Source organism: Streptomyces sp. NPDC021749, assembly GCF_040640655.1.
Lineage (GTDB): Bacteria > Actinomycetota > Actinomycetes > Streptomycetales > Streptomycetaceae > Streptomyces.
In genome coordinates this window covers 112,071-169,741 of sequence record NZ_JBFACE010000003.1, presented here as the reverse complement: position 1 = coordinate 169,741, position 57,671 = coordinate 112,071, and the positions used below count along the sequence as shown (strand labels likewise).

Genomic DNA, 57,671 nt, shown 5'->3' with positions numbered 1-57,671 from the left:
CACTGCCGGTTCTGAGCCGCCCCCGCCCCGCCCGGCGCCGCCCTCGGACCCCCTGGCGCCCTCGGACCCCCTGGCGCCCTTGGACGTCCTGGCGCCCTCGCCCCCCTGGGACGTGCTCGGGCGTTCCGGTCGTCCTCAGACCGCGATCCACTGGTCGTACGCCAGCTTGCACAGCAGCGCGACGACCACGGCCACCAGCACCCCGCGGACGAACCCGGCCCCGCGCTTGAGCGCCATCCGGGCCCCCACCATGCCGCCCACCAGGTTGAACAGCGCCAGCAGCGCGCCGAGTTGCCACAGCACGGTGCCCTGGACGGCGAACATCGTCAGCGCGCCGACGTTGGTGCAGACGTTCACGACCTTCGCCGTGGCGGACGAGGTCACCAGGTCCATGTGCAGCACCGCGGCGAGCGCGATGACCAGGAACGCGCCGGTCCCCGGTCCGATCAGGCCGTCGTAGAAGCCGATGCCCAGACCGGCGACGAGGACCGCGGCGAGCACCCGCCGCCGGGAGACCGGCCCGGACGGCGCGGGGGCGGTCCCGAAGGCCGGTCGGAAGAGGACGAAGAGGAGCACCGCCAGCAGGACCGCCATGATCAGCGGGCGCAGCACCTCGCTGTTGATCCCGGCCGCGAAGAACGCCCCGCCCAGCGACCCGGCCACCGCCGCCAGCCCGATCCGCAGCGCGGTCCGCAGATCGATCGGTGCCTTGCGTACGTAGGTGACCGCGGCCGCCGTGGTGCCCACGATGGCGGTGGACTTGTTGGTGCCGAGGACGTACGCGGCGGGGGTGTGCGGAAGGCCGACCAGCAGTGCCGGGAGCAGCAACAGCCCGCCCCCGCCCACCACGGCGTCGATCCAGCCCGCCGCGAGCGCGGCCAGGCAGAGCAGGGTCAGGGCGAAGAGTGATATGTCAGCGGGCACCGGCTGATCTTAAGAAGCGGGCCGCGGACCGGGCTCCGCAATTACGGGCGCTGTGACGAACGCCGCCGGGGGCCGGGGGGGGGAAGACACGAGGGACGGGGTGGGGGGCGGACGTCCGCCGGGTCAGATGCAGCCGTCCAGGGTCGAGGTACGGCCGTAGGGCAACTCGCGTCCGTCGATCACGACGCCGGACCCCTGCGGCAGCACGGGAGGGACCAGCTCCGGCAGAGCAAGACCGTCCCAGTCGACGCTCACGTGGATGGCCTCGGGTGACTCTGCCGCGACCTCGTACATGTCCTGGGGCAGAACCTCCCAGATCATGTCGTCGTCCATGCCGTCATACCGCCCACCGGGCTCCGGTACGCCGCCGCTCGCCCGCGTGTCCGCCGCGGACCGCATCGCCGTCAGCCCGGGGACCTTCACCGTCACGAACGGGTCCAGCTCCCTCTCCGCCAGGAGCCCCCCGTGCCGGTAGACCCTGATCACGAAGGCATCGCCGGCCGCCCACGAACCCGTACGCACGTAGTAGGCGACCGAGGCATCGAGCTCTTCGAGGGTGCTGCACACCTCAAGGTGCTCCCAACCGCCGCCGCCTTGCCAGAACGATCCCTCGAACACGTAGAAGCTGTACACGTCGTCCCCCGATGCGCCTCGATGTGCGTTGATGTTCTTCGATCTGCGTCGATGTGCGTGGCCGCCCGCCGTGTCGTAGCCCGGTGCCGGCAGCCCTGTCCACACCTACCAGGCGCGTCTCCCCTAGGCTCCGCAATCATGGACGCTGTGACGAACACCGCCGGGACGGGCCGGGGCGCGAAGGGTGGTACGGGCGCACCGATCGACTTCCTGCTCGGCGGTGAACTCCCCGTCCGCCGACTGGGGTTCGGCACCGGCGGGCTCGTCGGCCCGGGCTACTGGGGGCCGCGGCACGCCGACCCGGGGGACGCCGTGTCGCTCCTGCGGCGGGCCGTCGAGCTCGGCGTCACCCTGATCGACACCGCCGACAACTACGGCCCGGACATGGCCGAGGAGCTGGTGGCGCGCGCCCTGCACCCGTACCCCGACGGGCTGGTGATCGCGACGAAGGGCGGGGTGGTCCGCACCGGCCCGGACGTCTGGCACATCGCGGGGCGCCCGGAACAGCTGCGCGCCATGTGCGAGGCGAGCCTGCGCCGGCTGCGCACCGACACCCTCGACCTCTACCAGCTGCACCGGCTGGACCCCGAGGTCCCGATGGCCGACCAGTTGGGCACGCTGTGCGAGCTCCGGCAGGAGGGCAAGATCCGGCACCTCGGCCTGGACTCCGTCAGCGCGACGGAACTGGCGCGGGCTCAGGAACTGGCGCCCATCGCCTCCGTACAGAACCGCTACAACCTGCTGGACCGCGCGGCCGAGGACGTACTGGAGCGGTGCGAGGAGCGGGGCACCGCGTTCCTGCCGTGGTTCCCGCTGGGGCACGGGGCGCTGACCGGTGACGCGGGCGCGGTGCTTGCGGCGCTCGCCGCCCGGCACGGCGCGACCACCGGCCAGATCGCCCTGGCCTGGCTGCTGCACCGCTCCCCCGTCCTGCTCCCCACCCCGGGCACGGGCTCCCCCGCCCACCTGGACGAGAACCTGGCCGCGGCCACCCTCACCCTGACCGACGAGGACCTGGCCCAACTTGCCACGCTGCACTGACGGTTCCCCGCCTTCGTCCCGTAGTGGTCGTCACCTGGGAGGGGCCGCCTGCGGGTCCGGCAGGCTGTGGCCGGCCGGCGCCCGGTCCGGGGCCGGCGGGGCCGCCGGGGAGACGGTCAGGGACAACAGCGTGGCGCTCAGCGCACTCGCCCCGGCCAGACACGCCACCAGCTGACGGCGGGCCCGTACGGTGGCGACGGGAACGGGAACGGAAACAGGCACGGGGGCGGGGCCGGGAACGGCACGGGAGGCGCGGGGCGCACGACGCCTGCGTGGCTTGCGGTGCTTCGCCATGAACGACGGATCCTTCCAACGGCCAAGAGTCAACGGTTCACGGGCCGACGGCCCGAGGGGCTGTGCGGGGCCGGGGGCTCAGAACGTGAAGTGCTCGGAGTGGATACGGGACGCGGGCACACCCGCCCGCTCCAGAGCGGTGATCGCGGCCCGCGCCATACCAGGCGGGCCGCACAGATAGACGTCGTGCTCCGCCAGATCCGGCACGAGGTTGCGCAGCGCGCGCGGGGCCAGCGGATCGAAGGGCCCGTCGGACGGACCGAGCAGATAGTGCAGCGCCGCCCCGCGTGCCGCGGCGATCGCCTCCAGCTCCTCGCGCAGCACCAACTGCGCGGCGCTGCCGGCCCGGTAGAGCAGCGTGAGATCACCGGGCCCGCCCGGCAGGGTCTCGAACAGGGCCCGCATCGGCGTGATGCCGACGCCCCCGGCGAGCAGCAGCACCTTGCGGCGGGTCCGCCGGTGTGCGGTCAGCGCGCCGAACGGCCCGGTGGCCAGCACCCGTACGCCCGGCCGGAGGCGCCGGACCCGCCGGGTGTGGTCACCGCACGCCTTGACCGTGATCCGCAGCGTGTCCTCCCGTACGGGCGCGGAGAGCGAGAACGGCAGCGCCGTCCGCCACAGCCGCCGGTCCAGGAACCGCCAGCGGAAGAACTGCCCCGGCTCGGCCCGCAACGCTTCCAGTCCGCGCCCCCGTATGACGACCGAGACCACCCCCGGCCCCTCGGTCCGCACCTCGGCGACCCGCAGGTCGTGCCGGAGCGCCTGCCGTACGGGGACGACCAGCCGGTACCAGACCAGCAGGGTGCCGACGGTGGTGTGCAGCAGCGTCCACAGCCAGCCGGCGAACGGGCTGCCGGTCAGATCGGGCCCGGACAGCTGGTGGCCGAAGGCGAGCGCGACGGCCACGTACGTCAGCAGATGGACCGCGCGCCAGGTCTCGTGCCGCACCCGGCGGCGGAGCACACCGGCCGAGGTGACCCCGACCCCGGCCAGCAGCCCGGTGCCCACCACCGCGGCGGCGAGCCACGGGTAGCCGAGCAGGCCACCGGTGGCGGCGAGCAGATCCTCCCCGGTATGGGCCGCGTAACCGCACAGCGCGAAGAGGGCGTGGGTGCAACACAGCCCGAGGACGTACCGGCCGCCGAGGGCGTGCCAGCGGGCCAGCCGATCGGCACCCACCCCGTGCTCGACGGCCGGTACGCGCGCCATGAGCAGCAGCATCGCCAGCACGCCGTACGCCGCGAGCAGCCCGCTGAGGTGCGCGAAGGTGGCGAACAGCGCATCGAGCCGCGCCGAGGGCTCCACCTGCACCAGCCAGAGCCCGACGACCACGGCTGCGCCACCCGCCAGCCCGGCGAGCAGCGCCCGGGGCGAGGTGTGCAGCGGGGTCGCCGCCGGTACGGATGCCGGCATGGCTGGCGCGGTGCGCGGCGGTACGGGCGTCGGTACGGGCGTTGGCGCGGGCCGGGGGGTCAGCCGCGCGTAGAGCGGGTGGACGGGGGACGAGTGCGGGGCGCCGTCCCGGGCGCGGGCGTGGGTGCGGGTGCTCACAGCCCGACAAACTACGGCCGTTCGACGCCGCGAAACACCAGGTCAGGCCCCAATTCCGGTTCCTTAAGGCAGCCTTGAGGACAGCCTGACCGCCGGTTAAGAACCAGCCGCTCGCCCCGGCTCTCCGCGATCCGCTGCACGGCGTCGAGCGCCTCGGTGAGCTCCACCGCCAGCAACTGAAGCTCCCCGGTCGTCCAACTCCGCCCGTCGAGCACCCGCCGCGCCTCTTTGCGCAACTCGGCGGTGTAGCAGAGCTGCTCCGCCTCGATGTCGTCCGCGAGGCGGGAGACGAAGCCGGTCCCGTCCCCGAGGACGAGGCAGGGCTTCCCTTCGGGGCTCGTCCAGGGGAGGAGTCGGGGGGTGGGGGTGGACGGGTTGGGTTGCTTGGGGGCGGGGGTTTCGTCCGTCATGGGTGAGCCTCCTGGGATCCGTTGAGGGGTAACCGGATGTAGTCATTCGGTCACGGTGACAACGCTGCGGGCAATAGAATCGGAGTAGTTGAACGGACGGCGTTCAAGGCTGCGACCTGCCATGGAGCCGCCGCATGCCCACATGACGAGAGGCCAACGCGTTGGACGAGACGACCCCCTCCGAGCACTTGAATCCGCTCCAGCGATTCGGGCGTGACGTCAGACAGGTCCGCCTGGCCCGCAAGCTCACGCAGAAGCACCTGGGCAAGGTCACCGGATATTCCGAGGGGTACGTCAGCAAGGTCGAATCCGGCACGCTGCTGCCCCGACCGAGCGCGAAGTTCGCCAAGGGCTGCGACACCGCGTTCGGAACGGGCGAGTTATTCACCGGCCTGCTGCGCAGGATCGACGAGGGAGACCACCCGTCGTGGTTCGTCCCGTACCTCAACCTGGAGCGGAAGGCGTCGCGGATACTGGACTACTCCGCGAACCTCGTGATGGGCATCCTCCAGACCGAGGCATACGCGCGGGCGATCTTCCGGGCGTCCCACCCGCGCGAGGATGCCGACCTCATCGAAGGCCGGGTCGCCGCCCGGCTACGGCGTCGCGAACTCTTCGATATGGACAATCCGCCGCTGCTTTGGGTCATCCTGCACGAGGCATGCCTGCGGACGGACGTCGGTGGTGCCGATGCCATGCCCGAGCAACTTGAACACCTGCTCACCGCGGCTGCCTCACCTCACATCGAACTGCAGGTCCTTCCGTTCTCGGCGGGAGCGCCAGCGGTGCACATGCCCTTCACCCTGCTGACGTTCGACGGGGCCCCGACCGTCCTCTACGCGGACGGGCCGCAGGGAGGCAAGTTGTATGACTCAGCCGAGACTGTCGCCTCTTACGTCGACAGCTACGATCGGCTGCGGGCACACGCGTTGTCTCCCGAAAGATCGCTAGCCCTCATCAAGTCCCTGTCGAAGGAGTACAGATGGTGAGCACCGACGTCGACCTCACGGATGCCGAGTGGTTCAAGTCGTCGTACAGCGGGGGCGATGGAGGCCAGTGCATCGAATTCAGTCGCACCCTCACCCAACCCCACGGCCTCGTCCCCGTCCGTGACAGCAAGGACCCGAACGGCCCCGCGCTCATCTTCCCCGCCAGCAACTGGACCACGTTCATCTCGGCCATCAAACAAGGGCAGTTCACCGCCTGAAGGGAGCCCCGTGAACCTCCGCGACGACGCCCGGGCGCTGTCCGACGAGCTCGTTCACCTGCGCCGCACGCTCCACCGGATTCCCGAGACGGGGCTCGAACTCCCCCGCACGCAGGAGACCGTGCTGGCCGCGCTCGACGGGCTGCCGTTGGAGGTCAGCACCGGCGACGGCCTCAGTTCGGTGACGGCGGTGTTGCGCGGGGGGCGGCCCGGTCCCACCGTCCTGCTGCGCGGTGACATGGACGCCCTGCCGGTCGCCGAGCGCACCGGGCTGGACTTCGCCGCCGACAACGGCCGGATGCACGCCTGCGGCCACGACCTCCACACCACCATGCTCACCGGCGCCGCGAAGCTGCTCAGCGCGCACCGCGAACGGCTCGCGGGGGACGTCCTCTTCATGTTCCAGCCGGGCGAGGAGGGCTACGACGGAGCGCGGTACATGCTCGCCGAGGGGCTGCTGGACGCGACCGGGCAGCGGCCGGCCGCGGCGTACGCGATCCACGTCCTCTCGGCGGGGCTGCCCAGCGGCGTGTTCCGGACCCGCGGCGGTACGGCGATGGCCGCCTCCAACACGTTGCGGGTGACGGTACGCGGGGAGGGCGGGCACGGATCGATGCCGCACCGCGCCAAGGATCCGGTGCAGGCGGGCTGCGCGATGGTGACCGCGCTGCAGGCGTGGATCACCCGTACCTTCGACGTCTTCGACCCGGTGATCCTCACCGTGGGCACCTTCCACGCCGGTACGAAGCAGAACGTCATCCCGGACACCGCGGTCTTCGAGGCGACGGTCCGCAGCTTCTCGGACGCGGCCCAGGCCCGCGTCAAGGACGGCACGGTGGAGGTGTGCCGCGGCATCGCGGCGGCCTACGGGGTCGACGTGGACGCGGAGTTCCAGGAGGTCTACCCCGTCACCGTCAACGACCACACCGAGGCGGACTTCGCGGCGGGCGCGGTCCGCGAGGCGCTGGGCGAGGAACGCTACGTACCGCAGGCGCAGCCCCTCCAGGGCTCGGAGGACTTCTCCCGCGTGCTCGCCGAGGTCCCCGGCGCCATGCTCTTCCTCGGCGCCCCGCCCCGCGGCGCCGACCCGGAACGCAGCCCCAACAACCACTCCCCGCTCGCCGAGTTCGACGACGCCGTACTGGCGGACGGCGCCACCCTCTACGCCGAACTCGCGGCGCGACGCCTCGCCTCGGCCTGACCCGGAACCCCGTGGCGATCGGCTACTACCGCGCGGGCCGGGTCATCGCCATCGGGCTGGTCATCGCGGGAACGGCGCTGCTGGGGCGGATGCGGGCACGGGCCTCGGGGGCTGCAGCGGGGTGACCTGCTGGCGCCGTCTGCGGGACTGGAACGAGGCCGGCGTGTGGCCCCGCCTGCACGAGACGTTGCTGGTTGAACTCCGCAGGTCCGGTCTACTGGAGATGGACGACGCGGCAGTGGACGGCTCGCATGTCAGAGCTCTCAGCAGCATCATCTGCTTGAGACGACTACGCACGGCGTTCTGAAATATCAGTAGGGCCGTCCTCACCCTGGACAGGCAACGCTGACGTTGCTGATTGGTATGCCTTGGCCATGGCGTGGAAGGAGCGCTTGGGTGCGAGACTGCCGTCGGGCATCAGCTTGCACACCCCGTAGGAGGCCATGTCGAGGTCGAAGCGCGGGTCGGCGTGGTGTGGGTACTCGTAGCCGGCGAAGGTGAACCAGAAGGCGGTGTCCACGCCTTCCTCGTCGAAGACGGCGAGCATCTCGCGCAGGTAGTGGGCCTGCTCTTCCTCGTCGCGGACGTAATCGCCGTTGATGCGGGGCGGATCGGCGTCGTGATCGACGACATCCACCCAGCCCATGCCGCCGCGCTCGGCTGCGCCCCGGTAGGTGCAGCAGCCGAATTCGGTCGCCGCGAGCGGCTTGCCGTGCCGGAAATACTCGCGCAGGCCCTGACGGAAGGCGTCACTGGAATCGCCGTAGGCGTCCGCACTGACGATGTCGAAGGGCGCCCAATCGACCTGTTCCCACGTTCCGGAGGCGTAGGTGATCTTTCCGCGGAATCGTGATCGCACCGTCTCTGCGATGTTGGCCAGCAAGGAGTTCAGCCGGGCAGGAAGCTCGGCGAGCCCGGCCAATGCCTCGGGGGCGCCGCTGGTCATGGTTTCGATTCTGGCGAAGCAGTCGTCTCCGGGGAGAAAGTCGGCGGCAAACAGGCTCAGCTCGCAGCCGGTGACGAAGACGTCCGCTCCCACCTCCTGGGCGCGGTCGGCACAGGTGGCGAAGTAGGGCAGCAGCTCTTCGGCGGACAGTTCGCAAGGGAATGGGGAGAACCAGACCTCAAGCCCGGCATCGGCGGCGTGCCGGGCGGCAAGGGCCAGTCGTCCCGGGTCGCCGCCGGTGATCCGCACGGCATCGCAGTGCAGGTCTTCTGCGATGACGCGGATCTCGCGTCGCACCGCGTCGGCGTCGAAGACGGGCCGCGAACTCTTTCCGCCCGGAGTGAAGCCAGTGTCGTAGGTGATGCCTTTGGCTCGCATGGGATGCTCCTGACAATCGATCGATATCTGGTGCTGCGCCTCACCGGGCGTCGGTGGGGGTCGGTTCGGCGGACGGATCGCATGGACGACTCGGGGTGTGTCCGGAGATCAGCTCGACGGCGACCTTGGCCGCGCTGCCACCTCGCTTCTCCCTGGGAGACCACCTGACACCTGCGTTCGGCGACCGGAGCCGAACGTTAGGTACGCGTCGAAATGCCAGTCAACGGCGATCTCCTCGGGACCGCGCTATTTGCGCTGGTCAGCTACGCAACTGGCGGTTGCAATGACAGTGGTGGTCAATGCACGGCGAAAGAGAGGTTGTTGCAACGATCGGCGACCAGTGCACACACTGTGTGCCGAGACGAACGACTCAGAGGAACCGACCCGATGCCAGGACGCAGGCTGACCCGAGCCGACCGGCAACAGATCGCCGCGGGGTTGGCGCAGCGCCTGAGTTACGCCGACATCGCCAGACGCCTGAACCGTCCCGCCTCGACGGTGAGCCGCGAGGTCGCGCGCAACGGCGGACCTGCCCGGTACCGCGCGGAACTGGCTCAGCTCGCGACCACCCACCGAGCCCAGCGCCGGCCGCAGCCCCCCGCCCCTGCGCAGCGGACCATCGAGCATCTCGGCCCCGACCCCGACGCAACGGCCGCGTTCGTCAGCGACCTCACCACAGCACTTGTCGGAACCGGCCTCCCGCGCACCGCCGCCCGCGTGATGGCCTGCCTGTTCGCCTCCGAGACCGGCAGTCGCACCGCCATCGAGATGGCGCAGCACCTGCACGTCAGCGCGGCGACCATCTCGCACGCGGTCCGCCTGCTGGAACGGCAGGATCTGATCCGCCGCGGTCGCGATGACCGGGGCCGCCGCCACCGGTATTTCCTCGACGACAAGGCGGGCTTGCGGACCGTCGTCGCCAGCGTCGCCGCCAACCAGCGGTTCGCCGCCACCGCGCTGCGCGGCGCCGAGCTCTTCGGAGCCGAGACCGCTGCCGGATCCCGGCTCGCCCTAGCAGGCCGATTCCTCGAACGCCTCGGCGACGACCTCATCCGCTCCGCTGAAAAGCACTGGCGTGACATGGTCGGTGACAGGAGCGACGCATACACGTTGACGAGCGACACGGAGTAGTACGCGACCTCACTCACCCTGGTGATCGACCAGGCATCCGAGAAGCCCCCGGAGCCTGAAGATCGCTCGCTGCGGCACCCCGATGAAAGTGCGTTGACGAATGCAGAGGAGGTCACGGGCTGGGCACTCACCCGCCCATCCGTTCCTGGGCGGCCATGACCTCATCGCCGTACTCGAAGGCCCACGCGCCGAATGCGTCGATCGGGCCGAGCAACGTCCGTCCCAAAGCGGTGAGGTCGTACTCGACACGGGGCGGTGCTTCGGCATACGCGTTCCGTGTCACCAGCCCGTTGAACTCCAGCCGCCGCAGCGTCTCGGTCAGGACCTTGGGGCTGATGCCGCCGATGCGCTCGCGTAGTTCGCCGGGGCGCATGGGACCGTCCCGCAGGACCCAGATCAGCACCGCGTTCCAGGTGTTGGAGAGGAGGTCGAAGGCGAGGCGGGCGCGGCAGTCGCTGAGGTAGGCGTCGGTCGTCACGTACCAAATGGTGCCTGACGGGTTTCCTAGTGTCGTCCCGAAAGCGGTTGGAGCGGATACGGAGAGGGGCGTATCGATGGAGATCGGTGTGCTGGGAACGGGGAACATGGCGGACGCACTGGCCACGCAGTGGGTGCGAGCCGGGCACGAGGTGTTCGTCGGAGGCCGCGACGAACAGAAGGCCCAGCGGCTCGCGACGCGCATCGGGGGCGGTGCAGGGCACGGGAGTCTGCAGGCGGCGGCCGACTTCGGCGAGGCGGTGCTGGCCGCACTGCCGTACGGCGCGGGAGCGGACGTCGTCAGGGAGCTTCAGCCGACGCTGAAGGGGAAGGTCCTGCTCGACTGCGCCAATCCGGTCGGGCCCGGCTTCCGGCTGCTGACGGAAGGCGGCCCCTCGGCGGCGCGCCGACTGGCTGCGGCGGTACCGGGCGTGCACGTCGTCAAAGCATTCAACCTCTGTCACGAGAGCGTGTGGCGGATGACCCCGCCGGTCTTCGACGGTCAGCCCCTGACCGTTCCGATCTGCGGGGACGACGAGGCGGCACTCGCGCTGGCACGCAAGTTGGTGCGGGACATCGGCTGCGAGCCGGTGGCCGGGGGCGGGCTGGACCGCGCCGGACTATTGGAGGCGACCGCCGCGCTGTTCATCGGGCTGTGGGTGGCGGAGCAGGCAGACGTAAGGGCGATCGCGCCGCCGCTGGCCTGTGCAACAGGTCCACGAGCCGAGAACGCGTGAGGCGTCCAGGGCATTTCGTCAGGACTTCTTAGAAGCCTCTTAAGACCGCTCACTATCCAGTCCCCATGACCTCTTTCACGATCTCCGGGGACCCCAACTCCCCTTCGCGCAGCGCCCTTCGACGGTCCCCGCGGGCCCGCCGGACCACCCGCGCCCTCGCCGCGTCCCTTGCCCTTGCCTCGACCGCTCTCGGGGTCACCGGATGTGACAGTGCCGCCGCCGGGACGCTGCACGGGAGCAAGTTGGAGCTGCCCGTGGCGGGTGGTACCGCCGTGGTCGACACCGAGACGCTCGCGGTGGATGCGCGTGCCGGGGACGGGCGGCGGATGGTGCTGTCGGAGGCGGCCGGGGGCGGCGGGCTCGGGAAGCCGGGGCCGGTGACGCGTACGGCGGACGGGGCGCGGTGGAGTTATCCCGCGAAGGGGCTGGCGGTGACGGCCGGCGTGGAGCACGGGCGGCTGCGGATCCGGCTGCGGTCGGAGCGGGACGGGTCGGTCAGCTGGCCGGTGACCGGGACGGACCGGGCCGCCTCGTCCGTCCAACTGCCGCGGGGTGAGGGGCTGGACATTCCGGTGCGGGATGCCTTCTGGAATTCCGGGGCGGAGAAGGGTGGGCTGGCCGGGAGCCAGGTCGATGTGGGGGCGGAGCTGGCGTTGCCGTTGTGGGGGTATGCGCTGGACGGCTCCGGCTCCGGCTCCCAGGGGGGCGGTGGGCGGTCCGGCGGGCGTGGCACCGGACGCGGGCACGGGGTGAGTTATCTCGTGCCGAGCGACATCGGGACGTCGTTGCGGTTCGCGTCCATGGGCGGGCGGTTGCGGAGTACTGCCGTCCATGCGTTTGACGGTGGTGAGGGCACCCGGGAGTACGTCGTCTCGTTCGCGCTCACCGATGGCAACCCGGTCGCGCCGGCGGCCGACTACCGGGCGTACCTCGCCCAGCGCGGGCAGCTCGGCAGTCTGCGGCGGAAGATCCGGCAGAACCCGGCCAACGCCAAGCTGCTCGGGGCGTTCCACGCGTATGTGTGGGGGGAGGCGCGGACCGCCGCCGGGGTCGACAAGCTCAAGCGGCTGGGCGTGGACCGGATGTGGCTCGGGTACGACTCCGGGCCCCACCCGATGGACGCCGCGGCGGTGCGGGCCGCCAAGAAGGCGGGCTATCTCGTCGGCCCGTACGACTCGTTCGCCAACGGGCAGGACCCGAAGACCGCCGACTCCCCCACCTCGGCGTGGCCGGACCGGGTGTATCCCGACTTCTGTATACGAAAGGCGGACGGCACCCCGGAGACCGGCTTCGGCGGCCGCGGCTGCTACCTCAGCTCGCGCGCCTTCGAGAAGGCCGAGCCCGGCAAGCACTATCTGGCCGACCGTACGCGCACCATGACCGCCAACGGGGCGGACAGCTACTTCCTCGACGTCGACGCGACCGGGGAGGTCTTCCGGGACCACGGCGCGGGACACGAGATGACGAAGGCGGGCGACCGGGCCAACCGGCTGGCCCGGATGCGGCGGCTGTCCCGGGACTTCGTGCTGGGCTCGGAGTCGGCCCAGCCGTGGGCCAACGAGGTGCTGGCGTTCGACCACGGCTCGGGCACCCCGGTCGCCGACGGCCTGTGGAAGCTGGAGCGCGACAAGCCGGCCTGGGGCGGCTACGCCCCGGAGAACGCGCCGACGGCGTTCTTCAAGCCGGTGCGGCTGCCGGCCGGCCTGGCGAAGTCGATGTACGACCCGAAGTACCGGGTGCCGCTGTACGAGACCGCGCTGCACGGCTCGCTGGTCAACGCCGAGCGCTGGGAGCTGTCGTACGAGAAGCTGCCGGCGCAGAAGACCACCCGGGCGCTGCTGGCGATGCTCTCCAACACGCCGCTGAATTACGTGCTGGACGGGCCTTCGCTGAGCGAGCACGGGCGTGAACTCGCCGCGCTTCAGCGGTACTTCGCGCCGTTGCACCGGGCCGCGGGGACCGAGCGGATGACGTCCTTCCGGTGGCTGACCGGCGACCGCACCGTCCAGCGCACGGTCTTCGGCGACGGCACCCTCACCGTCACCGCCAACTTCGGCAGCACCGCCCACGACGGGCTGCCGGCCGGCTGCGTCGACGCCCGGCTGCGCACCGACGCGCAGCCGCGCCGGCTGTGCCCGGCTCAGCTCACCCCGGCGGGACCGGCGGCCTCCAGGTAGCGCAGTACCGCGAGCACCCGGCGGTGGTCCGTCTCCGAGGGCGGGAGGCCGAGCTTGGCGAAGACATGGGCGATGTGCTTCTCGACCGCCCGCTCGGAGACGGTCAGGGCCGTGGCGATGGACTGGTTGGTGCGGCCCTGCGCCATCAGGGACAGCACCTCGTGCTCGCGCGGGGTGAGCGCGTCCAGCGCCCGGGACCGGCGGCTCGCGCCGAACAGCTGGCCCACCACGTCCGGGTCCAGCGCGGTGCCGCCGGCCGCCACCCGTTCCAGCGCGGCCACGAACTCGCCGATGTCCATCACCCGTTCCTTGAGGAGGTAGCCGACGCCGGCGAAGCCCGCGCCGAACAGCCGGTCGGCGTAGGCCGTCTCCACGTACTGGGAGAAGATCAGCACGCCGGTGCCGGGGTGGTCGCGGCGGAGCCGGACCGCCGCCCGCAGGCCCTCGTCCGTATGGCCGGGCGGCAGACGGATGTCCACCACGGCGGCGTCCGGGCGGTGGGCGGCGACCGCCGCGAGCAGCGCCTCGGCGTCCGCGACGGCGGCCGCGACGGTCACCCCGCGCAGCTCCAGCAGCTGCACCAGGCCCTCGCGCAGGATCGCGGAGTCCTCGGCTATGACGATGCGCATGGGGTCCCCCGTCGGGTCGTCGGTCGTCGGTCGTCGGTCGTCGGATCTGCCCCGTCCGCCCTTCCCGTGCGCTCCCCACCGGGCGCCCTTCATGCGGGTGCCCGGCCCGTTGCCGGGTACGGGAGGCGGACGGTGATCACCGTAGGGCCGCCGGGCGGGCTGTCGCAGGCCAGCGTGCCGTCGACGGTGCGGATCCGGGCCCGCAGTCCGGTCAGGCCGGTGCCCGCGCCGACCACGGCACCGCCGCACCCGTCGTCCCGTACGGTCAGCAGGAGGGCCGCACCCGCCGGCCCGGCGTCCGCGGGCTCGGTCCGTGCGTCCACCGTCACCCGGGACGCGCCGCTGTGTTTGACGGCGTTGGCGAGCAGCTCCGCCGCGCAGAAGTAGGCGAGGGACTCCAGGGCCGGGGAGGGGCGCGGGCCGAGGGCGGTGTGCAGGGTGACCGGCAGCGGGGCGTCCGCGGTGAGGGTGGCCAGGGCGGTTTCCAGGCCCTGGTCGAGCGCGGGCGGGTGGATGCCCCGGACGAGGTGGCGCAGATCGGTGACGGCCCGGGTGGCGTTGTTCCGGGCCGTCTCCACCACGGCGAGCAGCCGTTCCCGGTCGGCGTCCTGGGTGATCAGTTCGCGGATGAGGGTGAGGTGCATGCCGAGGCCGACGAGCCGGGCCTGGGTGCCGTCGTGGAGATCGCGTTCGATGCGGCGCAGGGTGGCCACGGCGTCGTCGACGGCGTGCGCACGGGTCTCCTCCAGGGTGCGGATACGGGCCTCCGCGGCGCTCGGCCCCAGCAGGGCGCGCAGCAGCAGCCGGTGCGGGGCGCCGGCCCGGCGCACCAGCCAGGGCGCGAGCAGGACGAGCAGCGCCCCGGCGGCGACCACCACGGTCCAGCGCGGCCAGCTGTCGAACTCCACGCCGTGGATCTGCAGCGACACCCTGCGCACCGAGCCGTCCGCGCCGCGCAGGGTGACGTAGTTCCAGCGGCGCAGGACGGGGTGGGCGAGCGCCAGCAGGCCGTAGACGTAGCCGACCAGGACGGCGAGCAGCGGCGGCAGGGCGGTGAACGGGGCGAGCAGGGCGGCGGCGACGGCCCGCCAGCCGGCCGGGTCACCGAGCAGTGCGCGCCGCCAGCCGAACGCCCCGCGTGCACCGCGCCGCCCCGCCGGTTCGATGTCCACGCCCAACAGGCGTCGGGCGAGGGTGAGTTGGAGCCCGGCCAGGGCGAGGGCGCCCCGTACCGTCAGGGCGATCAGCCAGGGGCCGAGGGCCGTCCACGACAGCACCGCGCCCACCGCCAGCCCGGCCGGCACCAGGACCAGTCCGCAGAGGGCGAGGGGCGCGGCGAGCAGGGCGTGCGCCGCGGCGGCGAGGGTGCGGGGGGCGAAGGGGGCGGTGAGGGCGGTGAGGGCGGTGGCGGCGGTCCGGGTACGCACGGGTCAGCGGGGATGCCGGGCCAGCCAGATCCCGCGTCCCGCGGCGCTCAGCACCAGCGCGGCCACCACCGGGCCGAAGGCCATCAGGACGACGCCCGCCCCGATGTTCGCGCCGATGGTCCCGGCGGTCAGCACCCGCCATCCCCAGCCGACCAGCAGTCCGGCGGCCAGCAGCGGGGCCAGCACCTGCCACCAGCGGCGGTCGAAGGCGTGGTGGCAGGTGGCGCGGGCCAGCGCCACCGCGCTCGCCACCACGGCGGTCAGGGCCAGCACGCCCAGCTCGGTGTCCAGGCCCGGCGGCAGCTCCGGGGGACGGACGAAATAGTCCAGCCGGGACGGCGGTACGCCCTGGTAGTCGTCCTGTCCCAGCAGCCCCCACACCGCGACCGGTAAGGCCACGGGCAGCACGGCGGCCGCCGCCGTAGGTGTCCCCGGTATCTTCATGCGCCCATGATGGCGGGCGGCCCCCAGGGGCGGCATGAGTAGGGGTACTCACCGCCTCACACGGCCCCCGCCCCCGCACTGAGGCAGGCGTTCCGCCCGGGAAACAGACCAGATGCCGTCGGGTAACAGCGGCCCCGCACGCTGACGCCCATGACCTCCACTCCTTCGCTCCCGGACGCCGCACCGGCCACCCCTCCGGACACCGCCCCCACCATCGCCCTGATAGGCCACGGCATGGTCGGCCAGCGCTTCCTGGAAGAGCTCGCCGACCGCGGTGTGACCGAACGGGCACGGGTGGTCGTCCTGTGCGAGGAAGGCCGCCCCGCCTACGACCGGGTCCAGCTGACCTCGTACTTCTCCGGCCGCAGCGCCGACGACCTGAGCCTGACCGATCCGGACTTCCTGGCCCGGCACGGCATCGAACTGCTCCTCGGCGACCCGGCCACCGCCGTCGACCGGACCGCCCGTACGGTCACCGCCCGCTCCGGGCGGACCGTGCGCTACGACGCCCTGGTGCTGGCCACCGGGTCGTACCCGTTCGTCCCGCCGGTGCCCGGCAAGGACAGCGCGGGCTGCTTCGTCTACCGGACGATCGACGACCTGCTGGCCATCGAGGAGTACGCGAAGAACGCGCGCACCGGTGTGGTGGTCGGCGGCGGGCTGCTCGGCCTGGAGGCGGCCGGTGCGCTCAACGGGCTCGGGCTGCGCACCCACATCGTGGAGTTCGCGCCGCGGCTGATGGCGCTCCAGGTCGACGAGGGCGGCGGCCGCGCACTGCGCCGTACCGTCGAGGAGATGGGCCTGACGGTCCACACCGGCGTCGGCGGCAAGGAGATCGTCGCGGACGAGGCCGGGGCGGTGACCGCCATGGGCCTGTCGGACGACTCCCGGATCGAGACCGACCTGGTCGTCTTCTCGGCCGGGGTCCGCCCCCGTGACCAGCTCGCCCGGGACTGCGGGCTGCCCGTCGGGGAGCGCGGCGGCATCGTCATCGACGAGCAGTGCCGCACCGAGGACCCCGCCGTCTACGCCATCGGCGAGTGCGCACTGGCCGTCGACGGCCGGGTCTACGGGCTGGTCGCACCGGGCTACGACATGGCCCGGGTGGCCGCCGCCGACCTCGCCGGCCGGCTGACCGAGGCCGCCGCGCTCGCCGACGGGCCGGCGGAGCCCGCCGCGGACCGCCCCGGCTTCACCGGCGCGGACCTGTCCACCAAGCTGAAGCTGCTCGGTGTGGACGTGGCCTCCTTCGGTGACGCGCACGGCGCCGCAGACGGCTGTCTCGACGTGGTCTACTCCGACTCCCGCAACGGCGTCTACAAGAAGCTGGTGATCGGCGCCGACGGCACGCTGCTGGGCGGGGTGCTGGTCGGCGACGCCGAGGCGTACGGCACGCTGCGCCCGCTGACCGGCACGGTGCCGCCCGTGGCGCCCGAGCAGCTGGTGCTGCCGGCCGGTCTCGCGGAGGGCGGCGGCGCCGCGCTGGGCCCGGACGCGCTGCCCGGCGACGCGGTGATCTGTAGTTGCCACAACGTCACCAAGGACGCCATCCAGGCGTGCGCCACCCTCCCCGAGGTCAAGCAGTGCACCAAGGCCGGTACCGGCTGCGGCAGTTGCGTGAAGCTGATCGGGCAGCTGCTGCCGCAGTCCGAGGACCAGGGACTGTGCGGCTGCTTCCCCCACACCCGCGCCGAGCTCTACGAGATCGTCCGGGTCCGCCGGATCACCTCGTACGCCGAACTGCTGGACGCGTACGGCCGGGAGGAGGCGCGCGGCGGCGAGGGCTGCGAGGTCTGCAAGCCCGCCATCGGTTCCGTGATCGCCTCCCTCGCCCCCTCGGTCGGCGCCGACGGCTACGTCCTGGGCGGTGAGCAGGCGGCGCTCCAGGACACCAACGACCACTTCCTCGCCAACCTCCAGCGGAACGGCTCCTACTCGATCGTGCCGCGGATCCCGGGCGGTGAGATCACCCCGGAGAAGCTCATCGTCATCGGTGAGGTGGCGCGCGACTTCGGGCTCTACACGAAGATCACCGGCGGCCAGCGGATCGACCTCTTCGGTGCGCGGGTCGACCAGCTCCCCGCCGTCTGGGCGCGCCTGGTGGACGCCGGCTTCGAGTCGGGCCACGCGTACGGGAAGGCGCTGCGCACCGTGAAGTCGTGCGTCGGCGAGACCTGGTGCCGCTACGGCGTCCAGGACTCCGTCCGCATGGCGATCGATCTGGAGCTGCGCTACCGGGGCCTGCGCGCACCGCACAAGCTGAAGTCCGCGGTCTCCGGGTGCGCACGGGAGTGCGCGGAGGCCCGCGGCAAGGACTTCGGCGTGATCGCCACGGCCGGCGGCTGGAACCTCTACGTCGGCGGGAACGGCGGCGCCACCCCGCGCCACGCCGATCTGCTCGCCCAGGACCTGAGCGACGCCGAACTGATCCGGCTGATCGACCGCTTCCTGATGTTCTACATCCGCACCGCCGACCGCCTGGAGCGCACCTCCGCCTGGCTGGAGCGGATCGAGGGCGGACTCGACCACGTACGCGACGTCGTGGTGCACGACTCCCTCGGGCTGTGCGACGAGTTGGAGGCGCTGATGGCCGCCCATGTCTCGCACTACCGCGACGAGTGGGCCGAGACCCTCGGCGACCCCGAACGGCTGGCCCGTTTCGTCTCGTTCGTCAACGCGCCCGGCGCGCCGGACCCGTCCGTCCGCTTCGTCCCGGAGCGTGACCAGGTCAAGCCGGACCTGACGCTGCTGGCCGGACCGACCCTGCCCGTTCGCACTCTGGAAGGGACCTCTGCCCGATGAGCCTGATGACCACCACCGTGTCGCCCGGAGCGGCTCCCGTTCTCCCACAAGCCACCGCCGGCACGGCGACCGCCTTCGTCGAGATCCGCTGCCCGGAAGGCGGTGACTGGCTCCCGGTCTGCACGCCGGACGACCTCACCCCGGGGCGCGGGGTGGCCGCCCTGCTCCCGGACGGCACCCAGGCCGCGCTGTTCGCGGACCGGGCCGGCCGGGCGTACGCGATCGGCAACCGCGACCCGTTCACCGGCGCCCAGGTCCTCTCCCGCGGCCTGACCGGCAGCGTCGACGGCCGGCCGTTCGTGGCCTCGCCGCTGCTCAAGCAGCGCTTCGACCTGGAGTCGGGCGGCTGCCTGGACGATCCGTCGGTGTCGATCCCGGTGTACGAGGTGCGGGTGCGGGTGCGGGGCAACGACTGAAAAGCAGCGGTCCAGCACCTGGCGGAGGGCGCGGGCGAGGAGGGGCGGTTGCGGCTTACGCCGATGTGCGTGCCGGCCCGGGGAGTCCGTGCGGGGGACCCCGGGCCCGCCGCCGGGCCCCAAGCTACTCGGGCGTAGGCTGGATGATCCGTCGGCTCGTCGGCCGCTGGCCCCACGCCCCGGCCGCCGGCCCCGTAGGGAGGAGTGCAGGCGTGACCCGGTGGAACACCAGCCACATCCCCGACCAGACCGGCCGCTCGGCGGTGGTCACGGGCGCGAACAGCGGCATCGGCTACATCACCGCACGCGAACTGGCACGCCGCGGCGCCCGTGTGGTGCTGGCCTGCCGCAGCGCCTCGCGCGGCACGGCGGCCCTGGACCGACTGCGGTCCGAAGTCCCCTCCGCCGAGGCCGAGTTCCGCCCGCTCGACCTCGCCGACCTGTCCTCCGTACGGGACTTCGCGGCCACCCTCGACGACGTCACCGGCGACCGCCTCGACCTGCTCATCAACAACGCGGGCGTGATGGCACTGCCGTACCGCACCACCGCCGACGGCTTCGAGATGCAGTTCGGCACCAACCACCTCGGCCACTTCGCGCTCACCGGACTGCTGCTGCCGCGGCTGCTGGCCACCCCGGGAGCCCGGATCGTGTCCGTCTCCAGCATGCTGCACGCGCTCGCCGACCTGGACCACGACGACCTCAACAGCGAGCGTACGTACCGGCGTTGGATCGCCTACGGCCGTTCCAAGAGCGCCAATCTGCTCTTCGTCCACGAGCTGACCCGGCGGCTCGCGGCGGCCGGGTCGCCGCTCGTCGCGGCCGCCTCGCACCCCGGTTACGCGGCCACCAACCTGCAGACCGCGGGCGCCCGGATGGAGGGCCGCAACGCGGCGGAACGGGTCATCGGGCTGGGCAACCGCCTGATCGCCCAGCCGGCGGAGGGCGGCGCGCTGGGCACCCTCTGCGCGGCGACCGCCCCGCACATGCGGCCGGATTCCTTCGTCGGTCCGCGCAACGGGCTGCGCGGCGCCCCGGCAAAGTCCTTCCGCGCCCCCTGGACGAAGAACGACGCGAACGGCGAGCGCCTCTGGGCCGCCTCGGAGCAACTGACCGGCGTGCACTACGACTTCTCCGTGGCCGCCCGGACGTCCGGCTGAGCGCTCGCTCCGGCCCGAAAGCGCCCACTCGGGCCGGGAAGCGCTCGCTCGGGCCCGAAAGCGCCCACTCGGGCCGGGAAGCGCCCACTCGGGCCGGGAAGCGCTCGCTCCGGGAACCCGCACTTCCGCCGTCCGTACTCATTCCAGCCCGGACGCCTCGAACACCGCCCGTGCGCCGTCCTGATCGATCCGGTCCGCCAGCGCCTGGAGCGTCGCCGCGCCGCAGCGCAGCAGTCCGCGCTCACGGGAGCGGCAAACGCCCTGGTCGAGGCGGTGCCACAGTACGGGGTTGGCGCTGAGGACCTTGGGATCCAGCTCGACCCGGCCGCCCCGGGCGTCGCGGAGCACCAGCCGCGGCGCCATCCCGTCGGTGCGCCGTACGACGACGAGCCGGTCGGTCTCGACCCGGTGCCCGCGCACCAGCCCGCGGGACCTCAGCCAGCCGTCCCCGGCCGTCACCCGTGTCGGGAAGAGGACCGCGAACAACACCAGCGCGACGGCCACCCAACACCCGGCACGCCACGGCGTGAGCGTCCCGTTGGCGAGGTCGACCAGCAGCATGACGACGAGCAGCCCGACGGTGCAGCAGAGCGCGGCACGCAGTTCGGGCAGCCAGGTCCGGTCGTACACGGTCCTGTTGGCGGGCGGGGGTGGCGGTATGGCCGACCGGGCGACCGGCTGCCGCCGCGCCACCCGCCGCCCTCCGCCATCGCCCCCACCGTCCCCGTTCCCGTCACCATTCCCGTTCCCGTCCCCGTTCCCGTCCCCGTCTCTGGTGAAGCCGGGCCCCAGGCCCCGTCGCCGTCCCATGCCTCGACGCTAGGGCGGCGCACCGGCCCCTCCCCAGGCGTTTACAGGGCACTGATGCGGCCCCTCCGAACCTTGACGCGGTGATGACGCGACGTTGACACGGGCGCCGGAAAGCGGCCATGCGGGGCACCCGATCCGGCCGTGCGGCGCGTGCCGGCCCCAGACCAGCGGCAGCAGCGGCGGGCGCAATCGACGGGGCCGCTTGACGACGGAACCGGCTGACAACCGACCTGGTGGACGACGAGCCGGTTGACGACCGGCACAGCCGGCCGATGTCGGTAATCACCCCATTGGTGACGTCACAGCGATCTCTGTCGGCGTTGCCCCCTACGGTGACGTCATGCCCTCCGTGATGGATTACGACAGCCACTGCACCGAAATCGTCACCCAGTCCCTCCTGCTGGGCTCCGCCCTCAAGGAGCACACGGACCTCAGCCCCGTCGTACCGTCCTGCCCGGACTGGAACCTCGCCCAGTTGCTGCGGCACCTGGGCGAGGCCCACCGCTGGGTGGCGGAGGTCGTACGGACCCGGGCCACCGCACCCCCGCCCGACACCGCCCTCCGCGTCCTCTCCCAGGACACCACCGAGCCGCCCGCCGCGCTCGCCGGCTGGCTCATCGACGGCGCGGAGCTGCTCGCCGCGACGCTCCGGACCGCCGGCCCGGACGCCCGTATCTGGACCCCGCTGCCCTCCGGGAGCCCCCGTTTCTTCGCGCGCCGTATGTGCCACGAGACGGTCATCCACCGGGCCGACGCCGCCCTCGCCATGAACACCGGCTTCTCCGTCACGCAGCCGGTCGCCCTCGACGCTCTGGACGAGTGGATGGAACTCGGCTCGCTGCCCGAGATGTTCGACTACCACCCCGACCGCCGCGCCCTCCTGGCCCCCGGTCGCACGCTCCACCTCCACGCCACGGACACCCCGCCGGAGGCCGCCGCCGACTGGCTCGTCGACCTCACCGGCGACACCCTGGCCTGGCGGCGCGCCAAGGAACCGGCCGCCGTCTCCGTCAGCGCCCCGCTCACCGACCTGCTGCTCCTCGTCTACGGCCGCCGCTCCTCCGACCAGGAAGCCTTCACCGTCACCGGCGATGCGGACCTGCTGGAGTTCTGGCTGTCGCTGGTCAACTTCGAGTGAGCGTCTTCGCGTCAGCGGCTTCGCGTCAGCGGCTTCGCCTGAGCGTCCCGCCGGAATGATCCGGGCGATCATCGAAGGTCGTGTCCTCGGACGAGCAATCGGGCCACCAGCGCGTGAGTTAAGTTGACCATCGTCGATGGGATCGTCGACCGGATCAGCGCTCAGGAGGCAACAACGTGACCGATTCCGACCAGACGGGAAGCGACCCGACGGCGAGCGGCAAGCCGACCGCCAACCCGGCAGGAAACAATCCCCACGCAGGCATTCCGTCGGTTGCAGGGAGCCACGGGCCTCTGCCCCCCACGCCCCCGCCGTTGCCGCCGCAGGTGGCGGACGAGGGTCCCTGGACCGTCCCGGCGAACGCGGATGAAGCCCTGGAAATCGGCCACCAGCTTCTCCCCGAGCTCGGCTCGCCCGGCGCCCCCGTCAGCCTGCTCGTCCACGAATTCGACCTGGGCTACCTGATCCAGGCGGGCTGGCCGCTCCCAGAGGACCCCACCGCCCCTCCCGCAGAGCCGGGCGGGAGCAACATCGTCATCGCGAAGGACACCGGCAAGGTGACCTACATTCCCAACTACCCCCCGCAAAGCGCCATGGAGCACTACCGCCAACTTCGTCGCCGCAAGGAATCGGGGGAGTGAAGGCGGGGCGGTGGCAGCACCACCGAGGTGTCAGCCCGCCCCGCTAAGCTTTACCTTGAACATCTCATTGGGTAACCGTTACGAACGCGGGGGGGCGTTGTGGCCGGAGCAGGCGGCTTCCAGACCGATGTGGAGTCCCTCAAATCCGAGGGCACGACCTTCACCAAGCTCGGCGAAGACTTCTACCAGTCCGTGGCGCGGCTGATGAACGGCCTGAGCGCGCTGGGCGCCGGCCCGCCGGCCGACCCCTCGAACCAGCCCAAGCCGGAGGAGAAGTCGTTCGGCCAGCAGTTCATCAGCGGCCTGACGACGTTCGACAGCAAGGACGGCGCCCCGCCGTGGGGTGACGATGACATCGGCGAGAAGTTCGGCGTGGCCTACGAGGGCGTGCGCGACGGCATGTACGAGTCGATGGGCCACCTCTCCGCGAAGCTCCAGGAGATCGGCAAGGCGCTGACCGATATGTCCAAGAACCACGCGGAGAACGAGGACTTCAACGACGCGCTGATGAAGCAGCACGTCGAAAACAAGCAGGCGTGGCAGGACCCGACGAAGCAGCAGCCCGACGAAGTGGTCACCACCGCCTGGTACCCGGCCAAGAACTGAGCCTCCGAGCTACCGAGCCGCCGAGCCACCGAGCCACCGAGCCACCGAGTCCACCAACCGGATCCCCCACCCGGCCGGACCACACACCCTGCCGGGTCACACCTCGTGTGACCCGGGTCAGGCCTCTGACGAGCGAGCCTCCCCGCGGGGCCCTCATCCGCACCACACCGATATGCACACGTTTCACGGGGGAGCTCCACCTTGTCGATGATGCTGCCGAACGCTCTTGAGTGGGTCCTCGAGATGCTCGGCTTCAACTGGCCGACCGCCGACGAGGACAAGCTGATCGAGTGCGCCAACGTCTGGCGTCAATTCGCCGCGGACGTCGAGGGCCACCAGGCCACCGGCACGACCGCCGCGTCGAACGTGCTCAGCCAGAACGCCGGCGACTCCATCGAGGGCTTCAGCAAGGCATGGGACAAGTTCGGCGGCGGCTCGGGCTACTTCAACGACGCCCGTGAGGCGGCCGAGGTCATCGCCTTCACCTTCGACGCCGCCGCCACCCTCGTCATCGGCATGAAGATCGCCGTCATCGTCCAATTGGCGATATTGGCGGCCGAAATCATCGCCGCCCAAGCGGCGGCACCCTTCACGCTGGGCCTATCGGAAATCGGCGGTGCGGCGGCGACCCTGGCCACCCGCGAGATGGTCCGCAAGATCCTCAAGGAGGTCGCCAAACAGCTGCTCGACGCGATCCTGGAGGCCGCCAAGGAGCCGGTGATCTCCGCCCTGGAGGCCATGGTCTCGGACATCATCGCCCAGACCGTCAACCAGAACTTCGGCGCGCAGAACGGCTACAACGTCGGCCGCACCCTCAAGCAGGGCGAGAAGGCCGCCACCGACGCGATCAAGAACACCGGCGAGACCCTCGGCGAGAGCCTCCGTGACGGCGCCGGCCACCGCGCGGGCCACCGCGCCCGAGGCGGCCTCGACTCCGCCGCCGGCCACGGCAACAGCCACGGCGGCGACGGCGACCACGGCGGCGGCAGTGACGGCGACAGCGGCAGCAGTAGCAACAGCGGCAACAGCAGCCACTCCAACGACTCGGGCAGCGACTCGGACTCCGGGTCGGGGTCGGGGTCCGGGTCGGGGTCGGGCTCCGGCGGCAGCTCGTCGTCGGGCAACGGTTCGGGCTCGGGATCCAGCTCCGGGTCCGAATCCAGCTCCGGGTCCGAATCCGGCTCGGGGTCCGGGTCCGGCTCGGGGTCCGGGTCCGGGTCCGGCGGCTCGCACGACGGCGGCTCCAGCAGCAGCTCCGGAGGCGGCGGAGGTTCCAGCAGCTCCTCGAACAGCTCCTCCGGCGGCTCACCCGGCACCAGCGGCAACGGTTCGGACAGCGGCGGCTCGGACGGCAACCGCCCCACCGATGGCGGCGGCAGTCACACCCCCCGCCCCTCGGACAACACCCCCCACGGCTCCGACAGCTCCGACAGCTCTGCTGACGCGGGCAAGTCCGGTAACTCCCACACCTCCGACGGCGGTTCCGACTCCACTCCGCACGGCGACCGGTCCCGGCACGACGTCCCCCCGGCCCAGCCACTGCCGCCCCCGGACCAGCGCTCCCCCTTCGACGAGGGCTACACCGGCGGCAACGACAGGGGCTCCCACGGCTCGTCCCCCTCCCACACCCCCGACGGCGGCCCGGACGCCGCCCGCCCCGACACCGACGGCATCAGCACCCAGCCCGCCCGGGACACCACCCCCGACTTCGCGCGCCCGGACACCGAGGGCATCACCACCCAGCCCACGCACGACCACACCCCCGACGCCGCCCGCCCCGACACCGACGGCATCAGCACCCACCCCACCCGGGACACCACCCCCGAGGCAATCCGCCCGGACACCGACAACATCGGGACCCAGCCGACCCCGGCGGCCCCCTCTCCGGTCACCGACGCGGTAGCCGGCAACCCGCCCTCGTACGGCGACCACACCCCCGGTTCCCACGACGGCGCCGGTACCGGCTCTTCCCACGGGGACAACGCCAACAGCGGCGCCGGCGGCCGCCCCTCCGTGCCGCACCTCAGCACCCCGCAGGGCGCGCCGGTCCAGCACACCCCGTCCAGCCAGCCCATCCAGCAGCGCGACCCGGCCCCCGGCGACCCCATGCCGACCGTGGACGACAGCGACGACACCACCGTCACCACCCAGTCCGCAGACACCGCCACCCTCCCGCCGCCCACCCAGCACACCGCCGACCCCACCAACTCGGCTCCCACCGGCCCCACCACTCCCTCCACCAACCAGGCCCAGCCCAACTCCCCCCAGGCCGGCGGCCCGATGATGACGGGCGGCGTCCCGCATCAGGGCGGTGCCCCCACGGGCGGTACCCCGCCCCGCGCCACCGGTGCCCCGTCCAGCACCACTCCCCCTCGCACCGGCTCCCCCTCCGCCAACCAGGCCCAGTCCAACTCCCCCAGCAACGGAACCGCTCCCACCCGCCCCACCAATCGGCGCCCCGACGGTTCCCAGGCAATCCAGGACCACACCCAGCGGCCCGCCCCGGAGCGCCCCGCCTACAACCCGCGGCTCGACGGCCCCCGTCGCGACCAGACCCCGCCCCCGCACGACAGCCGCCTGGACGGCCCCCGCCGGGACGCCCCCACCACGCCGTCCGGCACCAACCGCCGCCCCGACGGCTCCCAGATCGTTCAGGACCACACCCAGCAGCCCACCCCGGAACGGCCCCCCCACAACCCCCGCCTGGACGGCCCGCGCCCCGACGACAGCGCCCGCCCGGAGACCCCCGGCGCCCCCACCACCACTCCCCGCAACGACACCACCCATCCGGAAGGCCCGCGCTCCGACGCCACCCGCCCGGAAGGGACACGTCCCGACGCCACCCGCCCGGACTCGGCACGCACGGACACTTCCCGCCCTCAAGACCGACAGCAGCAGGCTGCCCCCAACCGCTCGGGCCACCCCCGGCCCGATGCCCCTGCGCAGGCCGGCGCCCAGTCCCCCTCCGCCCCCACCCCCAACAACCCCTTCCAACAGCCGAACCCTTACCAACAGCAGTCATACCCTCAGCAACAAGCGCAGCCCCAGCAGCAGCCGTACCAACAACAGCAGCCGCAGCAGTACGTCCAAGCACCCCAGCACTTCCAGAATCAGCCGCAGAATCAGTACCAGCCGCACCAGCCATCGCCTCAACAGCAGCCGACGCCATACCAGCAGCAGCAATCGCAGCACCAAGCGCCGGTCCCGCAGCCTCCGAACCTTCGCAGCCACATGAACGTCCGGGCCGGCCTGAACATCCAGCCGAACGGCCTATATTCGCCCTTTCCGCATGACCAACAGGCGCTGGAGGCCAGTTTTCCGCGGAACCCGGACGGCACACCACGGGCGTTCAACGACCCGTTCCAGCCCTGGGCCCAACTCCAGAACGACGGCGGCACTGAGGTGCTCGGCCGCTCGAACAACTGTGCCGACTGCACCCGCTCCTTCATGGAGTCCTGGTACGGCAACCCCCAGGTGTCCGCTGTGCGCACCTACGACCCCGACGGCCATGGAGGCATCGACCGCCGATCCGGCGAGCGAAACGGCACCGCCAACATTGAGCAGTACGCGGGCACCAACTTCCGCAACTCCGGTCCGAACTCCAAGGACGGCTACGACCGCATAGCCAACGAGCTCCGTCAGGCGGGCCATGGTGCGGCCGCCGCAGTACTGGTCACCTGGCCCAAGAGTGCCGATGGCACCGGTGGTGGCGCGCACGTCTTCAACGCGGTCAACCACAATGGTCGCGTCATCTGGGTAGACAGCCAGTCCGGCAAGGTCAGCGAACACCCCATCAATACGGAGGCCGTCGGGGTCTGGCACCTGACCCTCGACGCCAACCGCCAGCCGTTCGACCCCTCCGCCCACCAGTACCAAACCCCCCAGGCCCAGCACCAGCCGCAGCCAAACCCGTACGCCCAGCAGCCGCAGCCCCAGCCGCACCCGTACGCCCAGCAGCAGCAGCAGCCCCAGCCGCACCCGTACGCCCAGCAGCAGCAGCCCCAGCCGCACCCGTACGCCCAGCAGCAGCCCGGCCCCTACAACCAGCCCTATCAGCAACAGCCGAGTCCCTACGCCCAGCAGTCGAACCCGTACGCGCAACAGCAGCCGCACCTACAGCAGCAGCCCGGGCCGTACCAGCAGCAGCCATACGCCCAGCAGCAGCCCCAGCCGAACCCGTACATCCAGCAGCAACCGCAGCAGAGCCCGTACGCACAGCCGCACCCGCAGCAGCAGCCGTATACGCAGCAGCCAAACCCGTACGCCCAGCCGAACCAGCAGCCAAGCCCGTACGCGCAGCAACAGCCGTACCAACAACAGCACCCGTATGCCCAGTCGCAGCCGGCCCCGCAGCAGTCGGCCCCGCAGCACCAACCTGGGCCGTACCAGCAGCCGCACCAACAACAGCAGCCGACTCCCTACACCCAGCAGCCCCAACAGCAGCCTGGGCCTTACCAGCAACCCCACCAACAGCAGCCGACGCCTCAGACCCAGCAGCCCCAGCCCACTCCGCACCAGCAACAGCCGACCCCGCAGCAGCAGGCGGCTCCCCAGGCCCAGGCCGAGCCCCACCAACAGGATCAGCCGAAGCCCACGCAGGAGCAGCCCGACCAGGAACAGCCCACCCACGAGCAGCAGCCGAACCCCACACAAGAGCAGCCCCACCAGGAACAGCCGCAGCCTTCCCAAGAGCAGCCGTCGGCTCCGGAGCAGGACACGGCGAACCAAGACAGTGGGCAGGCGGACCCCAACAGCCTGAGTGCGATCCGGAACGACCTCAATCAGGACACCGGCGGCCTGCTCCCGCCCCACCCCAACGATCAGCAGGCACTGGAGGACGCCCACCCGACCAACTCCGACGGCACCCCGCAGCGATTCGCCGACCCGTTCGCCCCCTGGGCACAGCTCCAGAACGATGGCGGGAACACGGTCCCTGGCCGCAGCAACAACTGTGCCGACTGCTCCCGTTCGTTCCTGGAGACCTGGTACGGCAACCCCCAGGTCTCAGCACCCCGCACGCCCGACACCGACAAGGACGGGAACCCGGACACCTGGTCTCCCGAGAACAACGCCAACGAGAACCAGATCCGCTGGACCGGCGCCACCCACACATACGCCGGACGGGGCGATGACCCCAACACCCCTGCTCGCATCGCGTACGACCTCCAGCAGGCCGGCCACGGTGCGGCCGCGATCGTCCAGGTGGGCTGGCCGAACAACGGTGGTGGTCACGCCTTCAACGCGGTCAACTACCACGGCAAGATCGTCTGGATCGACACCCAGACCGGGCAGGTCAGCACGGACCCCATCCACATTTCACAGGCAGAGCACGTCTGGCACATCCCCCTCGACGCCAACCGCCAGCCGCTCCACGCTGATCACGTCGTTCCCAAGCAGGACACCGCTGCCTCCGACAAGGCCGACGCCAAGCAGGCCGACACCCCGGCCGACCACTCCGACGGCGATCCCGGTGAGCACAATCACACCGATCCCAGCCATCAGACACCGAACGAGCACCCTGCCGACCAGGCTTCTCCCGACGCGGACCACACACTGGTCGAACCCGACCCCACTCCCAGCAACGAGGACCACACTCCAGCGGATCAGGGCAAGGCAGGTCCCGAAGACACCTCTGCTGATCAGCAGCACTCCCCTGCCCCAGGCGACGGCGAAACCGCACCGAAGAACGCTCACGCGAGCGTTTCCCAGTACCTCGCCACAGCACTGAGCACGGACAGCGACCCGCTGATGTACAGCAAGCCGAGCACCGAACCAAGCCCGGACGGTGACGGAGCCCACGAGCCCAACGATCCCCCCGCCCCGGCCGGTCACGAGCACAAAGCCACAAACCAGCAAGAACCGGGCGGCCCGCCTTCCGACCCCGCGGGAGCGGAGCCGGAGCACTCGACCGACGAAGCCCACGACCAGGGCGAAGAGAACGAGAGTGACGAGCCGACCGAGCGCCACAAGCCCATGTCGGCGAGCGATGAGCGCGTCGACGACCCCATTTCGTTCCCGGATCCGGAAGACCCGGGAGAGACGCCCGACATCCGCGATCCTGATTTCGAGGACGACAAGGCCCGCGGCGCAATAGTCGAAACGATCGATCCCACCGACACAAGTCGGGTGACCACCGAAAATGGTCTGATCGCGACGGTCGACAACAAGCCGGTCAAGGAATATCTGCAAGAGCTTTCTCACGCACGGGCGCTTTATCACGCCGCCCAGGGGCCCACAAAGCATGAAGGCCCCTGCTCGGCTCTCGCCATCGACCTTCGGACGGGCATCATCACCGAGGGTGTAAACGGCCTGATTTCCGATCTCATCCCAGCGGAGAACCTCCATCCGCTACTGCGCGACAACTACATGGATATGGCCGCGTGGAAGCATCGGCTGATGAAATCCGAGGACGAGATCCACAAACTTCCCGTTCTCGACGAGAACAATAAGGGAGTCAAGGATGAAAACAACCAGCCACTGATGACGGATGCAATTCTTGAGGGGCGGGCCCATCTCGACCAACCCCTGCGGCATGCTGAGGTCAAGGCCGTGAACGAATTGCTCTGGGCTCGCCAGAGAGAGCACGAAGCCAACTGGCGGGAAAAGCACGGAAACGACTCCACACCGCCCCCGCTGGGACGCGATGCGCTACATGAAATGCGAATCGATCCGCGCTGGATCAAGAAGCCTGGAAAGAAGTCCGCTCAGGCCCCGGGCGACCTGGCGCCGGCCTGCGCAAACTGCAACAGTATACTGAGGGACATACCCAGCTTCTCTGGCCGACTCCATTTCTCACCCCTGGATTATCGGTCTAAATTGCCGTTCGCCACCGAACCGCCCGCCTCGGAGTAACAGTGCGCATTGAAGATGAAGACTCCTACATGGAAGACGACATGCTCGTCTACCACGAAGACAAGCCCTTCACTGGAGAAGTCGTCACGCGAGCTGAAAACGGCCAAATTGTCAGCATCGTAAATTACGTCGAAGGTACAGAGTCGGGTCGGCAGGAACACTGGTATTCCGATGGCTCGAAGAAGGCCGAGGGAAGTTCCAGGTTGGGGGTGCCCGTGGGAGAGTGGCACAAGTGGCATTCTAACGGTCAACTCGCCGAACGATCGGTCTTCAACTCCAGGGGCGAATATATGCGGCGCCAGCGATGGGACAAGAGTGGCAATCTCACGGTGGACAAGACGTACACGACTTGAGGCATGATCCCTCGCTCAGCGCGTCACCCCTTCGGGTGGGCGACGAAAAAGTCGCCCACCCAAAAAGAGCCTGCGGTTCTCTGCCGCACTGCATCGGTAGGGCAGCGGGCGGCCTCTCAGGAACGATTAACTGGACAGATCCCCCTATCCATACCGCGATGACGAGGAGAGCGGAGTTATGCCACAGGACTCCCCTACACCACCGACAACCCCCGAAGAAGCACTCGCCATCGTCCGTAGCCGTTACGCACAGCCCAAGCTGGCCGACGGCTCCCCGGCGCCGATGCACGTGCATGAATTCGACATCGGCTACCTGGTGTACGCCACCTTCCCCCCGACCACCGAAGCCTCCGGCGCCCCGCAACCGCCGCCGCCCGGCGGGGCAAAAATCATTGTGGCCAAGGACACTGGCGAAACAGTCACCGTCCCCAACTTCCCGACGGAATCAGCAATCGCCCTCTACCGCCAGCAGCGTCAGCAGCGCTAAGGGCTGTCCCGTAAATGATCTACGGCATACGCGATGACCTGCGCCTTCGTCGTCATCCGGCAGGGGTCAGGTTGTGCAGGCGGGCGATGCCGAGCATGGCGTGGTGGACGCCGTCGCCTTTGAGGCGGCAGTCGCAGAGGATCTTCCAGCTCTTCATGCGGGCGAAGGCGTGCTCGACGCGAGCCCGGACTTTGCGGTGGGAGGTGTTGTGTTCCTCTTTCCAGGCTGTGAGGTCGGCTTGGCCGCGTTCGCGGCGGTGCGGGATGACCAGGCCGGTTCCTCGGTAGCCGCCGTCCGCGATGACGGTGGTCTTGCCGACAGCGTCCTTGGCGCCGGACAGCTCCCACGTTTTGCAGTCGTTGCGTTGCCGGGCAGCGGCCGACCGACGGCCACGACGAGCCGGGTGTCGGCGTCGATGACGACCTGGTGGTTGGTGGAGTACCGGTAGTTCTTCGACTGCTCGGCGCATGGCGCAGCCGCGGCCGTCCTCGTGACCTGGCCCAAGAACCCCGACGGTTCCGGCGGCGGTGCTCACGTCTTCAACGCGGTCAACCACAACGGCAAGGTCGTCTGGGTCGACAGCCAGACCGGCGAGGTCAGCCACCAGCCCATCAACACCGGCGCCGAAAACGTCTGGCACCTCGTCCTCGGCGCCAACCGCCAGCCCTTCGACCCCACCACCAACCAGAACCAAACCCCCCAGGCCCAACACCAGCCCCAAACCCAGCCCCAGCAGCAGACCCCACAGCACCAGCAGAACCCGCAGAACCCGCAGAACTCCCAGCACCCGCAGCATCCGGCAGGAGCAGACCACCGTCCGCCGGAGAACCCGTCCGGCCACGACAACGGCCAGCCGCCGGCCAATCCTTCGGGGACGCAGGAACCGGGCGATGCCATGGAGATCGACCCTCCGGAGCACGAGGGCGCACACGACGACCACGACTCGTCGTCACCCATGGATGTTGACAGCCCGGAGCACGAGAACGATTCCGACCCCGAGTCGGCTCGGGCTCGACCCGGTCCACGACCACATGCAGAACTGGGCGAATGACGGGAGCCTCGCCGAGCTGCTCCAGCGGGCCGCCGACCGCAAGGCCGCGGCCGATGCCGCCAGGAAGCACAACAAGCAGAATGACAACGACCACGTCGACATCCCGCCGACGGCCTTCACGGAACGGGAACTGCGCGACGTGCTCGGCAAGGACTTCGCCGAAATGAACGACGGCCAACGGGGTGCCGTCGTGGCGACGCTCGCCCGGATGAGCCAGGCGTTCCACGAGGACCAAGGCGTCGGCCAGAGCCCGCAGCGGGCCACCGACGGCAAGAACCCCTACCACGGCGCTCCGCCCCGCAAGAAGGACGGGAAGCCCGACCCCATCGAGCAGAACGAGGTCTCTGCCGGTGCCCATTCCCGCGAGCAGGCGAAGCCCGCGGGATCCTGGCCGGAGGCGTACCGCCAGGAGGGCACGCCGGAGCACCAGGCGCTCACCGAGCTCCGCACCACCAACGCCCGAACCTGGCCGACCGCCCCCTGAGCACCGCACACGTCAACCAACTACAGCACCACCTACCGAACCGACCCGGAGGGCCAGCCGGCCCGCGATGTGGTGCGTGCTCAGCTCCAGCAGGAGCGCAAGGACCTCCTGGCCATCATCGCACCGTGGTCGAACGGGCCCCTGTTGCCGCCCTTCGGCCGCATACGCGCGACTCTGCCCCGAGCCTTCTCGCCGCCCACCAGCAGGGAGATCGAGGCGTACTTCGGCCCCGACGCGGTGCAGCGACTGTCGACAGAAGCCGTGCCTGATGAGGGGGCTTTCCCACGCCGCGCCCCGCAATTGGCTCACCACCGTAGGGCTACCCGTGACAAGCCTTGCAAGCCTACGGCTCCGTCCGCTCGCGGACCCCTCCATCGAGGTACGCGCATGCTGCACACCCACGTGAACGAGCACGATGCCTATGTCATCCGAACCTACGTCGACGACCTCTTGTCATCCATCGATCCACAGGGGGCTCGATACGAGGGTTGGACTCGACAGCTTTCAGCGGGAGCTCGGGAGGCGTAGCCGGAGAAGTGAGCGAGGCAGCGGAGCGGCCGGACGGCGGGGGAACGACCGGAACACGGCAGCGCCCCATCGGTCTCGACGGCACGGGAGCCGAGGCAATGGCCTGGTCCTCCGTCTTCCGCAACGAGTGATTGTCAGTGGTCCGGGTCAGAATGGCTGCATGACGACTGACAGTGACGACGCCCGTCGCGAGGGCTACGACGTGGGGAGCATCCTCGCCGATGAGGACCAGGTGGCGGCCTGTGCGCGGGCGAATATGGCGGCGCTGGTGGCCGAGCTCGTCGAGCGTGGTTGTGCGGAGCCCTGGGCCGGGATCGAGGACGGGGAGGCGGATGACGAGTGGCCTGACTGTCTGCAGTTCTCGTTCGAGTGTCCGCCGGGGTATCAGGGGGACATCGTCATGCCAGGGGTGCCACTTGGGATCGTGAAGGGTGGGGAGGGGCAGGGGGAGGCTGGTTGGGAGGTCGTGCACAACGGGGTGTCGTATGCCTGGGATGAGCTGGTGGACCGGCTCTCCGCGTTTGATGCGGCGCGGCGGACGATCTGGGCGAACCGGGACCGGCTGGTGGCTGAACTCGTGAGGCGGGGAGTGCCGTTGCGGGATGAGGACGTCACCAGCGATCCGGATGCGAGCGGCGACTCGTGGGTGACCCACCACATCGTGGCGGAGGGGGCCGAGGGGGAGGAAAGGCGTCGGGTCCGGGTCTCGATACCGGATGTCGTGGTGGGGCCGGGGCTTTCTCACGAGATGTATGTGGAGGGCTATCCGTACGCCTGGGAGGCGGCGGTGGAGGCGGCCGTGGTGGTGCTGACGGGTGATCACACTCCTTAGTTCATCGCTTATAAGGGAGGGAAGATCGCTCCGGGGCGGGCGGGGTGGGCCGCAGGGAGGGGTGGGAAGGGCGCGGGCGAGCCGATCTCGCGTGGGGTGGTGCGTAGCCGATCGTCTTGCGTTCGGGGGAACAGGGCCGGCCACCTGATCGGTTCATGGAGAAGCAAGGTGAAGCAACGAGAAGCAATGCGCGTGTCATCGGCGTGCGGCAGAGTGGACGGTTGGACCGTGCGGTGATCGACGATCAACGGCGGGCCAGGTAGCGCAGACCACGGTGACGACGGCAGGGGGAGCGAGCCATGGCGGGGATCGAGCGGCGGAGAGTGCTGGCGGCCGGGGGCGGGGTCGCGCTGACGGCGGCGCTGGCGACGGCGTGCGGGTCCAACACCGGGCGTGGCGGCGGCGGTTCCGGTCCGGGGATCAGTCAGTGGTACCACCAGTACGGGGAGCCGGGGACCGAGCAGGCCGTGAAGCGGTATGCGGCGGCGTACAAGAAGGCTCAGGTCAGTGTGCAGTGGCGGCCGGGTGATTACGACCGGCAGACGGCGGCCGCGCTGCTCACGGACTCGGGGCCGGACGTGTTCGAGGTCAACGGACCACTGCTGGACCAGATCCAGGGCGGGCAGGTCGTCGATCTGACGGCCGAGGTCGAGCCGGTGAAGGACGACTTCAACCAGGCGGTGCTGGCACCGAAGATCTGGCAGGGAAAGGTCTGGGGCATTCCGCAGGTCATTGACATGCAGATGCTCTATTACCGGAAGAGTGCGCTGAAGGATGCCGGGGTGGAGCCGCCGACGTCGGTCGACGAGTTGGTGGATGCGGCCGGAAAGCTCACGACGAAGAAGAGGAAGGGGCTTTTCCTGGGGAATGACGGTGGGGTGGGGGTGCTGAGCGGTACGCCGCTCTGTGCCGCTGGATTGAGTCTGATCACGGAGGACGGGAAGGTCGGATTCGATGATCCGGCTGCGGCGCGGGTGCTGGGGAAGATCCGGCAGTTGTATGCCGATAAGTCGTTGCTGCTGGGGGCCCCTACGGACTGGTCGGATCCGGCCGCGTTCCTTCAGGGGCTGACCGCCATGCAGTGGTCGGGATTGTGGGCGCTGCCGCAGATCAAGAAGCAGTTGGGGGACGACTTCGGGGTGTTGCCCTTTCCGAAGGACGGCTCCGGGGGTAAGCCGGCGGTTCCTGTGGGCGCTTATGGTTCTGCGGTCAGTGCGCGCAGCAAGAAGAAGGCGGAGGCCAAGGCGTTCGCCAAGTGGCTGTGGGTGGAGCGGACGGATTTCCAGCAGGATTTCGCGTTGTCCTACGGATTCCATATCCCGGCGCGGATCTCGCTGGCGAAGAAGGCCCGGCAGTTGCAGGAGGGGGCGGCCGCGGACGCGGTGCGGTTCGCGACGGAGTACGGGTATGCGGAGCCGCTGTTGTGGACGTCGGCGGACCGTACGGCCTATCAGGACGCGTTGAGCCGGATCATCAAGGACGGCGCGCACCCGGAGAGTGAGCTGAAGGGCGTGGTGCGGAAGGTCAACGCCGAGCTGCAGCGGGTCAAGAAGAAGTGAGGGGCGGGACGGCGGGCGCAGGCCGCCTCCTGGGCCCCCAGCGGCGCAACCTGTGGTTCTGGGTGTTCGTCGGGCCGTTCGCCATCGGGCTCGGGTTGTTCACGTATGTGCCGTTGGCCTGGAGCGTTTATCTCAGCTTCTTCGATGCGCACAACACGGTCAGTCCGAGCGGTGCGGATTTCGTCGGTCTGGGCAATTACGCCGCGATGCTGGGCGACGGCGCGTTCCTGGGCAGCCTGGGGACGTTCCTGGTGTTCACCGCGTTCATCGTGCCGGCGACGTATGTGCTGTCGCTGGCCCTGGCACTGATGGTCAACCGGCTGCGGATCGCCCAGGCATTCTTCCGTTCGGTGTTCTTCCTGCCGACGGCGTGCTCGTATGTCGTCGCGGCGGTGATCTGGAAGCTGTCGATTTTCAACGGAGTGCGGTTCGGCCTGGCGAATACCGTACTGGGATGGTTCGGCGGCGAGGACATCGCCTGGTTGTCGACGACGGATCCGCCCTGGTACTGGCTGGTCATCGTGACCGTACGGCTGTGGCTGCAGGCCGGCTTCTACATGATTCTGTTCCTGGCCGGACTGCAGCGTATTTCCCCGCAGTTGTACGAGGCGGCGGCGGTGGACGGGGCGCGGCCCGGCTGGCAGACGTTCCGGCACATCACCTTTCCGCAATTGCGTGCCACGTCCATTGCCGTGGCGTTGCTGCTGGTGATCAATGCGTTCCAGGCGTTCGACGAGTTCTACAACCTGCTGAGCGATGCCCGTGGTTATCCGCCGTACGCCCGGCCGCCGCTGGTCTATCTCTATTACACGGCACTGGGCCAGGACCAGAATCTCGGGCTGGGCAGTGCCGGCGCGGTGATCCTGGCGCTGATCATCGCGGTGGCGACGGTGCTGCAGGCCCGCTGGTTCGGCCTGGACCGCAAGGGGGAGGACTGAGCGGCATGCGGAAACCCACGAAAGATCCGGTGACGCGGGACGCGGTGACGCGGGCCGCCCTGACGCGGGACGCGGTGACTCGGGACGCGGTGACTCGGGACGCCCTGACGAAGGCCGGGCGGGCGCTGCGGGTGGTGCTGCTGGTCGCCCTGGCGCTGCTCTTCCTGGTCCCGTTCTACCTGCTGGTGCGGAACGGGCTGGCCAGCGAGCAGGACCTCACCTCGCCCGACTGGACGTTCTTCCCGCACGACCTCCAGTGGTCGAATCTGACCGAGGTCTTCCGCGACCCGAACCTGCCGCTGGGGCGGGCCCTGCTCAACTCCACGCTGATCGCGGTGTCGACGACGGTCGGTACGGTCGTCCTGGCCTCGCTCGCGGGCTACGGGCTGGCGCGGATCCCGTACCGGCACGCCAATGCCGTCTTCTACGCGATCCTCGGGACACTGATGGTGCCCGCGGCCGTGACGTTCGTGCCGAGCTTCGTGCTGGTGTCGACGCTGGGATGGATCTCGACCCTGCGCGGACTGATCATCCCGACCCTGTTCAGCGCCTTCGCCTGCTTCGTCTTCCGTCAGTATTTCCTGGGCTTCCCCCGGGAGCTGGAGGACGCGGCGCGGGTCGACGGGCTCGGCTACTGGCGGACGTACTGGCGCATCGTCGTGCCCAACGCCCGGCCGGTGTTCGCCGCGGTCGGCACGATCGTCTTCATCGGCGCCTGGAACGCGTTCCTGTGGCCGCTGGTGATCGGGCAGGACCAGGAGGCGTGGACGGTGCAGGTCGCGCTGTCCACGTTCACCACCGCGCAGAACCTCAACCTGCACGAGCTGTTCGTGGCGGCGGCGGTGTCGATCGTGCCGCTGGTGGTCGTCTTCCTGCTGCTCCAGCGGCATATCGTCGCGGGGGTGGAGCGCAGCGGGATCGATGACTGACGCGCACTCGCCGTGCGGTCCGCAGCTCCTCTGCGCCCCCACCGCATCCCGCCGACGGCCTCTACGAAGGTCCGCGGATGCTGCGTCGTACTCCCGACGGATGGACGGACCGGCCCTACGAGCGCTTCGAGGTCGTACCGCAGGGCGCGACCCTCGGGGCCGAGATCCGGGGGCTGGAGCTGTCCCGGCCGCTGGCCGCGGGGCTGCGGGTCTGCGGGTCTGCGGGTCTGCGGGCGGAGCTGAACCGGGCGCTGCTGGAGTGGAAGGTGCTCTTCTTCCGCGGGCAGGTCCTGACTTCCGAGTCACTACGTGAATTCGCCGTGAATTGGGGTGTGTTGGAGACCAATCCGCTCCTGGCGCAGGGCGATACGAAGGAGGTGGTGCGGTTCGAGAAGGCGGCCGGCGCGGTTCCTACGTTCGAGAACGTATGGCACGCGGACGTCACCTTCCGGGAACGCCCGGCGCTGGGTGCGGTGTTGCGGCTGAGGGAGGTACCGGCCTCCGGCGGAGACACCCTGTGGGCCGATATGGCCGCGGCATACGACAATTTGCCGTCGGAAATCAGGGCCCGCATCGGCGGGGCGCGGGCGGTGCACGACTATCTCCCGGGCTTCGCGCGCTTCTACTCCCCGGCCCAACTAGCGCTATTCCAGGCGGAGTTCCCGCCCGTCGGGCATCCGGCGATGCGTCGCCGCCCGGAGCCCGGCCGGCGCACGCTGTTCGTCAACGCCTCCTTCACCACCCGGATCGCGGGCTGGGCGGAGGCGGAGAGTGATCGGATGCTGCGGCTGCTGTGCCAGCAGGCGCAGGTGCCGGAGTTCCAGGTGTGGTGGCGCTGGCAGGCGGGCGACGTCGCCTTCTGGGACAACCGCGCCGCCCAGCACTACGCCGTGAACGACTACGGGACCGCGCGCCGGGTCGCCGAACGGGTCGCCATCGCGGGGGACCGGCCGTACTGATGAGTGGCGTAGCCCGCGCCGGTACGGCGCAGGACGTGCCGGACCGCGTGCGGCGTACCCGGCCCGGTCCGCACGTCAACCCCTGTACGCGGCCCCGTCCGCACACCGACCACCTGCCCGCGGTCCCGTCGTCACGCCAGCCGCTCGTACGCCGCGTCCTCGGCCGGTCGGGCGCCGCGCAGCAGGGCCGCGCCCAGAGGGGTGAGGGTGTGCAGCACCGCGTTGCCCTGCCGCAGCGTCGTCAGCAGGCCGGCGTCGCGCAGGACGGTGGCGTGCTGGCTGGCGGAGGCCAGCGAGACGTCGGCCCGGCGGGCGAGTTCGCTGGTGGTGCAGCCGACGCCGACGCCGTGCAGTATCGCCGAGCGGGTCTTGCCGACGAGCCGGCCGAGACATCGCTCGGGCGGTACGTGCGGGGTGAGCCGCGGTGCCGGGTGCTCCACCGGGTAGACCAGGACGGGCGTCAGGTCCGGGTTGTGGAAGGTCACCGGGGTGCGGCGGCAGAAGTACGAGGGCAGCAGGAGCAGGCCCCGGCCGCCCAGATGGAGATCGCGGTCCACCGGATAGTCGGCCTCCAGGACCGGCGGGCGCCAGCGCATCATCGGCGGCAGCGAGGCGAGCAGCCGGTCCGCGCCGCCGTCGAGCAGCGCCCGGCCGCGGGTGGCCCGGTCGGCCTCTATGCGGCCCTGTATGCGCGGCCAGTACGGGGCGACGGCGGCCTCGTAGTAGCCCTGCAGGATGGTGGCGAGGCGGCCGAGCGCGCGGGTGTCGCCGTCGGCCATCGCCCGCACCCACGACGGGAGCGGGCGGGCGGCGGTGGACAGCCGGGACAGCTCCGTGTGCAGCCGCTCGGCCGGTGTCTCGCGCAGCGCGGCCAGCGCGTCGGACAGCCCGAGGAGCCCTTCGGCAGGCGTCAGGAAATCGGGGAAATAGCCGCGCGTGGGCACCAGTGGTGCCAGCAGACGCGCTTCGCCATTCAACTTCCCCCGTGTTTCCGATCGCCATTTGCCGAACGCCGAATCGTCCCGTCGGTCACGCAGCCGGTGAAAGCTCAGGACGGTCTCCCACAGTGCGTCCGGGCGTGCCGCAATGCGCACACGGGCCAGATCGAGTCCACTGAAATGGACGCGTAACACCGAACCCCCACCCTTGGTTTCTTCCGACGGCCCCCGGCACGCCTGAGTATGCACGCCAACACGCGCGGTCACCATGCCCTTTTGGCCAGACTTGAAAGTCCTCGCGCCGCCCGGGGGGCGGCAGGAATGCTTGTACTCAATTCGACGGCGGCACGAACGGCCCGGATTGCTCGATCCCGTGGGGGGTGATGGGCAAACAGCCGCCCGCTCGGCAGCCCCGTCGAAGGCCGCCTTCCCGCGCCGACCGGGGTGGCGGCAGCTCCCGAGGGGGGAGTCCGGAGAAAGCGAGGGCGGCACCTCCGCACAGGTGCCGCCCTCGTCCGGTTGCCCTGCGGGGCCGCACCAGGGCGGGCCGTGCGGATCACCGCCTCACCCCCGGGTCCGCAGCAGCCCCTCCCACGCCTCCGTGTCCCCGGCGTCCACCGCCGTTCCGTAGAGCTCCGCCGCACGTCGCACGTCACCCTTCTCCTCCGTGAGTTGGGCGAGCGCACCCCAGGCAGCCACGTCTCCCAGGGCGGTCGCCGTGAGATAGGCCCGTTCGGCGCCTTCGAGGTCGCCGCCCTGCTCGCGTACCCGACCCAGGGCGGTCCACGCCCCCGTCGCGCCGGCCTCCCGCGCCCGGGCCACCGCCGCCTCCGAGCTCCGCCGGTCGCCGGCCCGCTCACGGATGCGGGAGAGCGCGGCCCAGGCTTCCGGATCCCCGTTCTCGGCTGCGGCGTTCGCGGCACGTTCGGCGCCCGCCCGGTCGCCCGCGGCCTCCCGGAGCCGCGCGAGCATGGTGCAGGCGTCGGTGTCCCCCGCCGCGGCGGCCGCCTCGGCCGCCACGTCCGCCGCCGCCGGCTCGCCCGCCTCCTCCCGCAGCCGGGCGAGGGCCACCCATGCCTCGGCGTCGCCCTGCCAGGCGGCCTTGCGGGCGGCCCGCTCGGCGCCCGCGCGGTCGTCGTTCTCCTCCCAGAGCCGGGCCAGTTGGGCCTGCGCGGTGACCGATCCGGCGGCGGCGGCCCTGCCCCAGGCGTGCGCCGCCCCCTCGGTGTCGCCGCGCTCCCGGCGGAGCCGGGCCAGTACGCTCCAGCCCTCGGCGTCCCGCCGCTCGCCGGCCTGCTCGGCCGCGCGCTCCGCCCCCGCCTCGTCCCCGCCGGCCCAACACAGCTGCACCAGATGGACATACGCCGTGGTGACCCCGGCGGCGCCGGCCGCGGCGTAGGCGGTCCCTGCCTCGGTCCGGTCGCCCGCCCGCTCGGCCAGCCGGGCCTGCCCCAGCAGCCCCCAGGGGTCTCCGGCGCGGGCCGCCCTGGCGTACGCCGCACCGGCGCCCCCGGGGTCCCCGGCGCCGTCCCGCAGCCGGGCGAGCGTCAGCCACGCCCGGGGGCAGCCCGCCTCCGCCGCCCGGGCAGCGGTCTCGTCGGCGCCCGTCCGGTCCCCGGCCGCTTCCCGGAGCCGGGCCAGGGCCGACCACGCCTGCCGCTCCCCCGCGCCGGCCGCCCGCGCATAGGCGTGGCACGCGCCGTCCCCGTCCCCGCTGGTCTCGCGCACGGCCCCCAGCACCGCCCAGGCACGGGCGCTGTCCGCCGCGGCCGTCTCCGCGCCGTCCCGGTCACCGGTCTCCTCCAGGAGCTGCGCGAGTGCCGGACGCGCCACCTCGCCGCCCCGCTCCACGGCGCACCGGTACAGCCGCACCGCATGGTCGTGGCGGTGGCGGTCGTGGGCCGCCTGGCCCATCGCGTACAGGTCGTCGACGGTGCGGGCATGGGCCGCCGCGGCCTCCCACAGCTGCTCGGGCGGGGCCAGGTGGGCGCGCCGCAGCCGCACGCTCTGGTCCAGGTAGTCGGCGGGGTGGTAGCCGTCCGCCGCTCCGAGGCCCGGCGCGACCCGGTCCGGCACCAGGGCGGACAGCGAGCCGGTCTCCTGGGCGCACAGACTGCGCAGGGCGGTGGCGAACCAGCCGCTGTCGTGCGTGACCCGGGCGGTCGTCGGCAGGTATCCGGCCACGGCCTCGGCGAGCAGTTCGCCGGGCAGTGCGCTGCCGTGACCGAGGCGACGGGCGTCGACGGCGGCCGTGACGACCGCGTGCTCGATCTCCGAGAAGGCGTTGCCGGGCCCGGTGTCGTACCGCCGGACCAGCTCCGGTCCGCCGGTCAGCTGCTGGATGACCCGGGCCCGGGCGCCGTCGCCGGACCACTGCGCCGCCGCGACGGCCGCCCGCATCCGCGGGTCCCGGACGGCGATCTTCCGGGCCTGCCCGAGCCCGTCGCCCAGGCCGTCCGGGACGTGGATCTCGGCCCGGTGGGTCTCCAGGAGGGCCCGCGCATGGGCGTACCGGTCGGCCGTCTCCAGGGTGCGCGACGCCACCTTGCGGGCGTACTCCGGCCACATGGTGCCGATGACGGCCACCGGAGTGACCCGGGCGAGGAGTTCCGCGAGGGCGCGGGCCGCTTCCTCCCCGGCCGGCTCGGTCAGATGGCGCTGCGCCTCGCCCAGCCAGACGACGGTGCGCGCGTCGACGGAGTCCGACGCGACCCACTCGACGAGCTCGTGCGCGCCGCGCGGCACCAGTACCGGCCAGGCCGGGAGTTCGCCGCGTACGGCCTCGAAGGCGGCGCGGGACTTGCCGGTCGACGACTGTCCGACCAGGAGCGCGAGGACGGACTGCCGGCCCTCGGCCGCGTGCCGCAGCCGGTCGCGGAGCAGCTCGTCGTGTTTGCGCGCGATGTAGGGGGTGAGGTCGTCGACACCGCTGCCGTCGACGGCGACCGCACGGTGCACCCCGAGGGAGAAGGCGCCCCAGTCCTCGGCCGTGCGCGGGGGCGGGCCCGGGTTCTCCTGGGCCGCGATCCACAGCTGCTTGGTCCGTACGACCACGTGCTCCGGGTCCTCGGCCCCGCCCGCCCGGGCCAGCACCGCGGCGACCGACTCCGCGTCGTGCAGACCGGGCAGTTTCGCGCCGCCCAGGATCCGGTTGACGGTGTCCTTCAAGGGCGAGCCGGGCAGGCCGTCGTCCTGGCCGATCGCGTCCGCGATCGCCTCCAGGGAAGGGGTGCCGGCGGCGAGGTAGAGGCGGTACAGGAAGCGCTTGAACTCCCGCAGTGCGCCCGGCGGCAGGCGTGGCGGGGCCAGCGGCCGTGGCCGGCGCCCCGGAGCGCGGTTCTCGACGCTTCCCATCGCTGTTCCCCCGCTCCCCACCGCATCCCGTCGCCACCCGTCGGCGGCCTCCCGCCCGCCGCCATCCTGATCCCCACGACGACAACGCGTCCAGCAGACGACGCATCACCTCATTCCGGAGGCAGAGTTGAACCCCTTCGCCACCCTCCTCACGCGGGGCACGGCCAACGCCCTGTACCGGGCCCTGACGGCGGCCCTCCTCGTCCTTCCCCTCCTGCTGGTCACGCTGGCCAGCGTGCCGGCTCTCGTGGTGCTGCCGTTCCTGCCGGACGGCAGCCGCCGCGCCGACCGCATCATCCGCCAACTGATCATCTGGACAAGGTCGTTGGCCGCGCGGGGCAGGGCGTAGACGGCGTACGCTGAGGCACGGGCACGCGGGCCGAGCAGGAGGAAGCGGGGGATACATGGAACCGATCGTGGACCGGTGTGGACGGAGCATCACCCACGAGCACCTCTCCGACGTCATGACCGTGGTCAAGGTCGTCGGCGAGATCGACGTCTACACGGCCCCGTTGTTGCGGGAGGCCCTCGTGGAGCTCATCAACGACAGGCACTACCAGCTGCTCGTCGATGTGAGCGAGGTGGACTTCCTCGACAGCACGGGAACCGGTGTGCTGGTCGGCGCCCTGAAGCGGACCTGGGTCCACGGCGGCCTGATCGGCGTCGTCAATCCCTCGCCCCGCATCCTGAAGGCGTTCCGGGGGGCCGGGCTGACCAAGGTGTTCCCGTTCTACAGCTCCGTCGCCAAGGGGGAGGAACTCCTGCCGCGGGTCATCGCCGCCCTCAACCGGAGACGCGGTGACGCCACCCCCGCCCGGCAGATCGCCTGATGAGGCGGCCGCGGACATCTGACATCACACGACCGAGGGCGGCACCTCCGCACAGGTGCCGCCCTCGTTGGGGTTCCGGAGCCGACGGCCGGGCTGGTGAGGGTTTTTGAGGTGGCCCCGCCGCCGGTTCCGGTGGTTCTCGTGCGGCACCGCGGGCGCGCAGGCGCCCGCGGTGCCTTCCTGGGTCAGCGGCTGTCGCTGCCCTTGGCCTCGGCCGCCGCCCGGCCCGCCTCCAGCCGTGCGACCGGGATGCGGAACGGGGAGCAGGAGACGTAGTCCAGGCCCGCCTCGTGGAAGAAGTGGACGGACTCCGGGTCGCCGCCGTGCTCACCGCACACGCCGAGCTTGAGGTCCGGGCGGGTGGCCCGGCCGGCCGCGGCGGCGTTGCGGACCAGCGAGCCCACACCGTCCTTGTCGATGGTCTCGAACGGGCTGACGCCGAAGATGCCCTTCTCCAGGTACGCGGTGAAGAAGCTGGCCTCGACGTCGTCCCGGGAGAAGCCCCAGACGGTCTGCGTGAGGTCGTTGGTGCCGAAGGAGAAGAAGTCGGCGGACTCGGCGATCTGACCGGCCGTGAGGGCGGCGCGGGGCAGCTCGATCATGGTGCCGAGGGTGAGCTTGAGTTCGACGCCGTAGGCCTTCTCGACCTCGGCGATGACCTGCTCGGCCTCCTCGCGGACGATCTCCAGCTCCTGGACGGTGCCGACGAGCGGGATCATGATCTCCGCACGCGGGTCGCCCTTGGCGTTCTTGCGCTCGGCGGCCGCCTCGGCGATCGCCCGCACCTGCATCGCGAACAGACCGGGGATGACCAGGCCGAGGCGCACACCGCGCAGACCCAGCATCGGGTTCTGCTCGTGCAGCTTGTGCACGGCCTGGAGGAGCCGCAGGTCGTTCTCGTGCTTCTCGTGGCGGGCCTCGGCCAGCGCGACCCGCACCGACAGGTCGGTGATGTCGGGCAGGAACTCGTGCAGCGGCGGGTCCAGCAGCCGTACCGTCACCGGCAGCCCGTCCATCGACTCGAACAGCTCGATGAAGTCGGCCTTCTGGAGCGGCAGCAGCTCGGCGAGCGCGGCGTCCTTGTCGGCGTCGGTGTCGGCCAGGATCAGGCGCTCGACCATCTCGCGGCGCTCACCGAGGAACATGTGCTCGGTGCGGCACAGGCCGATGCCCTGAGCGCCGAACCGGCGGGCGCGGGCGGCGTCCTCGGCGTTGTCGGCGTTGGCGCGGACCCGCAGCCGGCGGACCCGGTCCGCGTACGCCATGATCCGGTGGACGGCCTTGACCAGCTCGTCGGCGTCCTCGGCACCGGCGTGCATCCGGCCCTCGAAGTACTCCACGACCGGGGACGGCACGACCGGCACCTCACCGGCGTAGACCTTGCCGGTGGAGCCGTCGATGGAGACCACGTCGCCCTCCTCGATGACGGTCCCGTCCTGGGTCGTCATCCGGCGGGACTTGGTGTCGACCTCCAGCTCCTCGGCGCCGCAGACACAGGTCTTGCCCATGCCGCGGGCGACGACGGCGGCGTGCGAGGTCTTGCCGCCGCGGGAGGTGAGGATGCCCTCGGCGGCGATCATGCCGTTGAGGTCGTCGGGGTTGGTCTCGCGGCGGATCAGGATGACCTTCTCGCCGGAGCGCGACCACTTGACGGCGGTGTACGAGTCGAAGACGGCCTTGCCGACCGCCGCGCCCGGGGAGGCGGCGATCCCGCGGCCGATCATCTCGGACTTCGCGCCGAGGTCGAAGCGGGGGAACATCAGCTGCGCCAGCTGTGCGCCGTTGACCCGCTGCAGCGCCTCGGCCTCGTCGATCAGGCCCTGGTCGACGAGCTGGGTGGCGATCCGGAAGGCGGCACCGGCGGTGCGCTTGCCGACCCGGGTCTGCAGCATCCACAGCTTGCCGCGCTCGATGGTGAACTCGATGTCGCACAGGTCCTTGTAGTGCGTTTCGAGCGTCTCCATGATCTGCATCAGCTGGTCGTACGACGCCTTGTCGATCGACTCCAGCTCGGCAAGCGGCACGGTGTTGCGGATACCGGCGACGACGTCCTCGCCCTGCGCGTTCTGCAGGTAGTCGCCGTAGACGCCCTGCTGGCCGGAGGCGGGGTCGCGGGTGAAGGCGACGCCGGTGCCGGAGTCCGGGCCGAGGTTGCCGAAGACCATGGAGCAGACGTTGACGGCCGTGCCGAGGTCGCCGGGGATGCGCTCCTGGCGGCGGTAGAGCTTGGCGCGGTCGGTGTTCCACGAGTCGAAGACGGCCCTTATGGCGAGGTCCATCTGCTCGCGCGGGTCCTGCGGGAAGTCCCGGCCGGTCTCCTTGGCGACGATGTCCTTGAAGTCCGCGACCAGGCTCTTGAGGTCGGTGGCGTCCAGTTCGACGTCGACGCGGACGCCCTTGGCCCGCTTGGCCTCCTCCAGCGCCTCTTCGAAGAGCTCGCCGTCGACACCCAGCACCGTCTTGCCGAACATCTGGATCAGGCGGCGGTAGGAGTCCCACGCGAACCGCTCGTCACCGGCCTGTGCGGCGAGGCCGGAAACCGACGCATCGGAGAGGCCGATGTTGAGGACGGTGTCCATCATGCCGGGCATGGAGAACTTCGCCCCGGAACGCACCGATACGAGCAGCGGGTCGTCGGCCTGGCCGAGCTTCTTGCCCATCTTCTGCTCAAGGGCATCGAGGTGCTCGGAGACCTCGGCACGGAGTGCCGCCGGCTCGGTGCCGCTCTCCAGGTAGACCTTGCAGGCCTCGGTGGTGATCGTGAACCCCGGAGGGACGGGAAGTCCCAGGTTGGTCATCTCGGCGAGGTTCGCGCCCTTGCCACCGAGGAGGTCCTTGAGGTCTCTGTTGCCCTCGGTGAAGTCGTAGACGAACTTCGCGGACGAAGGCTGGTTTACGTGGGGATCTTGTGTTTCCGACACGGCACTGACTCCTCGCCGACGGGCTGCCCTGACGGCGAGGAACATACCCAGATCGAAGGCGTATGGGTACGTCCACTTGGTCGACATACGTGCGTAACCGGCTGTCAGCCACCAGATCGAAAGTGATCACCCGCTCAGCAGTCAGTTCATTACCCGAATGCATCACTGCGAAGCGTGATCGTAGAAGGCCTGTATGTGATACGGAGCGCGATGATCGTGTTCATTGATCGAACAGACGATGGGTGGCACCCGGTGCCACCTTTCCGAGAGGTGGAGTCGGCATTTTGCGCTCATCTGAGCGCATCCCCTATCAGGGGTGGCGAGAATCACGCGCTCATGTGTGCCGTGGTCCCATCATTTGGACCCTCCCGGCCGTCAGTCGATCAAGGAAACCGTCGCGCAGCGCCCTCGTCCGCACACCCGCGGCAGACCGCTCGCTACGCAATTCGGCCACCTGGCGCACGGAAGCCGAGTACAGAGAGGGTCCGCCGGTGCGGAGCGTCGCTATCCGGCCATAGTTCCCGGCCGGGCCGGAACGCGGCCCGGGGGCCCGGCGTCGTATACGACCGGGCGGGCGGACCCTCACAGCGCACCGGCTCCCTTCGGCCGGCGGCCGCTGCGGCGCGGCGGCGGGTCGCGGCCGTCGAGCAGTTCCAGCCGCCGTTCCGCGCCGCGGTGCTCCACCTGAGCCACGATCCGGCGCAGCAGCTCCGCCAGGTCCAGCGCCTCGTCGTCGCTCAGCCCGCCGGTCACGAAGACCTCTTCGTCGTGGAACTCCGGGAAGAGCCGGGCCATCAGCCGCTCCCCCTCGGACGTGAGGGAGAGGAGCGCGAGCCGCCCGTCGACGGGGTGCGCCCGGCGCTCCAGCAGACCGCGGTTCTGCAGGGTGCGGGCGACGCCGGTGAGCGTGCCCTTGGAGATGCCGGCCTCCTCGGCGACCTGGCGGGTCTCGCGTTCGCCGCCGATCCACACCACCCAGAGCACGACGAAACCGGTCCAGGTCAGATCGGCGCCGCGCAGCGCGGAGTTCTCGAAGTGCTGGCGCACCGCGGCCGCGGCCCGGTAGATGCCCGCCACCGCCGCCATCTGCTCGGGGCGCACCGGCAGGTCCCCGACCCTGGCCCGGACCGCCCGCTCCACCTCCCCGAGCGAACGGTCCCCGCTCAGCACGACTGCGTCCTCGTCACGGCGGCTCCTTCGCGGTCAACCTGCCCGAATTCCGGCATTCGGCCTCAAACGGTACGCGGCTGCCGCCGCCATCCCCGCACGCCGCGCCCGAATCCCCCACCGCCCGGCATAAAGAGGTACCCCGACGCCCCCTCATCGCGTAATGTGCGCACCCGGGCGGCACCTCTTACTCACTCTCACCAACAACCGCCTCTCGGGGAGGACTTGATGCTTTCGGAACTCGTCGGCACGTGGGGAGCCGGCTGGGCGGTATCGCGCGGCACTCCGGAGCCGGTCGCCGAGCCCTGGGGCCTGTACATCGAGGTCGGCCTGCCCGGCCAGGTCGGGCGGCACGTCCTGCCCGAGGCCACCGAGGCCGCGGTGCGCGCGGCCACCGCGTCGGTGACCGTGCCCGACACCTGGCTCAAGGTATGTCTGGAGGACGCGGAGGTCGAGCGCTGGCTCCCGGCGGGCTGGCAGGCCGACCGGGAGGACGCCGGCCACCTGATGGCCACCGATCTGCGGACCACACATCCGGTGACGCCCGACGGCTACACCACCTCCATGGAACACCGCGCCGGCGTGACCTACGTACGGGTGCACGACGCGGCCGGCACGCTCGCCGCGAAGGGCCAGATGGCCGTCCTCGGCGACACCACCGTCGTCGACCGCGTCGAGACCCATGCCGCCCACCGCCGCCGCGGCCTCGGCAGCGTGGTCATGCGCACCCTCGCCGACCAGGCCGTGGCGGAGGGCGCCCATGTCGGCGTCCTGGGCGCCACCGACGAGGGCCGGGCCCTTTACGAGTCCCTGGACTGGAAGCGGCACGCCCCGCTGGCGGCCTGCGTGTACCGGCCGTAAAGCCTGCGCGTACCGACCGTAAAGGACGTCGGGCCGAGGGGCGGGGTCAGCCGCCGGACGTGTCCAGCTCCGCGTCCGCGCTGACGCCCGCGCAGTCGTACGGGTCGTCCAGCCAACCGTCGGGGAGGACCACGCGGTTGCGGCCGGAGGTGCGGCCGCGGGGGCCGTCGGCGCCGGTGGGCCAGGGCTGGTCGAGGTCCAGCTCGCCCAGCAGGTCGGAGAGTTCGTTGAGGGAGGAGGACACCGCGAGGCTCCGGCGCATCTCCGAGCCGATCGCGAAGCCCTTGGTGTACCAGGCGACGTGCTTGCGGAAGTCGATGACGCCGCGCGCCTCGTCGTTCAGCCACTCGCCGAGCAGCGTGGCGTGCCGCAGCATGACGTCGGCGACCTGCTTCATCGTCGGCCGGGCGTAGTCCTCGGGGCGGCCCTCGAAGGCGGCGACGAGATCGCCGAAGAGCCACGGCCGGCCCAGGCATCCGCGTCCCACGACGACGCCGTCGCAGCCGGTCTCGCGCATCATCCGGACCGCGTCGTCCGCGGACCAGATGTCGCCGTTGCCCAGGACGGGGATCTCCCCGACGTGGTCCTTCAGGCGCGCGATGGCGTCCCAGTCGGCGGTGCCGCCGTAGTGCTGGGCGGCCGTGCGGCCGTGCAGGGCGATCGCGGTCACCCCCTCCTCGACGGCGATCCGGCCGGCGTCCAGGTAGGTGATGTGGTCGTCGTCGATGCCCTTGCGCATCTTCATGGTCACCGGCAGCCCGCCGGCGTTCGCCACCGCCTCGCGCAGGATGGAGCGGAGCAGCGGGCGCTTGAACGGCAGGGCCGAGCCGCCGCCCTTGCGGGTCACCTTGGGGACCGGGCAGCCGAAGTTCAGATCGATGTGGTCGGCGAGGTCCTCCTCCGCGATCATGCGGGCGGCCTTGCCGACGGTGTCCGGGTCGACGCCGTACAGCTGGATCGAGCGCGGCTTCTCCGTCGCGTCGAAGTGGATCAGCTGCATGGTCTTCTCGTTGCGCTCGACCAGCGCCCGGGTCGTGATCATCTCGCTGACGAACAGGCCCTTGCCCGCGGAGAACTCCCGGCAGAGCGTCCGGAACGGGGCGTTGGTGATCCCGGCCATGGGCGCGAGGACCACGGGCGGCTGCACCGTGTGCGGACCGATCTGCAGCAGCGACATGGAGCGATACCTTCGACTTTCTCCGGCGGTTCTCTTCGGTTTCCCGGGGTTCCGGGGCGGCGGTACGGGGCGGGCGGTCCGGGCCTTGCGGGTCCGCGCGCCGCGGACGACCGGCTGCGGCCTCCCATTGTCCCGCACCGCGCCCGCTGCCCCGCCAGGACCGTACCGCCGGGATCGTTGTAGCGTTCAAGGATGCCCGATCTCAGCCGTCGACGGCGTCTGCTCGTGCTGGCGATCTGCTGTCTGAGCCTGCTGATCGTCAGCCTGGACAACACCGTCCTCAACGTCGCCCTGCCGTCCATGCAGCGCGAGCTGCACGCCTCGGTCTCGGGGATGCAGTGGACCATCGACGCCTACACGCTGGTGCTGGCGTCGCTGCTGATGCTGGCCGGCTCGACCGCCGACCGGCTCGGCCGGCGGCGGATCTTCCTGATCGGGCTGGTGGTCTTCGCGCTCGGGTCGCTGCTGTGCAGTCTGGCGCCCGATCTGGAATGGCTGGTGGTCTTCCGGATGGTGCAGGCGGTCGGCGGCTCGATGCTCAACCCCGTCGCGATGTCGATCATCACCAACACCTTCACCGACCCCCGGGAGCGGGCCCGCGCCATCGGGGTCTGGGGCGGCGTCGTCGGCATCAGCATGGCGGCCGGGCCGGTGGTCGGCGGGCTGCTGGTGCAGAGCGTCGGCTGGCGCTCGATCTTCTGGATCAACGTCCCGATCGGCGCGCTGGCGCTCTTCCTCACCCTGCGGTACGTGCCGGAGTCCCGCGCCCCGAAGCCGCGCCGGGTCGACCCGGTCGGCCAGCTGCTGGTGATCACGCTGCTCGGCTCGCTGACGTACGCGATCATCGAGGCGCCGGACGCCGGCTGGGCATCGGCGGAGATCCTGGCGTTCGTGCTGGTGGCGCTGGTCTCACTGGGGGCACTGATCGGCTACGAGCGGCGCCGGCGGGAGCCGCTGATCGATCTGCGGTTCTTCCACAGCGCGCCGTTCAGCGGGGCCACCATCGTGGCGGTCAGCGCGTTCGCCGCGCTCGGCGGCTTCCTGTTCATCAACACGCTGTACCTGCAGAACATCCGCGGTCTCTCGGCCCTGGAGGCCGGGCTCTACATGCTGCCGATGGCCGGGATGACGCTGTTCTTCGCGCCGCTGTCGGGCCGGCTGGTCGGCAACCGCGGCCCCCGGCTGCCGCTGCTGCTGGCCGGTACGACGATGGGCGCGAGCGGGCTGCTCTTCGCGGCGTTCGACGCCCAGTCGACGAACTGGCTGCTGTTCCCCGGCTACGTCCTCTTCGGCATCGGGTTCGGCCTGGTCAACGCGCCGATCACCAACACGGCGGTGTCCGGGATGCCGCGCGCCCAGGCCGGGGTGGCCGCCGCCGTGGCCTCCACCAGCCGTCAGGTGGGGCAGTCGCTCGGCGTCGCGGTGATCGGCGCCGTATTGGCGAGCGGGGCGCATGCGGCGGCCACCGCGGACGAGTTCATCGCGGCCGGCCGCCCGGCCTGGTGGATCATCACCGGCTGCGGCGCGGCCGTCCTGCTGCTCGGCGCGCTGACCACGGGCCGCTGGGCGAAGGCCACCGCGCGGCACACGGCGGAACTGTTCGAGGAGGACGAGCGGAGCGGGGCGGCGACGCGGGCGCCGGGCCGCAGCGCCTGAGAGGCCGCGGGGCCGCCCCGTCCTGCGTCCCGCCCGCGGGGCGAGCTACGTCACGCAGGGGCGAGCACCAGCCTCTCCAACTGCTCCAGCCGCTCCCGTGAGGTCTCGTCCACCGGTGTGTAGGAGAGCAGCTTGGGCCCGGAAGTGGGCCCCGTCCACAGGCTGGTGGCGGTCAGTTCGAGCAGACCCACCCGTGGGTGGCGGAAGAGCTTGACGGAACTGACCGGGCGGACCACCTCGTGCTGGGCCCAGATCTCGCGGAACTCCTGCGAGGCCTCGGTCAGCCGTGCCACCAGCGCCTTCCAGGCCGGCTCGGCGACGTGCTCGGCCATCGAGGCGCGGAACTTCGCGGCCATCACCCGCATCGCGGCGTCCAGGTCGACCACGCTCGCCCGCCACTGGGGGTGGGTGAACGCCAGCCACATGCAGTTGCGGTCCTCCTCGGGCAGCGCGTCGAGGTCGCACAGCAGCTGCCCGTAGGTGCTGTTGTAGGCGAGGATGTCGAACCGGCTGTTCTGGACGACGGCGGGGAACGGCGAGAGCTGGTCGAGGAGCTGGCGCAGGGCCCGCGGGACGCCGGTGCACTCCTTGCCCGGCACGGGGTCGACGGCGCCGGCGAGCGCGAAGAGATGACTGCGCTCGGCGCGGTCGAGCAGCAGCGCACGGGCCACCGCGTCGAGGACCTGGGGCGATACGTGGATGTCCCGGCCCTGTTCGAGCCAGGTGTACCAGGTGACGCCGACCGCGCCGAGGTGCGCGACCTCCTCGCGGCGCAGTCCCGGCGTGCGGCGGCGGGCGCCGCGAGGCAGGCCGACCTGCTCGGGGGTGATCCGCTCGCGCCGGCTGCGGAGGAAGGCGGCCAACTCGGCGCGGCGGGCGGCGTCGTCGCGCGGGGGTGCGGCGCCCGTGGGGCGGGCCGGCCCGGACGGCGGGGTCGTGGCGGCGCCGGGCGGTGTGGCAGCCTGCGTCAGGGTCGCGTCGACGGTCATGCCACCAGCGTGCCGCAGCGCCCAGGCGGTTGCCAGGTAGCAGTGATACCAGGATAAGGACGCACTGGTACCCGTCTGAGCACTCGACGATCGTCGTCTCCGTGAGCGAGACCCGAGCACAGACCATCCCTGTTCAAACCCCGGCCGGCGCCCCACCACAGGCATCGGCCGCCGCCGCCCTGACGCCGCTCGGCCTGCTGACCGTGCTGCTGGGCGCGGCCCTCCCGATGATCGACTTCTTCATCGTCAACGTCGCCCTGCCGACCATCGACCACGACCTGCACGCGGGACCCGCGATGCTGGAGATGGTGGTGGCCGGATACGGCGTCGCCTACGCCACGCTGCTGGTCCTGGGCGGGCGGCTCGGGGACATGATCGGCCGGCGCCGGCTGTTCCTGTGGGGCCTGGCCACCTTCGGCCTGACCTCGCTGGCGTGCGGCCTCGCTCCGGACGCCGCGACGCTGGTGGCCGCCCGGGTGGCCCAGGGGGCCTCGGCGGCACTGCTGCTGCCCCAGGTCCTGGCCACCATCCAGGCCACGACCACCGGGAAGCGGCGCGCCAAGGCCGTCAGCCTGTACGGCGGCACGGCCGGGGTCTCCAGCGCCGTCGGCCAGGTGGTCGGCGGGCTGCTGGTCTCGGTCGACCTGGCGGGCTCCGGCTGGCGGGCGGTCTTCCTGGTGAACGTCCCGATCGCCGCGGCGGCCTGGCTGCTGGCCGCCCGTACGGTCCCCGAGACCCGCTCCCCGCACCCGACCCGGGTCGACGGCCCCGGCACGGTCCTGCTGGCCGTCTCGCTGGTCACGCTGCTGCTGCCGCTGACCGAGGGGCGCGCGGCCGGCTGGCCCCTGTGGTCCTGGCTCCTGCTGGCCGTCTTTCCGTGCGCCGGTGTCGCGTTCTTCCTGGTGGAGCGGCGCACCGAGCGCAGCGGCCGGACCCCGCTCGTCCCGCCGTCGCTCCTGCGCATCCCGTCGGTGAACAGCGGTCTCACCATGATCGTGCCGTTCTCGGTGGGCTTCGGCGGCTTCATGTTCGTGGTGGCCGTCGCGCTCCAGACCGGCCTCCACTACGGCCCGTTGGCGGCCGGCCTGTCCCTGCTGCCGCTCTGCCTCACCTTCTTCGTCGCCTCCCTGGCGGGACCGCGGCTGGTGGGGCGCTTCGGACGGCGGGTGGTCTTCACCGGCTCGCTGATCCAGGGTGCCGGGCTGATCGCGCTGGCGCTGACCGTGCACGCGGGCTGGCCGGGCGTCTCGGTGGCCGGTCTCGCGCCGAGCATGGCCCTGCTCGGCCTCGGTCAGGGGCTGGTGCTGCCGGTCCTGATGCGCATCGTGCTGAGCGAGCTGCCGGTGGCGCAGGCGGGCGTGGGCGGCGGGGTCATGGTCACCACCCAGCAGTCCGGCCTGGCGCTGGGCGTGGCCACCCTCGGCACGCTCTTCCTCGCGCTCATGCCGTCCGTCGGCATCCGCGATGCCCTGCTGGCGGCGCTGCTGACGCAGCTGGCGATCGTCGCGGGCACCACGGTCCTGGCCCTGCGCCTGCCGCGCGCACTGCGCTGACCTGCGGGAACACGGGGACACGACGGAACGGGGAGATGACCTGCGGCAGGCCCGACGGCAACCCCGCGCCACGGCGGCTGACAGATATTGAAATCTGTCAGCCGTCATGCCATAGTTGCTTGCGTGAGGGATCCGGACACCAGCCCGCCCGACGGCGGCCCGTGCCCCGCCCCCTCCCGTCCCCCCTCTCGCCATCCATTCAGGAGCACACCGTGCAGACCCGTACCCTGGGCACCACCGGCCCGCAGACCTCCGCCCTCGGCCTCGGCTGCATGGGCATGTCCGCCCTCTACGGCGACAGCGACCGCACGGAATCCCTCGCCACCGTCCACGCCGCCCTCGACGCCGGCATCACCCTGCTCGACACCGGCGACTTCTACGGCATGGGCCACAACGAACTGCTGATCAACGAAGCGCTGCGCACCGCCCCCGCCGCGGCCCGCGAACGGGCGCAGATCAGCGTGAAGTTCGGCGCCCTGCGCACCATCGAGGGCGGCTTCACCGGCTACGACGGCCGGCCGAAGGCGGTGAAGAACTTCGCCGCCTACTCCCTGACGCGCCTGGGCACCGACCACATCGACATCTACCGGATCGCCCGGCTCGACCCGGACGTCCCGGTCGAGGAGACCGTCGGCGCCATCGCAGAACTGGTGGAGGCGGGACACGTCCGGCACATCGGCCTCTCCGAGGTCGGCGCGGAATCGCTGCGCCGCGCGGCCGCCGTGGCCCCGATCGCCGACCTCCAGATCGAGTACTCCCTCATCTCCCGCGGCATCGAGGACGCCATCCTGCCCACCGCCCGCGATTTGGGCATCGGCATCACGGCCTACGGTGTGCTCTCCCGCGGCCTGATCAGCGGCCACTTCGACCGGGACCGCAAGCTCGCCCCCAACGACTTCCGCGGAATGAGCCCGCGCTTCCAGGGCGAGAACCTCGGCCACAACCTCGACCTGGTCGACGCCCTGCGCAAGATCGCCGAACAGAAGGGCGTCTCGGTGGCCCAGATAGCCATCGCCTGGGTGCTCTCCCGCGGCGAGGACATCGTCCCGCTGGTCGGCGCGCGGCGCCGGGACCGGCTCTCCGAGGCGCTCGGCGCCCTGGACGTGACCCTGGACGCAGAAGACCTCGCCGCGATCGAGCGGGCGGTCCCGGCCGGTGCCGCCGCCGGCGACCGGTACCCCGCCGAGCAGATGGCCCACCTCGACAGCGAGCGCTGACCGCCGGCGGAGCGGCGGCCCGAGGGGGCGGCCAGGTACCGTCCGTAGGTACCGCGCAGGGACCCCGGTGCACCTGAGAGCACCGCCGACCCCGCCCGCGGATCCGGTACGGGTGCCGCCCAGCGCCCGCCCACCGCCATCCGTCCGTCCGCCCTCCCGAAAGGCCGTCCGCGCCATGCCCCCCGAGTCGTTGACCCCCGAGCGCATCCTCGAAGCCACCGAGGAGGTGCTGCGCCGCTACGGCCCGGCGAAAGCCACGGTCGTGGACGTGGCGCGCGCCCTGGGCGTCAGCCACGGCAGCGTCTACCGCCACTTCCGCACGAAGACGGCGCTGCGCGAAGCGGTCACGGCGCGCTGGCTGGACCGTACGAGCCGGCAGCTGTCCGGCATCGTGACGGAGGCGGGCCCGGCGGCCGAGCGGCTGGACCGCTGGCTGACCGCGCTCTTCGAGGCCAAGCGGCACAAGGCGGGCGACGATCCCGAGCTGTTCGCGACGTACATGGCGCTGATCGGCGAGAGCGGCGGTGTGGTCGACCGGCACGTCACGGACCTGGAGGCCCAGCTCACCCGGATCATCGAGGACGGCGTCGGCGAGGGCACCTTCCAGACCCCCTCCCCCGCCGTCACGGCCCGGGCCGTCTTCGACGCCACCGGCCGCTTCCACGACCCCTGTTACGCGGCCGAGTGGTCCCGTCCGGAGATCACCGCCGACTTCGAGGCGGTCCGCGACCTGGTCCTCCGCGGCCTGCGCCCCGCCTCGACGGGCCCGACGGACTCGACGGGCCCGACGGATCCGACGGATCCGACGGACGAGCCGTAGACCTGCGGAAGCGGCGGGAACGGCAGAAACGGCGGAGGGCCTGCCCGCGGCCGAACGGCCGCCGACAGGCCCCCCTTGCCCGGGCTGTACCGACCCGGGCTGTACCGACCCGGCTGGACCGGGCCGTAGGGACTACTTCTTGAACGCGTAGTCCAGCAGCTTCTTCGCGTCCGCCGTGCGGTTGGCGACCGAGGAGGAGGCGAGGACGGTGCCGATGACGGTCTTGCCGTTACGGGTGGCGGCGAAGGCCAGGCAGAACTTGGCCTCCGGACCCGAGCCGGTCTTGACGCCGATGGTGCCGGCGTAAGTGCCCAGCAGGGGGTTGGTGTTGGTCCACTCCATGTAGCGGTAGCCACCGCTCTTGGTCGTGACCTTCTGCTTCGTCGACTTCGTCTTCACGACCGTACGGAACGTGGAGTACTTCATCGCGTTGCTGGCGAGCTTGGTCAGATCGCGCGGCGTCGAGTAGTTCGCGCCGTGGCCGATGCCGTCGAACGAGTCGAAGTGCGTGTTCGTCAGACCGAGGCTCTTGGCCGTGGTGTTCATCTTGCCGATGAACGACTTGACCCGCGCGGCCCGGGTGGAGCCGCTGCCGAACTTGTCGGCGAGCGCGTAGGCGGCGTCGCAGCCGGACGGCAGCATCAGCCCGTAGAGCAGTTGCCGGACCGAGACCTTGTCGCCGACGATCAGATGGGCCGAGGAGGCCCAGTTGTTGTCGACGATGTAGTCGCTGTACGCCTTCTGGATCGTGACCTTGGAATCCAGGTTGAGGTTCGGCTGCCCGAGGACCACCCGGGCGGTCATGATCTTGGTGGTGGAGCCGGTGGAACGACGGGTGTCCGCAGCCTTGGTGAACAGGGACTTGCCCGTGTCGTTGTTCATCACGAAACCGCCGGCGGCGGTGATCGTGGGCGTCGGGAGTGTGGCGGCCTGCGCCGGAGCGGCGAACGCCCCGGCCGTCAGAACGGCACCCGCGGTGACGACAGCCGCGGAGACGCGACGAATGCCCTTAATGCCGGTTTTCAAATTGAATACTCCAAATACCCCTGCGGTGCGGCCCATATGAGAATGCCGCTCGACTGTGAGACGCGGGAGAGGAGCCAATGGATGCACTCGACGGACAGGAAGTGCCCTCCGGACCAGAATGCCCACCGCACAGGCCGGCCCGGCTCGAATACCCCGGCGACCGGCGGACCCCGGTTCGAGCCGGCATGACCGATAAGTCGGCACAACCGGGTGAGGCGCCCTAGCTGCCGACCCCCAGGAAACGCAGCACCGCCAGGACCCGGCGGTGGTCGGCGTCGGCCTTCGGGAGGTCCAGCTTGGCGAGGATGTTGTTGATGTGCTTGGCGACCGCGCTCTCGCTCACCACGAGGCCGGCGGCGATCCCCGCGTTGGAGCGACCCTCCGCCATCAGCGCGAGGACCTCCCGCTCACGGGCCGTCAGCCGCTCCAGCGGATCGCTCGACCGCCGCACCAGCAACTGCGCGACGACCTGCGGGTCCAGCGCGGTGCCGCCGTCCGCCACCCGCCGCAGGGCCTCGATGAACTCCTCGACGTCCGCCACCCGTTGTTTGAGCAGATAGCCGACTCCGCTGGTGTTCGAGGCCAGCAGATCGGCCGCGTACCGCTCCTCGACGTACTGCGACAGCATCAACACGGCGGTGGCAGGCCACTGCTGGCGGATCGACAGGGCGGCACGCACCCCCTCGTCCGTGAAACCGGGCGGCATCCGCACGTCCACCACCGCGAGGTCCGGCCGGTGCTCGGCGACCGCGGCCAGCAGCCCCTCGGCGTCCCCCGCCTCGGCGGCCACCTCGAACCCGGCCATCTCCACGACCTTGACCAGCCCGATCCGCAGCAGAACGGAGTCCTCCGCGATCACCGCACGCCGTACGGCCCCCGGCCCGGTGTCCTGCACACCGACCACCTCGGCCGCGACGTCTGCCTCAACGTCCGCCTCAGCCCCACGCACCACGTCGTCCCCCACGTCACGCCTCACCTCGGGCACGGCAGCTCCACGCTCATCATGGTCG

At 71.0% G+C, this 57,671-nt stretch carries 51 protein-coding genes and 3 pseudogenes (2 of these 54 cut by a window edge); 33 read left to right on the top strand and 21 right to left on the bottom strand.

Features of this window, described 5'->3' with window-relative positions:
- Positions 1-15 carry the final stretch of a class I SAM-dependent methyltransferase gene (locus AB0G35_RS04435; RefSeq protein ID WP_360943488.1) on the top strand. The gene continues 855 nt to the left of window position 1, outside the view, so 15 of the gene's 870 nt are visible here — the last part of the coding sequence; the start codon falls outside the window, past its left edge; its stop codon occupies positions 13-15.
- A 120-nt stretch (positions 16-135) separates the two neighbouring features.
- Here the strand turns inward: AB0G35_RS04435 and AB0G35_RS04430 are convergent, their stop codons facing one another.
- Positions 136-924: a TSUP family transporter gene (locus AB0G35_RS04430; protein WP_360943485.1), complete on the bottom strand. Its 789-nt coding sequence runs from the start codon at positions 922-924 to the stop codon at positions 136-138.
- Between the two features lie 123 nt (positions 925-1,047).
- Positions 1,048-1,557, bottom strand: a complete 510-nt coding sequence (locus tag AB0G35_RS04425; protein ID WP_360943482.1) for a hypothetical protein — start codon at positions 1,555-1,557, stop codon at positions 1,048-1,050.
- A 138-nt stretch (positions 1,558-1,695) separates the two neighbouring features.
- Here AB0G35_RS04425 and AB0G35_RS04420 point away from each other — a divergent pair, with 138 nt between their 5' ends.
- Positions 1,696-2,598 (top strand): aldo/keto reductase, encoded by a 903-nt coding sequence (locus AB0G35_RS04420; protein WP_360943479.1) that lies wholly within the window; start codon positions 1,696-1,698, stop codon positions 2,596-2,598.
- Positions 2,599-2,628: 30 nt separating this feature from the next.
- Here the strand turns inward: AB0G35_RS04420 and AB0G35_RS04415 are convergent, their stop codons facing one another.
- The 3 genes from AB0G35_RS04415 to AB0G35_RS04405 form a co-directional block, all read right to left on the bottom strand.
- Positions 2,629-2,892 carry a hypothetical protein gene (locus AB0G35_RS04415; RefSeq protein ID WP_360943476.1) on the bottom strand — a complete coding sequence of 88 codons (264 nt, stop codon included), beginning with the start codon at positions 2,890-2,892 and terminating at the stop codon, positions 2,629-2,631.
- A gap of 78 nt (positions 2,893-2,970) precedes the next feature.
- A complete protein-coding gene (locus tag AB0G35_RS04410; protein WP_360943473.1) occupies positions 2,971-4,443 on the bottom strand; it encodes a ferredoxin reductase family protein in 1,473 nt (490 codons plus the stop codon).
- 11 nt (positions 4,444-4,454) lie between these two features.
- Positions 4,455-4,853, bottom strand: coding sequence for a hypothetical protein (locus AB0G35_RS04405; RefSeq protein WP_360943470.1), 399 nt, complete (start codon positions 4,851-4,853; stop codon positions 4,455-4,457).
- Between the two features lie 161 nt (positions 4,854-5,014).
- On the opposite strand from AB0G35_RS04405, the gene AB0G35_RS04400 reads away from it, so the two are divergent.
- The 4 genes and pseudogenes from AB0G35_RS04400 to AB0G35_RS04385 all read left to right on the top strand — a co-directional run.
- Complete coding sequence (locus AB0G35_RS04400) at positions 5,015-5,842, top strand: helix-turn-helix transcriptional regulator (RefSeq protein ID WP_360943467.1); 828 nt, start codon at positions 5,015-5,017, stop codon at positions 5,840-5,842.
- Positions 5,836-6,060, top strand: a complete 225-nt coding sequence (locus AB0G35_RS04395; protein ID WP_360943464.1) for a DUF397 domain-containing protein — start codon at positions 5,836-5,838, stop codon at positions 6,058-6,060. Before AB0G35_RS04400 ends, AB0G35_RS04395 begins: the two co-directional genes overlap by 7 nt.
- Positions 6,061-6,070: 10 nt before the next feature.
- Positions 6,071-7,261 (top strand): M20 family metallopeptidase, encoded by a 1,191-nt coding sequence (locus tag AB0G35_RS04390; protein WP_360943461.1) that lies wholly within the window; start codon positions 6,071-6,073, stop codon positions 7,259-7,261.
- A 97-nt stretch (positions 7,262-7,358) separates the two neighbouring features.
- Positions 7,359-7,526, top strand: a pseudogene (locus AB0G35_RS04385) (IS5/IS1182 family transposase); the annotation flags it as partial.
- Positions 7,527-7,550: 24 nt separating this feature from the next.
- Here the strand turns inward: AB0G35_RS04385 and AB0G35_RS04380 are convergent.
- Positions 7,551-8,585, bottom strand: coding sequence for a hypothetical protein (locus AB0G35_RS04380; protein ID WP_360943458.1), 1,035 nt, complete (start codon positions 8,583-8,585; stop codon positions 7,551-7,553).
- A 387-nt stretch (positions 8,586-8,972) separates the two neighbouring features.
- Between AB0G35_RS04380 and AB0G35_RS04375 the strand changes: the two genes are divergently transcribed.
- Positions 8,973-9,716 (top strand): helix-turn-helix domain-containing protein, encoded by a 744-nt coding sequence (locus AB0G35_RS04375; RefSeq protein WP_360943455.1) that lies wholly within the window; start codon positions 8,973-8,975, stop codon positions 9,714-9,716.
- Between the two features lie 127 nt (positions 9,717-9,843).
- Here AB0G35_RS04375 and AB0G35_RS04370 read toward each other — a convergent pair whose 3' ends face one another.
- Positions 9,844-10,194 carry a helix-turn-helix domain-containing protein gene (locus AB0G35_RS04370; RefSeq protein WP_360943452.1) on the bottom strand — a complete coding sequence of 117 codons (351 nt, stop codon included), beginning with the start codon at positions 10,192-10,194 and terminating at the stop codon, positions 9,844-9,846.
- Positions 10,195-10,270: 76 nt separating this feature from the next.
- On the opposite strand from AB0G35_RS04370, the gene AB0G35_RS04365 reads away from it, so the two are divergent.
- Together AB0G35_RS04365 and AB0G35_RS04360 are read left to right on the top strand one after the other, a co-directional pair.
- On the top strand, positions 10,271-10,930 hold the full coding sequence (locus AB0G35_RS04365) for an NAD(P)-binding domain-containing protein (protein ID WP_360943448.1): 660 nt from the start codon (positions 10,271-10,273) through the stop codon (positions 10,928-10,930).
- A 65-nt stretch (positions 10,931-10,995) separates the two neighbouring features.
- The gene (locus AB0G35_RS04360) at positions 10,996-13,107 is read left to right on the top strand and encodes a glycoside hydrolase (RefSeq protein ID WP_360943445.1); all 2,112 of its coding nucleotides are present in this window, start codon (positions 10,996-10,998) and stop codon (positions 13,105-13,107) included.
- Here the strand turns inward: AB0G35_RS04360 and AB0G35_RS04355 are convergent.
- The 3 genes from AB0G35_RS04355 to AB0G35_RS04345 form a co-directional block, all read right to left on the bottom strand.
- Complete coding sequence (locus AB0G35_RS04355; RefSeq protein ID WP_360943442.1) at positions 13,071-13,736, bottom strand: response regulator transcription factor; 666 nt, start codon at positions 13,734-13,736, stop codon at positions 13,071-13,073. The two genes, AB0G35_RS04360 and AB0G35_RS04355, sit on opposite strands and share 37 nt — an antisense overlap.
- A gap of 89 nt (positions 13,737-13,825) precedes the next feature.
- Positions 13,826-15,163 (bottom strand): sensor domain-containing protein, encoded by a 1,338-nt coding sequence (locus AB0G35_RS04350; RefSeq protein WP_360943439.1) that lies wholly within the window; start codon positions 15,161-15,163, stop codon positions 13,826-13,828.
- A gap of 3 nt (positions 15,164-15,166) precedes the next feature.
- Entirely contained in the window at positions 15,167-15,607 is a 441-nt protein-coding gene (locus AB0G35_RS04345) for a hypothetical protein (protein WP_360943436.1), read from the bottom strand.
- A gap of 150 nt (positions 15,608-15,757) precedes the next feature.
- Here AB0G35_RS04345 and nirB point away from each other — a divergent pair, with 150 nt between their 5' ends.
- From nirB to AB0G35_RS04330, 3 genes are all read left to right on the top strand, one after another.
- Complete coding sequence (gene nirB, locus AB0G35_RS04340; protein WP_360943433.1) at positions 15,758-18,409, top strand: nitrite reductase large subunit NirB; 2,652 nt, start codon at positions 15,758-15,760, stop codon at positions 18,407-18,409.
- Positions 18,406-18,825 (top strand): nitrite reductase small subunit NirD, encoded by a 420-nt coding sequence (gene nirD / locus AB0G35_RS04335; RefSeq protein ID WP_360943430.1) that lies wholly within the window; start codon positions 18,406-18,408, stop codon positions 18,823-18,825. The genes nirB and nirD overlap by 4 nt, the downstream gene beginning before the upstream one ends.
- Positions 18,826-19,037: 212 nt before the next feature.
- A complete protein-coding gene (locus AB0G35_RS04330; protein ID WP_360943427.1) occupies positions 19,038-19,985 on the top strand; it encodes an oxidoreductase in 948 nt (315 codons plus the stop codon).
- Positions 19,986-20,123: 138 nt separating this feature from the next.
- Here the strand turns inward: AB0G35_RS04330 and AB0G35_RS04325 are convergent, their stop codons facing one another.
- Complete coding sequence (locus AB0G35_RS04325; protein WP_360943424.1) at positions 20,124-20,678, bottom strand: hypothetical protein; 555 nt, start codon at positions 20,676-20,678, stop codon at positions 20,124-20,126.
- Between the two features lie 457 nt (positions 20,679-21,135).
- Here AB0G35_RS04325 and AB0G35_RS04320 point away from each other — a divergent pair, with 457 nt between their 5' ends.
- The 6 genes from AB0G35_RS04320 (at position 21,136) to AB0G35_RS04295 (ending at position 30,872) form a co-directional block, all read left to right on the top strand.
- Entirely contained in the window at positions 21,136-21,933 is a 798-nt protein-coding gene (locus AB0G35_RS04320) for a maleylpyruvate isomerase family mycothiol-dependent enzyme (protein ID WP_360943421.1), read from the top strand.
- Between the two features lie 176 nt (positions 21,934-22,109).
- The gene (locus AB0G35_RS04315) at positions 22,110-22,574 is read left to right on the top strand and encodes a hypothetical protein (RefSeq protein ID WP_360943418.1); all 465 of its coding nucleotides are present in this window, start codon (positions 22,110-22,112) and stop codon (positions 22,572-22,574) included.
- A gap of 99 nt (positions 22,575-22,673) precedes the next feature.
- Entirely contained in the window at positions 22,674-23,180 is a 507-nt protein-coding gene (locus AB0G35_RS04310) for a hypothetical protein (protein ID WP_360943415.1), read from the top strand.
- Positions 23,181-23,387: 207 nt separating this feature from the next.
- A complete protein-coding gene (locus tag AB0G35_RS04305) occupies positions 23,388-30,032 on the top strand; it encodes a toxin glutamine deamidase domain-containing protein (protein ID WP_360943825.1) in 6,645 nt (2,214 codons plus the stop codon).
- A 29-nt stretch (positions 30,033-30,061) separates the two neighbouring features.
- Positions 30,062-30,385, top strand: a complete 324-nt coding sequence (locus AB0G35_RS04300; RefSeq protein WP_360943413.1) for a hypothetical protein — start codon at positions 30,062-30,064, stop codon at positions 30,383-30,385.
- A gap of 178 nt (positions 30,386-30,563) precedes the next feature.
- A complete protein-coding gene (locus AB0G35_RS04295; protein WP_360943410.1) occupies positions 30,564-30,872 on the top strand; it encodes a hypothetical protein in 309 nt (102 codons plus the stop codon).
- Positions 30,873-30,924: 52 nt separating this feature from the next.
- Here the strand turns inward: AB0G35_RS04295 and AB0G35_RS04290 are convergent.
- Positions 30,925-31,337 (bottom strand): annotated as a pseudogene (locus AB0G35_RS04290) (transposase); the annotation flags it as partial.
- 25 nt (positions 31,338-31,362) lie between these two features.
- Here AB0G35_RS04290 and AB0G35_RS04285 point away from each other — a divergent pair.
- The 8 genes from AB0G35_RS04285 to AB0G35_RS04250 all read left to right on the top strand — a co-directional run bounded on the left by AB0G35_RS04285 (position 31,363) and on the right by AB0G35_RS04250 (position 38,152).
- A complete protein-coding gene (locus AB0G35_RS04285; RefSeq protein ID WP_360943407.1) occupies positions 31,363-31,923 on the top strand; it encodes a toxin glutamine deamidase domain-containing protein in 561 nt (186 codons plus the stop codon).
- Positions 31,904-32,407 carry a hypothetical protein gene (locus AB0G35_RS04280; protein ID WP_360943404.1) on the top strand — a complete coding sequence of 168 codons (504 nt, stop codon included), beginning with the start codon at positions 31,904-31,906 and terminating at the stop codon, positions 32,405-32,407. The genes AB0G35_RS04285 and AB0G35_RS04280 overlap by 20 nt, the downstream gene beginning before the upstream one ends.
- A gap of 536 nt (positions 32,408-32,943) precedes the next feature.
- The gene (locus AB0G35_RS04275; protein ID WP_360943401.1) at positions 32,944-33,066 is read left to right on the top strand and encodes a hypothetical protein; all 123 of its coding nucleotides are present in this window, start codon (positions 32,944-32,946) and stop codon (positions 33,064-33,066) included.
- 29 nt (positions 33,067-33,095) lie between these two features.
- Entirely contained in the window at positions 33,096-33,767 is a 672-nt protein-coding gene (locus tag AB0G35_RS04270; protein WP_360943398.1) for a hypothetical protein, read from the top strand.
- A gap of 299 nt (positions 33,768-34,066) precedes the next feature.
- Positions 34,067-35,326, top strand: a complete 1,260-nt coding sequence (locus AB0G35_RS04265) for an extracellular solute-binding protein (RefSeq protein WP_360943395.1) — start codon at positions 34,067-34,069, stop codon at positions 35,324-35,326.
- Positions 35,323-36,264: a sugar ABC transporter permease gene (locus AB0G35_RS04260; RefSeq protein WP_360943392.1), complete on the top strand. Its 942-nt coding sequence runs from the start codon at positions 35,323-35,325 to the stop codon at positions 36,262-36,264. Before AB0G35_RS04265 ends, AB0G35_RS04260 begins: the two co-directional genes overlap by 4 nt.
- Positions 36,265-36,269: 5 nt before the next feature.
- Positions 36,270-37,193 carry a carbohydrate ABC transporter permease gene (locus tag AB0G35_RS04255; protein WP_360943389.1) on the top strand — a complete coding sequence of 308 codons (924 nt, stop codon included), beginning with the start codon at positions 36,270-36,272 and terminating at the stop codon, positions 37,191-37,193.
- Between the two features lie 77 nt (positions 37,194-37,270).
- Positions 37,271-38,152, top strand: a complete 882-nt coding sequence (locus AB0G35_RS04250) for a TauD/TfdA family dioxygenase (RefSeq protein ID WP_360943380.1) — start codon at positions 37,271-37,273, stop codon at positions 38,150-38,152.
- Positions 38,153-38,283: 131 nt separating this feature from the next.
- Here the strand turns inward: AB0G35_RS04250 and AB0G35_RS04245 are convergent, their stop codons facing one another.
- Together AB0G35_RS04245 and AB0G35_RS04240 are read right to left on the bottom strand one after the other, a co-directional pair.
- Positions 38,284-39,129 (bottom strand): winged helix-turn-helix domain-containing protein, encoded by an 846-nt coding sequence (locus AB0G35_RS04245; RefSeq protein WP_360943377.1) that lies wholly within the window; start codon positions 39,127-39,129, stop codon positions 38,284-38,286.
- 525 nt (positions 39,130-39,654) lie between these two features.
- Positions 39,655-42,444, bottom strand: coding sequence for a hypothetical protein (locus tag AB0G35_RS04240; protein WP_360943374.1), 2,790 nt, complete (start codon positions 42,442-42,444; stop codon positions 39,655-39,657).
- A 127-nt stretch (positions 42,445-42,571) separates the two neighbouring features.
- Between AB0G35_RS04240 and AB0G35_RS04235 the strand changes: the two genes are divergently transcribed.
- The gene (locus AB0G35_RS04235; RefSeq protein ID WP_360943371.1) at positions 42,572-42,793 is read left to right on the top strand and encodes a hypothetical protein; all 222 of its coding nucleotides are present in this window, start codon (positions 42,572-42,574) and stop codon (positions 42,791-42,793) included.
- Positions 42,794-42,908: 115 nt separating this feature from the next.
- Positions 42,909-43,187 (top strand): annotated as a pseudogene (locus AB0G35_RS04230) (STAS domain-containing protein); the annotation flags it as partial.
- A gap of 272 nt (positions 43,188-43,459) precedes the next feature.
- Here AB0G35_RS04230 and ppdK read toward each other — a convergent pair.
- Positions 43,460-46,195, bottom strand: a complete 2,736-nt coding sequence (gene ppdK, locus AB0G35_RS04225) for a pyruvate, phosphate dikinase (protein ID WP_360943368.1) — start codon at positions 46,193-46,195, stop codon at positions 43,460-43,462.
- Between the two features lie 582 nt (positions 46,196-46,777).
- Entirely contained in the window at positions 46,778-47,362 is a 585-nt protein-coding gene (locus tag AB0G35_RS04220; RefSeq protein ID WP_360943822.1) for a MarR family winged helix-turn-helix transcriptional regulator, read from the bottom strand.
- Between the two features lie 228 nt (positions 47,363-47,590).
- On the opposite strand from AB0G35_RS04220, the gene AB0G35_RS04215 reads away from it, so the two are divergent.
- Positions 47,591-48,223, top strand: coding sequence for a GNAT family N-acetyltransferase (locus tag AB0G35_RS04215; protein ID WP_360943365.1), 633 nt, complete (start codon positions 47,591-47,593; stop codon positions 48,221-48,223).
- Between the two features lie 46 nt (positions 48,224-48,269).
- Here the strand turns inward: AB0G35_RS04215 and dusB are convergent, their stop codons facing one another.
- The gene (dusB, locus tag AB0G35_RS04210) at positions 48,270-49,400 is read right to left on the bottom strand and encodes a tRNA dihydrouridine synthase DusB (protein ID WP_360943362.1); all 1,131 of its coding nucleotides are present in this window, start codon (positions 49,398-49,400) and stop codon (positions 48,270-48,272) included.
- A gap of 192 nt (positions 49,401-49,592) precedes the next feature.
- On the opposite strand from dusB, the gene AB0G35_RS04205 reads away from it, so the two are divergent.
- Complete coding sequence (locus AB0G35_RS04205) at positions 49,593-51,056, top strand: MFS transporter (protein ID WP_360943359.1); 1,464 nt, start codon at positions 49,593-49,595, stop codon at positions 51,054-51,056.
- A gap of 50 nt (positions 51,057-51,106) precedes the next feature.
- Here AB0G35_RS04205 and AB0G35_RS04200 read toward each other — a convergent pair whose 3' ends face one another.
- Complete coding sequence (locus tag AB0G35_RS04200; RefSeq protein ID WP_360943356.1) at positions 51,107-52,045, bottom strand: helix-turn-helix transcriptional regulator; 939 nt, start codon at positions 52,043-52,045, stop codon at positions 51,107-51,109.
- 125 nt (positions 52,046-52,170) lie between these two features.
- On the opposite strand from AB0G35_RS04200, the gene AB0G35_RS04195 reads away from it, so the two are divergent.
- From AB0G35_RS04195 to AB0G35_RS04185, 3 genes are all read left to right on the top strand, one after another.
- Positions 52,171-53,598 carry an MFS transporter gene (locus tag AB0G35_RS04195; RefSeq protein WP_360943819.1) on the top strand — a complete coding sequence of 476 codons (1,428 nt, stop codon included), beginning with the start codon at positions 52,171-52,173 and terminating at the stop codon, positions 53,596-53,598.
- A gap of 212 nt (positions 53,599-53,810) precedes the next feature.
- Positions 53,811-54,815 carry an aldo/keto reductase gene (locus AB0G35_RS04190; protein WP_360943353.1) on the top strand — a complete coding sequence of 335 codons (1,005 nt, stop codon included), beginning with the start codon at positions 53,811-53,813 and terminating at the stop codon, positions 54,813-54,815.
- Positions 54,816-54,990: 175 nt separating this feature from the next.
- Positions 54,991-55,635, top strand: a complete 645-nt coding sequence (locus AB0G35_RS04185) for a TetR family transcriptional regulator (protein ID WP_360943350.1) — start codon at positions 54,991-54,993, stop codon at positions 55,633-55,635.
- A gap of 132 nt (positions 55,636-55,767) precedes the next feature.
- On the opposite strand, the gene AB0G35_RS04180 is transcribed toward AB0G35_RS04185, so the two are convergent.
- From AB0G35_RS04180 to AB0G35_RS04170, 3 genes are all read right to left on the bottom strand, one after another.
- Positions 55,768-56,661, bottom strand: a complete 894-nt coding sequence (locus AB0G35_RS04180) for a D-alanyl-D-alanine carboxypeptidase (protein WP_360943347.1) — start codon at positions 56,659-56,661, stop codon at positions 55,768-55,770.
- Between the two features lie 220 nt (positions 56,662-56,881).
- Entirely contained in the window at positions 56,882-57,520 is a 639-nt protein-coding gene (locus AB0G35_RS04175) for a response regulator transcription factor (protein ID WP_360943816.1), read from the bottom strand.
- Between the two features lie 113 nt (positions 57,521-57,633).
- A protein-coding gene (locus AB0G35_RS04170; RefSeq protein ID WP_360943345.1) for a sensor histidine kinase crosses the window boundary here: on the bottom strand, positions 57,634-57,671 show its end. It continues 1,180 nt past the right edge of the window; the window shows 38 of its 1,218 coding nt (coding positions 1,181-1,218); the start codon falls outside the window, past its right edge; the stop codon is at positions 57,634-57,636.

Excerpts from the sequence above, each read along its gene's own strand:
- AB0G35_RS04300 (WP_360943413.1), top strand. The coding sequence starts at position 30,062 with ATGGAAGACGACATGCTCGTCTACCACGAAGACAAGCCCTTCACTGGA.
- AB0G35_RS04360 (WP_360943445.1), top strand. The coding sequence starts at position 10,996 with ATGACCTCTTTCACGATCTCCGGGGACCCCAACTCCCCTTCGCGCAGC.
- AB0G35_RS04415 (WP_360943476.1), bottom strand. The coding sequence starts at position 2,892 with ATGGCGAAGCACCGCAAGCCACGCAGGCGTCGTGCGCCCCGCGCCTCC.
- AB0G35_RS04320 (WP_360943421.1), top strand. The coding sequence starts at position 21,136 with ATGCCCTCCGTGATGGATTACGACAGCCACTGCACCGAAATCGTCACC.
- AB0G35_RS04200 (WP_360943356.1), bottom strand. The coding sequence starts at position 52,045 with ATGACCGTCGACGCGACCCTGACGCAGGCTGCCACACCGCCCGGCGCC.
- AB0G35_RS04355 (WP_360943442.1), bottom strand. The coding sequence starts at position 13,736 with ATGCGCATCGTCATAGCCGAGGACTCCGCGATCCTGCGCGAGGGCCTG.
- AB0G35_RS04395 (WP_360943464.1), top strand. The coding sequence starts at position 5,836 with ATGGTGAGCACCGACGTCGACCTCACGGATGCCGAGTGGTTCAAGTCG.
- AB0G35_RS04420 (WP_360943479.1), top strand. The coding sequence starts at position 1,696 with ATGGACGCTGTGACGAACACCGCCGGGACGGGCCGGGGCGCGAAGGGT.
- AB0G35_RS04215 (WP_360943365.1), top strand. The coding sequence starts at position 47,591 with ATGCTTTCGGAACTCGTCGGCACGTGGGGAGCCGGCTGGGCGGTATCG.
- AB0G35_RS04185 (WP_360943350.1), top strand. The coding sequence starts at position 54,991 with ATGCCCCCCGAGTCGTTGACCCCCGAGCGCATCCTCGAAGCCACCGAG.
- AB0G35_RS04380 (WP_360943458.1), bottom strand. The coding sequence starts at position 8,585 with ATGCGAGCCAAAGGCATCACCTACGACACTGGCTTCACTCCGGGCGGA.
- AB0G35_RS04280 (WP_360943404.1), top strand. The coding sequence starts at position 31,904 with ATGCAGAACTGGGCGAATGACGGGAGCCTCGCCGAGCTGCTCCAGCGG.
- AB0G35_RS04255 (WP_360943389.1), top strand. The coding sequence starts at position 36,270 with ATGCGGAAACCCACGAAAGATCCGGTGACGCGGGACGCGGTGACGCGG.
- AB0G35_RS04205 (WP_360943359.1), top strand. The coding sequence starts at position 49,593 with ATGCCCGATCTCAGCCGTCGACGGCGTCTGCTCGTGCTGGCGATCTGC.
- AB0G35_RS04295 (WP_360943410.1), top strand. The coding sequence starts at position 30,564 with ATGCCACAGGACTCCCCTACACCACCGACAACCCCCGAAGAAGCACTC.
- AB0G35_RS04240 (WP_360943374.1), bottom strand. The coding sequence starts at position 42,444 with ATGGGAAGCGTCGAGAACCGCGCTCCGGGGCGCCGGCCACGGCCGCTG.
- AB0G35_RS04265 (WP_360943395.1), top strand. The coding sequence starts at position 34,067 with ATGGCGGGGATCGAGCGGCGGAGAGTGCTGGCGGCCGGGGGCGGGGTC.
- AB0G35_RS04250 (WP_360943380.1), top strand. The coding sequence starts at position 37,271 with ATGCTGCGTCGTACTCCCGACGGATGGACGGACCGGCCCTACGAGCGC.
- AB0G35_RS04345 (WP_360943436.1), bottom strand. The coding sequence starts at position 15,607 with ATGAAGATACCGGGGACACCTACGGCGGCGGCCGCCGTGCTGCCCGTG.
- AB0G35_RS04405 (WP_360943470.1), bottom strand. The coding sequence starts at position 4,853 with ATGACGGACGAAACCCCCGCCCCCAAGCAACCCAACCCGTCCACCCCC.
- AB0G35_RS04305 (WP_360943825.1), top strand. The coding sequence starts at position 23,388 with ATGATGCTGCCGAACGCTCTTGAGTGGGTCCTCGAGATGCTCGGCTTC.
- AB0G35_RS04270 (WP_360943398.1), top strand. The coding sequence starts at position 33,096 with ATGACGACTGACAGTGACGACGCCCGTCGCGAGGGCTACGACGTGGGG.
- dusB (WP_360943362.1), bottom strand. The coding sequence starts at position 49,400 with ATGTCGCTGCTGCAGATCGGTCCGCACACGGTGCAGCCGCCCGTGGTC.
- AB0G35_RS04375 (WP_360943455.1), top strand. The coding sequence starts at position 8,973 with ATGCCAGGACGCAGGCTGACCCGAGCCGACCGGCAACAGATCGCCGCG.
- nirD (WP_360943430.1), top strand. The coding sequence starts at position 18,406 with ATGAGCCTGATGACCACCACCGTGTCGCCCGGAGCGGCTCCCGTTCTC.
- AB0G35_RS04365 (WP_360943448.1), top strand. The coding sequence starts at position 10,271 with ATGGAGATCGGTGTGCTGGGAACGGGGAACATGGCGGACGCACTGGCC.
- nirB (WP_360943433.1), top strand. The coding sequence starts at position 15,758 with ATGACCTCCACTCCTTCGCTCCCGGACGCCGCACCGGCCACCCCTCCG.